Annotated in this window: 54 protein-coding genes and 1 pseudogene (1 of these 55 only partly in view); 28 read left to right on the top strand and 27 right to left on the bottom strand. The window is 62.3% G+C overall.

The annotated features are described in order from the left end of the window. Positions 1-260: 260 nt before the first annotated feature. Positions 261-1,010, top strand: coding sequence for an SDR family oxidoreductase (locus B7X90_RS00555; RefSeq protein WP_292620764.1), 750 nt, complete (start codon positions 261-263; stop codon positions 1,008-1,010). A gap of 53 nt (positions 1,011-1,063) precedes the next feature. On the opposite strand, the gene B7X90_RS00550 is transcribed toward B7X90_RS00555, so the two are convergent. The 3 genes from B7X90_RS00550 to B7X90_RS00540 all read right to left on the bottom strand — a co-directional run bounded on the left by B7X90_RS00550 (position 1,064) and on the right by B7X90_RS00540 (position 6,145). Then, on the bottom strand, positions 1,064-1,861 hold the full coding sequence (locus tag B7X90_RS00550; protein ID WP_292620763.1) for an SDR family NAD(P)-dependent oxidoreductase: 798 nt from the start codon (positions 1,859-1,861) through the stop codon (positions 1,064-1,066). Between the two features lie 82 nt (positions 1,862-1,943). Further along, the gene (locus B7X90_RS00545; RefSeq protein WP_292620761.1) at positions 1,944-4,526 is read right to left on the bottom strand and encodes a TonB-dependent receptor; all 2,583 of its coding nucleotides are present in this window, start codon (positions 4,524-4,526) and stop codon (positions 1,944-1,946) included. Between the two features lie 359 nt (positions 4,527-4,885). Then, positions 4,886-6,145, bottom strand: coding sequence for a TetR/AcrR family transcriptional regulator (locus B7X90_RS00540; protein WP_292620759.1), 1,260 nt, complete (start codon positions 6,143-6,145; stop codon positions 4,886-4,888). A gap of 82 nt (positions 6,146-6,227) precedes the next feature. Between B7X90_RS00540 and B7X90_RS00535 the strand changes: the two genes are divergently transcribed. Continuing rightward, positions 6,228-7,082: a hypothetical protein gene (locus B7X90_RS00535; RefSeq protein ID WP_292620756.1), complete on the top strand. Its 855-nt coding sequence runs from the start codon at positions 6,228-6,230 to the stop codon at positions 7,080-7,082. 36 nt (positions 7,083-7,118) lie between these two features. Here the strand turns inward: B7X90_RS00535 and B7X90_RS00530 are convergent, their stop codons facing one another. Both B7X90_RS00530 and B7X90_RS00525 read right to left on the bottom strand, forming a co-directional pair. Next, the gene (locus B7X90_RS00530) at positions 7,119-8,603 is read right to left on the bottom strand and encodes an NAD(P)/FAD-dependent oxidoreductase (protein ID WP_292620754.1); all 1,485 of its coding nucleotides are present in this window, start codon (positions 8,601-8,603) and stop codon (positions 7,119-7,121) included. A gap of 86 nt (positions 8,604-8,689) precedes the next feature. Further along, positions 8,690-9,460, bottom strand: coding sequence for an SDR family oxidoreductase (locus B7X90_RS00525; RefSeq protein WP_292620753.1), 771 nt, complete (start codon positions 9,458-9,460; stop codon positions 8,690-8,692). 265 nt (positions 9,461-9,725) lie between these two features. Here B7X90_RS00525 and B7X90_RS00520 point away from each other — a divergent pair, with 265 nt between their 5' ends. The 9 genes from B7X90_RS00520 (at position 9,726) to B7X90_RS00480 (ending at position 16,262) form a co-directional block, all read left to right on the top strand. Then, positions 9,726-10,199 (top strand): Lrp/AsnC family transcriptional regulator, encoded by a 474-nt coding sequence (locus B7X90_RS00520; protein WP_292620751.1) that lies wholly within the window; start codon positions 9,726-9,728, stop codon positions 10,197-10,199. Between the two features lie 2 nt (positions 10,200-10,201). Further along, on the top strand, positions 10,202-10,690 hold the full coding sequence (locus B7X90_RS00515; RefSeq protein ID WP_292620749.1) for an Lrp/AsnC family transcriptional regulator: 489 nt from the start codon (positions 10,202-10,204) through the stop codon (positions 10,688-10,690). A gap of 117 nt (positions 10,691-10,807) precedes the next feature. Beyond that, positions 10,808-11,338 (top strand): flavin reductase family protein, encoded by a 531-nt coding sequence (locus B7X90_RS00510; protein ID WP_292620747.1) that lies wholly within the window; start codon positions 10,808-10,810, stop codon positions 11,336-11,338. Positions 11,339-11,349: 11 nt separating this feature from the next. Then, entirely contained in the window at positions 11,350-11,979 is a 630-nt protein-coding gene (locus B7X90_RS00505; protein ID WP_292620745.1) for a nuclear transport factor 2 family protein, read from the top strand. 5 nt (positions 11,980-11,984) lie between these two features. Then, positions 11,985-13,058: an alkene reductase gene (locus tag B7X90_RS00500; RefSeq protein WP_292620743.1), complete on the top strand. Its 1,074-nt coding sequence runs from the start codon at positions 11,985-11,987 to the stop codon at positions 13,056-13,058. Positions 13,059-13,191: 133 nt separating this feature from the next. After that, positions 13,192-13,965 carry an SDR family oxidoreductase gene (locus B7X90_RS00495; RefSeq protein ID WP_292620741.1) on the top strand — a complete coding sequence of 258 codons (774 nt, stop codon included), beginning with the start codon at positions 13,192-13,194 and terminating at the stop codon, positions 13,963-13,965. A 4-nt stretch (positions 13,966-13,969) separates the two neighbouring features. Continuing rightward, positions 13,970-15,142: an acyl-CoA dehydrogenase family protein gene (locus B7X90_RS00490; RefSeq protein ID WP_292620740.1), complete on the top strand. Its 1,173-nt coding sequence runs from the start codon at positions 13,970-13,972 to the stop codon at positions 15,140-15,142. Positions 15,143-15,216: 74 nt separating this feature from the next. Further along, positions 15,217-15,717 (top strand): Lrp/AsnC family transcriptional regulator, encoded by a 501-nt coding sequence (locus B7X90_RS00485; protein ID WP_292620738.1) that lies wholly within the window; start codon positions 15,217-15,219, stop codon positions 15,715-15,717. Between the two features lie 5 nt (positions 15,718-15,722). Beyond that, entirely contained in the window at positions 15,723-16,262 is a 540-nt protein-coding gene (locus B7X90_RS00480) for an Lrp/AsnC family transcriptional regulator (RefSeq protein WP_292620736.1), read from the top strand. Here the strand turns inward: B7X90_RS00480 and B7X90_RS00475 are convergent. The 20 genes and pseudogenes from B7X90_RS00475 to B7X90_RS00380 form a co-directional block, all read right to left on the bottom strand. Then, on the bottom strand, positions 16,259-17,026 hold the full coding sequence (locus B7X90_RS00475) for an SDR family NAD(P)-dependent oxidoreductase (protein WP_292620734.1): 768 nt from the start codon (positions 17,024-17,026) through the stop codon (positions 16,259-16,261). The two genes, B7X90_RS00480 and B7X90_RS00475, sit on opposite strands and share 4 nt — an antisense overlap. A gap of 29 nt (positions 17,027-17,055) precedes the next feature. Further along, the gene (locus B7X90_RS00470) at positions 17,056-18,603 is read right to left on the bottom strand and encodes a FadD3 family acyl-CoA ligase (protein ID WP_292620733.1); all 1,548 of its coding nucleotides are present in this window, start codon (positions 18,601-18,603) and stop codon (positions 17,056-17,058) included. A gap of 23 nt (positions 18,604-18,626) precedes the next feature. Beyond that, positions 18,627-19,829, bottom strand: coding sequence for an acetyl-CoA C-acyltransferase (locus tag B7X90_RS00465; protein WP_292620731.1), 1,203 nt, complete (start codon positions 19,827-19,829; stop codon positions 18,627-18,629). 9 nt (positions 19,830-19,838) lie between these two features. After that, positions 19,839-20,216: a steroid Delta-isomerase gene (locus tag B7X90_RS00460; RefSeq protein ID WP_292620729.1), complete on the bottom strand. Its 378-nt coding sequence runs from the start codon at positions 20,214-20,216 to the stop codon at positions 19,839-19,841. A gap of 5 nt (positions 20,217-20,221) precedes the next feature. After that, positions 20,222-20,680 (bottom strand): MaoC family dehydratase, encoded by a 459-nt coding sequence (locus B7X90_RS00455; RefSeq protein ID WP_292620727.1) that lies wholly within the window; start codon positions 20,678-20,680, stop codon positions 20,222-20,224. Between the two features lie 2 nt (positions 20,681-20,682). Beyond that, positions 20,683-21,468, bottom strand: a complete 786-nt coding sequence (locus B7X90_RS00450) for an SDR family oxidoreductase (RefSeq protein WP_292620725.1) — start codon at positions 21,466-21,468, stop codon at positions 20,683-20,685. Next, positions 21,465-22,546 (bottom strand): annotated as a pseudogene (locus tag B7X90_RS00445) (acyl-CoA dehydrogenase family protein). Before B7X90_RS00445 ends, B7X90_RS00450 begins: the two are co-directional and overlap by 4 nt. Next, a complete protein-coding gene (locus B7X90_RS00440; protein ID WP_292620723.1) occupies positions 22,543-23,598 on the bottom strand; it encodes an acyl-CoA dehydrogenase family protein in 1,056 nt (351 codons plus the stop codon). Before B7X90_RS00440 ends, B7X90_RS00445 begins: the two are co-directional and overlap by 4 nt. Positions 23,599-23,624: 26 nt before the next feature. Continuing rightward, a complete protein-coding gene (locus B7X90_RS00435) occupies positions 23,625-24,530 on the bottom strand; it encodes an SDR family oxidoreductase (protein WP_292620722.1) in 906 nt (301 codons plus the stop codon). Positions 24,531-24,542: 12 nt separating this feature from the next. Then, positions 24,543-24,983 (bottom strand): nuclear transport factor 2 family protein, encoded by a 441-nt coding sequence (locus B7X90_RS00430; protein WP_292620720.1) that lies wholly within the window; start codon positions 24,981-24,983, stop codon positions 24,543-24,545. A 4-nt stretch (positions 24,984-24,987) separates the two neighbouring features. Beyond that, the gene (locus B7X90_RS00425) at positions 24,988-26,139 is read right to left on the bottom strand and encodes an acetyl-CoA C-acetyltransferase (RefSeq protein WP_292620718.1); all 1,152 of its coding nucleotides are present in this window, start codon (positions 26,137-26,139) and stop codon (positions 24,988-24,990) included. Further along, positions 26,132-27,163 (bottom strand): acyl-CoA dehydrogenase family protein, encoded by a 1,032-nt coding sequence (locus tag B7X90_RS00420; protein ID WP_292620716.1) that lies wholly within the window; start codon positions 27,161-27,163, stop codon positions 26,132-26,134. The genes B7X90_RS00425 and B7X90_RS00420 overlap by 8 nt, the downstream gene beginning before the upstream one ends. Positions 27,164-27,179: 16 nt before the next feature. Then, a complete protein-coding gene (locus B7X90_RS00415; RefSeq protein ID WP_292620715.1) occupies positions 27,180-28,325 on the bottom strand; it encodes an acyl-CoA dehydrogenase in 1,146 nt (381 codons plus the stop codon). Next, a complete protein-coding gene (locus B7X90_RS00410) occupies positions 28,325-29,080 on the bottom strand; it encodes an enoyl-CoA hydratase family protein (RefSeq protein WP_292620713.1) in 756 nt (251 codons plus the stop codon). Before B7X90_RS00410 ends, B7X90_RS00415 begins: the two co-directional genes overlap by 1 nt. Before the next feature lie 5 nt (positions 29,081-29,085). Beyond that, on the bottom strand, positions 29,086-30,153 hold the full coding sequence (locus B7X90_RS00405; RefSeq protein ID WP_292620712.1) for a nitronate monooxygenase: 1,068 nt from the start codon (positions 30,151-30,153) through the stop codon (positions 29,086-29,088). Next, positions 30,153-31,046, bottom strand: a complete 894-nt coding sequence (locus B7X90_RS00400; protein ID WP_292620710.1) for an enoyl-CoA hydratase — start codon at positions 31,044-31,046, stop codon at positions 30,153-30,155. Before B7X90_RS00400 ends, B7X90_RS00405 begins: the two co-directional genes overlap by 1 nt. Before the next feature lie 14 nt (positions 31,047-31,060). Beyond that, a complete protein-coding gene (locus tag B7X90_RS00395; protein WP_292620708.1) occupies positions 31,061-31,852 on the bottom strand; it encodes a ketoacid CoA transferase in 792 nt (263 codons plus the stop codon). After that, positions 31,852-32,742 (bottom strand): CoA-transferase, encoded by an 891-nt coding sequence (locus B7X90_RS00390; RefSeq protein WP_366409645.1) that lies wholly within the window; start codon positions 32,740-32,742, stop codon positions 31,852-31,854. The genes B7X90_RS00395 and B7X90_RS00390 overlap by 1 nt, the downstream gene beginning before the upstream one ends. After that, positions 32,739-33,662, bottom strand: a complete 924-nt coding sequence (locus B7X90_RS00385; protein WP_292620706.1) for a VOC family protein — start codon at positions 33,660-33,662, stop codon at positions 32,739-32,741. The genes B7X90_RS00390 and B7X90_RS00385 overlap by 4 nt, the downstream gene beginning before the upstream one ends. A gap of 5 nt (positions 33,663-33,667) precedes the next feature. Continuing rightward, positions 33,668-34,480, bottom strand: coding sequence for an SDR family oxidoreductase (locus B7X90_RS00380; RefSeq protein ID WP_292620704.1), 813 nt, complete (start codon positions 34,478-34,480; stop codon positions 33,668-33,670). A 138-nt stretch (positions 34,481-34,618) separates the two neighbouring features. On the opposite strand from B7X90_RS00380, the gene B7X90_RS00375 reads away from it, so the two are divergent. Both B7X90_RS00375 and B7X90_RS00370 read left to right on the top strand, forming a co-directional pair. After that, a complete protein-coding gene (locus tag B7X90_RS00375) occupies positions 34,619-36,070 on the top strand; it encodes an FAD-dependent oxidoreductase (protein WP_292620703.1) in 1,452 nt (483 codons plus the stop codon). Positions 36,071-36,093: 23 nt separating this feature from the next. Then, positions 36,094-37,056 (top strand): aldo/keto reductase, encoded by a 963-nt coding sequence (locus tag B7X90_RS00370; RefSeq protein ID WP_292620701.1) that lies wholly within the window; start codon positions 36,094-36,096, stop codon positions 37,054-37,056. Positions 37,057-37,338: 282 nt separating this feature from the next. Here B7X90_RS00370 and B7X90_RS00365 read toward each other — a convergent pair whose 3' ends face one another. Next, a complete protein-coding gene (locus tag B7X90_RS00365) occupies positions 37,339-38,148 on the bottom strand; it encodes a TIM barrel protein (RefSeq protein ID WP_292620699.1) in 810 nt (269 codons plus the stop codon). A 120-nt stretch (positions 38,149-38,268) separates the two neighbouring features. On the opposite strand from B7X90_RS00365, the gene B7X90_RS00360 reads away from it, so the two are divergent. From B7X90_RS00360 to estDL136, 14 genes are all read left to right on the top strand, one after another. Continuing rightward, positions 38,269-38,937, top strand: a complete 669-nt coding sequence (locus B7X90_RS00360; protein WP_292620696.1) for a hypothetical protein — start codon at positions 38,269-38,271, stop codon at positions 38,935-38,937. A gap of 5 nt (positions 38,938-38,942) precedes the next feature. After that, the gene (locus tag B7X90_RS00355; protein ID WP_292620694.1) at positions 38,943-40,538 is read left to right on the top strand and encodes a choline dehydrogenase; all 1,596 of its coding nucleotides are present in this window, start codon (positions 38,943-38,945) and stop codon (positions 40,536-40,538) included. A gap of 5 nt (positions 40,539-40,543) precedes the next feature. Then, positions 40,544-41,632, top strand: coding sequence for a zinc-binding dehydrogenase (locus B7X90_RS00350; protein ID WP_292620693.1), 1,089 nt, complete (start codon positions 40,544-40,546; stop codon positions 41,630-41,632). A gap of 132 nt (positions 41,633-41,764) precedes the next feature. Next, positions 41,765-42,937, top strand: coding sequence for a sulfotransferase (locus B7X90_RS00345; protein WP_292620691.1), 1,173 nt, complete (start codon positions 41,765-41,767; stop codon positions 42,935-42,937). 16 nt (positions 42,938-42,953) lie between these two features. Continuing rightward, on the top strand, positions 42,954-43,715 hold the full coding sequence (locus B7X90_RS00340; RefSeq protein ID WP_292620689.1) for an SDR family oxidoreductase: 762 nt from the start codon (positions 42,954-42,956) through the stop codon (positions 43,713-43,715). A 12-nt stretch (positions 43,716-43,727) separates the two neighbouring features. After that, the gene (locus B7X90_RS00335) at positions 43,728-44,516 is read left to right on the top strand and encodes an EthD domain-containing protein (RefSeq protein ID WP_292620687.1); all 789 of its coding nucleotides are present in this window, start codon (positions 43,728-43,730) and stop codon (positions 44,514-44,516) included. Between the two features lie 16 nt (positions 44,517-44,532). Further along, complete coding sequence (locus B7X90_RS00330; RefSeq protein WP_292620685.1) at positions 44,533-45,405, top strand: SDR family NAD(P)-dependent oxidoreductase; 873 nt, start codon at positions 44,533-44,535, stop codon at positions 45,403-45,405. A 299-nt stretch (positions 45,406-45,704) separates the two neighbouring features. Beyond that, entirely contained in the window at positions 45,705-47,123 is a 1,419-nt protein-coding gene (locus B7X90_RS00325) for a cytochrome P450 (protein ID WP_292620683.1), read from the top strand. Positions 47,124-47,261: 138 nt separating this feature from the next. After that, a complete protein-coding gene (locus tag B7X90_RS00320; protein ID WP_292620681.1) occupies positions 47,262-47,594 on the top strand; it encodes a 2Fe-2S iron-sulfur cluster-binding protein in 333 nt (110 codons plus the stop codon). Between the two features lie 117 nt (positions 47,595-47,711). Continuing rightward, on the top strand, positions 47,712-48,584 hold the full coding sequence (locus B7X90_RS00315; RefSeq protein ID WP_292620678.1) for an SDR family NAD(P)-dependent oxidoreductase: 873 nt from the start codon (positions 47,712-47,714) through the stop codon (positions 48,582-48,584). Then, a complete protein-coding gene (locus tag B7X90_RS00310; protein WP_292620676.1) occupies positions 48,581-49,012 on the top strand; it encodes a nuclear transport factor 2 family protein in 432 nt (143 codons plus the stop codon). The genes B7X90_RS00315 and B7X90_RS00310 overlap by 4 nt, the downstream gene beginning before the upstream one ends. Beyond that, the gene (locus B7X90_RS00305) at positions 49,009-49,815 is read left to right on the top strand and encodes an SDR family oxidoreductase (RefSeq protein ID WP_292620674.1); all 807 of its coding nucleotides are present in this window, start codon (positions 49,009-49,011) and stop codon (positions 49,813-49,815) included. The genes B7X90_RS00310 and B7X90_RS00305 overlap by 4 nt, the downstream gene beginning before the upstream one ends. Before the next feature lie 2 nt (positions 49,816-49,817). After that, positions 49,818-50,720, top strand: a complete 903-nt coding sequence (locus B7X90_RS00300) for an NAD-dependent epimerase/dehydratase family protein (RefSeq protein ID WP_292620672.1) — start codon at positions 49,818-49,820, stop codon at positions 50,718-50,720. Positions 50,721-50,749: 29 nt separating this feature from the next. After that, a complete protein-coding gene (gene estDL136 / locus B7X90_RS00295; RefSeq protein WP_292620671.1) occupies positions 50,750-51,676 on the top strand; it encodes a chloramphenicol hydrolase in 927 nt (308 codons plus the stop codon). A gap of 49 nt (positions 51,677-51,725) precedes the next feature. Here estDL136 and B7X90_RS00290 read toward each other — a convergent pair whose 3' ends face one another. Then, positions 51,726-52,481: a glucose 1-dehydrogenase gene (locus B7X90_RS00290; RefSeq protein ID WP_292620669.1), complete on the bottom strand. Its 756-nt coding sequence runs from the start codon at positions 52,479-52,481 to the stop codon at positions 51,726-51,728. A gap of 174 nt (positions 52,482-52,655) precedes the next feature. Between B7X90_RS00290 and B7X90_RS00285 the strand changes: the two genes are divergently transcribed. Then, positions 52,656-53,533 carry the 5' portion of a D-aminoacylase gene (locus B7X90_RS00285; RefSeq protein WP_292620667.1) on the top strand. Its footprint extends 874 nt past the window's final position, so only the first 878 of its 1,752 coding nucleotides appear in the window; its start codon is at positions 52,656-52,658; the stop codon falls past the right edge of the window.

Here is a 53,533-nt window from a genome sequence, read left to right as displayed (position 1 = left end):
TTCTCGACCTCTTCATACGGCCACCACCCCGCCGATGCCCTCACTGCGATAAGCTCATTGCAAAGGCACCTTCGAAAAATCTGCCAAAGTAGTGCTAGGTGCATTTAGGTGCATTTAGGCACTGTTGAGAACGCACGCACGATCGCCGCTTTCAGGCCCAACGAGTTTACGCAAATATGATGCAGAATCACCAATTATGCATTGCTTTACGTATTTTATAACCACATAGTTAGCGCATTAAATAATCGGGAGAGTCTCACATGCAACTTGCCGGAAAAGCCGCCATCGTCACCGGAGGCGCGCGTGGCGTGGCCAAGGGTGTGGCAGCCGCATTTGTCAAAGCCGGAGCAAAGGTCCTGATCGTGGACCGCGAAGCGGACCTTGGCGAAGCGACCGCGCAGGAGCTTGGTGCATTCGGCGAAGTGGCATTCATGGCGGTGGACCTGATGGACCGCGCCGCCCTGCCTGGCATCGTGGACGAAGCGGTGCGCCGATTCGGGCGGCTTGATGTGCTGGTCAACGCGGCGCAGGCATCGCAGCAACTGATGCTGATGGACACGACGACCGAAGCGATGGACCTGGCCTTCGGGACCGGGTTCTGGGCCACGTTCCTGCTGATGCAAGCCGCACAGCCGCATCTTGTTGAAACACAAGGATCGGTCATCAATTTTGGCAGCGGCGCGGGCATTCAGGGGATGGCCACGCAGGCGTCCTATGGCGCGGCGAAAGAGGCGATCCGGTCCTTGTCCAAGACGGCGGCGGTGGAATGGGGCGCGCTGGGCGTGCGCGTGAACATCATCTGCCCGTTTGCCAATTCGCCGGGCGTGGAGATCTGGAAGCAGCACTTCCCCGATGCCTACGCCGATCACATCGCCAAAGTGCCGATGCGCCGGATTGGCGATTGCGAGACGGATATTGGCGCAGCAGCGGTATTTCTTGCCAGCGATTCAGCGGGTTACGTGACGGGACAGACGCTGATGGTGGATGGCGGCCAAGCGCGCCTGTTCTGATAATCGGGACTACCGGTCGGCCTCACTGGGCCGACCGGTAGTCCCCCGAACGCTTATTCTTCAGGCCCAAGATCCGGTGTCCACGGCACGCCGTTGATGTGCCCACCGCCATCGGCAAACAAGGTATTGCCGGTCAGATAGCGCGCATCCTCGCTCGCCAGAAATGCCGCCACGCCGCCGATATCGCTTTCAGGATCGCCCATGCGGCCCATCGGATTGGCCGCCGCGCTAGCCGCTGCAACATCAGGGGCGATTTCGGCAAAGCGGCGGTAAGCGGCTGAGATAGCAGCAGGGCAGATCACGTTCACGCATATGCCGTAAGGTGCCCACTCGCGCGCGGCGGTGCGGGAGTAAGCGCGCACGGCTTCCTTGGCCACGTTATAGTCCGCGCTGCCCATGTGCGCGTTGACGCCGTTGAGCGAGGCCATGTTGATGACGCGGCCCCAGCCCTTTGCCTTCATGTGCGGCAGCGCGCGCTCCATCGCCCACTTGGTGGCATAGAGGCACATCTTCAGCGCATCATCGAAGCGTTCGTCGGTCTTGCGCTCAATGCGCACCGGCCCCTCGCCGCGATAGGCGTTGTTGACGAGAATATCGACCGAACCGAACCGCTCCACGCACAGATCGACCGCGCCGAACACATCATTGCGCAAGGACACATCGCAGCGGATGAAAGCGGCCTGCGCGCCAAGAGCCTGCAATTCATCGGCAACCTGCTGGCCGCGCTCTGCGTCATAATCCGCCACGATCACGCTGGCGCCTTCCTTGGCAAAGCGGCGCGCGATGCCCTGTCCGATGCCATCAGCTGCGCCGGTGATGACGACTGCGCGCCCTTCAAGTTGCCTGCTCATGCCAGATCCTCTCCATTCAGTTGCAAAAAAGGCCGGGGTTTCACGCCCGGCCTTTTTCTCAGTCAGATGGCCGCAGCACCGGTCAGTTGCCGAAGCTGTAGCGCAGGCGCAGGCCGAACATGCGCGGCTCACCGTAGATCACGCTCTGCGCACCGATGGTCTGATAGATGCCGGTGTTCGAGATGATGTAGTTCTTCTTGGTGATGTTGGTGGCAAACAAGCTGAGATCGACAGGGGAGCCAAGGACGCCCTTCCAGTCAATCGTGGCGTTGAGCAGGCCATAGCTTGGCAGCAATACGCCTGGCTCGTTCACCGTGCCATCGGGGAAGAACTCGGTAGAGAACGGTGCGGTAGGCTGCGCATCGGTCCAGTTGTAGCTGAGCAGCAGGCTCAGCTTGCCCACATCGTCGGCCATCGGCAGGCTGAACCGGCCATAGACCGAGACAATGTTTGGCGAGAGATATTGCAGTGGACGGCAGGTCATGTCCGCCCCGGCAAAGGCCTTTGGCGAGGTGATCGACTGTGCGGTGCAATCCCAGACGCCCGAGCTTGAGTCGAACACGAAGGATTTGTACTTGGCATTGAGGTGGCTGTAGTTGCCGCCGAGTTCGATGTTTTCGGTCGGCTGGATCATGGCTTCGACTTCAACGCCTTTGATCGTGGCCGACGCGTTGTTCAAGGTCACAGCGCCATTACCTCCCGTAGCGCGGTTGAAATCGCCCGCTGCGCGCTGGATATTCTTGTAATCCAGCCAGAAGCCATTGACGTTGAAGCGCCCGCGCATCCCACCTGCGTTGAAATCGCTTTTGAAGCCGAGTTCATAATCGGTGACCGTTTCCGGGCCGAAGGTGCGGGTGGAATCAAACACGGCAAAGGTGTTGAAACCGCCAGCCTTGTAGCCGCGCGTGGCCTTGCCATAGACCATGATGTTGTCGTTCGGGCGATAGTCGAGGCCGATCGTCCAGTTGGGCGACGAGCTTTTGAGTTCTGCGCCGAACAGGCAGGTGTTGCGCGGATCGGCGATGGATTGGCTCGGGTTCGGATTGGACTTCCACGAGCACGAGCTTACGAACTGACCGCCACCGGGCAGCGGCGTGAAGTTCCATGCAGTTGCCGTACCTCCGACAGTATCCCAGGTATAGCGATACCCGGCGGTCAGACGCAGCCGATCAAGCGAAGGCGAAAACGCGCCGAAATCAAGCGAGCCTTGCGCATAGAGGGCCTTCGATTCGTTGGTGATGCCGATTTCACTCTGCCCGATCCCGCATCCTGCCAGTGTCGGCCGCGCGCAGACGTTGGTGGAAAAGTAGCGCATCGTGCCGCGAGGGCTTTGCTTGAAGTAGAAACCGCCGACCGTGTAGGTCAGCTTGTCGTTCAGCCCGGTTCCCTGAACCTGCAGTTCCTCGGTTACCTGCTTGTACCAGTCACGCGGCGCGGTCCGGCTCAACTCGGTGTTGCCGTTGTCATAGATCGGCACGGTCGTTCCGTCCTGATCGTTTGCATAATCCGACCTGAGTTCCGAATAGCTGAAGATATTGCGCAGAGTCAGCGTGCTGGACAGTTCGATATCGGTCGTATTGCTGATGCTCCAGGATTCGAGCTTGGCAAAACTGTCGAGGCCGTGCGCGGTCTTGCGGATGCCGCGCTTTTCCTGATCGGCAATCAGATTGGTATAGAGGCTGCAATCGGCAGGGCCGGTGCCCGCGCCGCAGAAATTGAAGTTTGGCGAGATCGCGCCGAGTGGCACGGTCACCCCACCGCCGATCGGGACCGGACGCCTTGCCAGACCGATGAAGTAGTTGGTGTTGAAGTCCTTGGCGATCGAGCCGGTGCCGTTGCTGTGCGACGTGCCGTAATAGGCCAGCGTGTAGTTCGTTACGCCTTCGACCGGTTCGATCCATAGACCGACCCGCGCCATGCGCCAGTGCTGATCGTCGCGATCCTTGTTCCAGTTCGTGTCATAGGTGAACCCGTTGCGATCGCGCGATGCGCCAACCAGACGCAGTCGGACCCTGTCCGAGACGGGAATGTTGAGAACGGCTTCGGTTTCGACCAGCCCGTAATTGCCAAAGCCGGCCTGAGCATACCCCTCAAGTGCATCGGTCGGCTTGGCCGGCGTGAGCAGGATCGCGCCGCCTGTGGTGTTCCGTCCGAACAGTGTGCCCTGCGCACCGGCCAGAACCTGAATGTTGGTGAGATCGACGAAGGTGCCGGGCCCGCCCTGGCCCGAGAGCGTGATCGATGAAAGCAGCGGCACTTCGTTCATGTAGACGACGACGGCGGGCGAGCCCTGGAAAGAGGCGCTCTGCCCGCGGATCGAAGGCGACATCACATCGCGCGAGGCCTGGCCATTGGGGCCGACGACCAACGAAGGCACCGAGGCCTGCAAGTCCTGAAGCTGCGTCAGCCCGCGTTCGCGGATGCTTTCGGCGCTGATAGCGGTGATCGAGATCGGCACGTCCTGCGCGCGCTCTTCGCGGCGGTTGGCGGTGACGATGATTTCCGTGCTGCTGGGCTGTTCAGCTTCCGATGCCTGATCGGGCGCAGCATTTTGTGCAGCAAAAGCGGCTTGCGGCATGGCAACGACGCCAAACGCCACCCCGGCGAGCAGCGCGGCACCGCAGCGGCGCGGCCAGCGTGATTTCATGGTGATCCCTGCAGACATTTTTATCTCCCTCCAAATTCAAACCCGCAACACGACCTGACCAGGTTCGTGCGAAGCCGAGGCACAAGGGATCGCCTGATAAATCAGTGTCCAGACGATGCTGGACCGTCCGCTGAACGCAGACGCAACCTCTTTTCCCGGATTCTATTTGTCGTTGGAGAGCTAGTATCAACTACGCAAACTTAGTGCAATGGATAAATATGATACACTCTTGCGTAATTTATGGCTGACTTAGTTGACCATATGGCCTTTCACCAATGGGCGGGCAGGCAAAATGCTGGTGACAGCGCCAAGTGTTCGATTTCAATGAGATCGTCTGCAAGCGCCCCATAAGCTTGCGCCTTTTTGACGCTGCTGCGTTATGCTGCGTTTCCGTCAGCAAGCCCGTTGAGGAACAAACGTGCGGTGCGCACGGCATGGCGATCGAGCGCTTGGGGCGCTGGACCATGGCCCGATGCGATGGCGCGATTGCCCTGCATGGCAAGCACGATGCCCTGCCGTGCCAGCCAGCGCGAATCGGCGTGGCCTGTGCGCTGGGCAATCCAGACCGACAGTGGGCCGATCCATGGTTCGCGCACTGTATCATGAACAAAGCGCGCCAGCGCCGGATCGCGGCGCGAGGCTGAAATGGCGGCGCGGTGCAGCGCAATGGACACAGGGGCGGTGAGATGTGCGGTTGCCGCGCCAAAGTAGTGCGCGAGCGTTTCCGGTATGCCATCGCCGACCAGTGCAGGCGGCGTGGCCTGGTTGGCCAACTGTGTGGCCAGATCGCGCAGAACGGCATCGAACAGACCTGCCTTGTGGGCGAAGTGGCGGTAGAGTGTGCCACGTCCGACTTTCGCTTCGGCGCCGATCACGCCGAGGCTGGCTGCTTCAAAGCCGTCGCTCAGGAAATGCTGCGCAGCAATATCGATCAGACGACGCAGATGTGGCGCGCGCGTGGGTGCCGGTCCGGCAGTGTGTTCGGGTTCGGGATCCAACAGGGCCGGGGTGGCGGGCATGGCAAGCACGCCCTGCCCGAAGAGCGCGGCAACCCGTGCGGCAAGCGCCGTGCGACGTTCGGGCGGCGGGGGATCGAAACCCATCAGCAATGTTGAGCCTTCAACCGCCAGCGACCCGAAATCCAGCGCATCATCGATAGGGATGTCCCGCAGCACACCCTGTGCGCGGGCAATCCCCTCAATCGCCTCACGTACCGGCTCCATCCGGGCGGCTTGCGCCTGCTGAAGTTCGGCGGCGAAATCGGGCATTCGGCTGCCCAGCCCTGCCGCCAGCCACAGCGGGCTGAGCAGACCGCCGCCCACCGCCGCATCAAGGATAGTCCGAGCGAGGGCGTCTAGTTCCTGCCCCGGCGGCAAAGCTGCGCGGTGGAGCGCCTGTGCGCGGGCGACGAAGCGGTTGGCCATGTCTTCAAGCGCGGCGCGGAACAGCGCCTGCTTATCCACGAAGTGGCGGTAGATCGTCTCCTTGCTGACGCCCGCCTCGCGCGCGATGGCGTCGATGCTCACGCGGTCATAGCCTTCAGCCACGAATGCTGTGCGGGCAGTGTCCAGCAGGTGCGCGACGCGGGGCGGCACCGGTGTTTGCGTATCAGGTTGGACGGCAGAAGCCTCGATCATGCATCGGGCTATAGCAGGTCACCACGGCCTTGCAATTTGCCGAACGGTTCGATACCGTTCGGTGAAACAAGAGGATGAACCGATGGCCGATATGCCCTATCTTGCGCGCGGTGTGATGCCGGTGGAAACGCCTTCGAGCGTGCTCGTCTCGTCATCGAAATATCTCAACAATCCGCGCTTGCGCGATTGGCTGGCGATGATCCTGCTGCGCCGCAACGGCCCGGATATGCCGCCACCTGCCGAGATGTATGCGTTCCTGCCGATCCTTGAGGAACTGCGCGATCATGCGGCGATCGAAGAGATGTTCACGGCAGAACGGCGAGTCAATCCAGATCTGGATGCCTGGTTTTCCGAAGGATTCTATTCGACCTACAGCATCGAGGATTTTGCGCAGTATGCGCCGGGATCGCTTGGCGGGATATTCTATGAGTGGATCACGCAAGGGAACTATGAAATCCAGATCACGCCATGGCGCGAACCCAAAAGCCAGCTGGAATTCTATAACCTGCGGTCGGGCCAGACGCATGATTTTGAACACATACTGTGCGGGGGCGGGTTCAATTTCATGGGGGAGCTGGTGCCCTATTGGTATCGGCTGACCAACGTGTTCAAGTTCATCCAGAACCCTGAATTGGCAGCGGAATTGAGCATGATCCAGATTTTCGGATCGCTGCGCTATACCGTGCGTACGCTGCTGCATTACCCGCAAGTGTGGAACACGTGCACTGATGCAATCCAGCGCGGAATGACGGTGGGCAAGGCCAGCGATGCGCTGTTCATGAAGAAGCTGGAGACGTGCTTCCACCTGCCGCTGGACGAAGCGCGCGCTGCGCTGGGTGTGCGCGGCGCGGTGGATGTAGATACTGAACTGGAAGGCGCGTTCTGGGCAGAACGGGTTCCTGCCGAGGCGCTGGAGCAGCGGGCTGCGGCAGAGTAAGCGCCGCCGCAGCCCCCAAAAGACCAGGCTGGCGGTTCAGGCCGCCACCGGTGCCCGGATCGCGTATTCGGACAGGACCGGCTTGGCCATGGCATCGGCGAAGGCGTCATAGGACCACGGCCAGCTGGCAGGAACGCCCGTGGCATCGAGATACCAGCTGGTGCAGCCTGAACCGAAGATTGTGGTCTTGGCCGCTGCGATGCGCCGTTCTTCATAAGCGTTGTGCGCTTCAACCGTGGGCATGACTGAGGACGCTTCGCCTGTGCGGAGCAGATCTACCAACTGATCGATGTAGTCCCACTGCCGCTCGGCAATGTCGATCAACGAGAAGTTGCCGACCGGTCCGGTTGGCCCGTTCAGCATGAACAGATTGGGGAAGTGCGGCAGGGTGACGGCGTAATGCGCCGTCGGTCGCGTGGCCCAGAAGGTGTCCAGAGTCACGCCACCTTCGCCGGTAACGCCTGCCGGGCGGATGAACTTGTCGGCCTGGAAACCTGTGGCAAGGATCAGCGTATCAAGTTTGTGGAACGTGCCATCGGCCATCCGCACGCCTTTGGGTTCAATGCGCGCAATCTTGCCGGTTTCCACGAAGACGGCGGGGTGCTGCACTTCTTCGTAGTAGCACCACGAATAGATCAGCCGCTTGCAGGCGGCACGATAGTTCGGGCGAAGCTTTTCCTTGAGCTCGGGATCGCGGATCGAGCTTTCGAAGTGCTGGCGGCAGACGTCTTCGATCATCAACATCTGCGGGCCATCAATATCGGTAATGGCATCGGTGAAGCGCTTGATGTTGCCGATATATTCATCGGCAAAGCGGATCGCGTCGATCAGGGCGGGATCGCGGCGGAAGGCTTCGCGCTCTTCATCGGTGTACTGGAATTGCGGGACCGGCATGACCCACTGCGGCGAGCGCTGGAAGTGGACGAGCCGTTCGACCTTCTTGTTGATGGCCGTAACGATCTGGATGCCGGTTGACCCCGAACCGATCAGGCCGACCTTTGCGCCGTCAATCGGTGCGGTATCGTCCCAGCGCGCGGTGTGGAAGGCGGGGCCTTCGAAGCTGTTTAGCCCATCGATTTCGGGCAGGCGCGGATGGTGTAACACGCCCGATGCGGCGATGACCACGTCAAACACTTCGCGCGACCCATCGTTCAGGGTGACCGTCCATTGGCTGGTCGCCGCATCCCAATCGAGTGCGGTGACTTCGGTGTTGAAACGGATGTTGGGAGCTATGCCGTACTTCGCTACGACATGTTCAAAATAGCCCTGCACAGCGGGTCCGGTGGCGTAGTAAGCCTGCCATTCGGGATAAGGTTCGAAGCTGTAGGTATAAGCATGTGCCGGAACGTCGCAGGTCAGGCCGGGATAGCGGTTCTCGCGCCAAGTGCCGCCGATTTTCGCCGCCTTTTCAAACACGACGAAATCCTCACCGCGCTGCTTCAGCTTGATGGCAGCAAGGATGCCCGCCATCCCGGCGCCGATCACGGCATGGCGCAACGTGCGGTTGGTGGTGCCTGTCATGGAATATCCTCTGCCCAAATTCGTTATCGTTGTGCCGCAATCCCACCGCCGCAGATGCGCCGCATCACCCGAAAGGATTATGCGCGTCAGCTGAGCAGCGCGCCGCCGTTGACGTGAATGACCTGACCATTGATCCAGCGGCCATCGTTTGACAGCAGCAGCGCGACCATCGCGGCGATGTCTTCGGCCTTGCCGAGCCGCGTGCTGCGCGTGCCAGCGATACATTGGTCGATAAAATCGGGCGGAACTGCGCCGCCCGCGATCATCTCAGGCGTCATCACAAAGCCGGGCGCAACACAGTTGGCGGTCAGGCCGCGCTTGCCCCATTTGCTGGCGACATGGCGCATCAGCGCGTTGAGGCCGCTTTTCGACGCGGCATAGGAAGGCCGCTCTGGCTCCCCGGCAACCGACGCGCTGGAACTGGTATAGACGATGGCCCCGTGATCGCTTTGCAGCAGATGCGGCAGTGCTGCGCGGGTACATAGCAAATGACCTCGCAGGTTCACCGCCATGGTGCGGTCAAACGTTGCCATATCCAACGAAAGTGCATCGGAATCGTGGAAGATGGTGCGCAGATCAGCCGCGTTGACATGAACACCGTCCAAGCCGCCGAGCCTGGCCACGGCATCGGCAAAGCAAGCGCTGACCGAGTCCTCGTCAGCAATATCAACGGCGAGGGCGTGAGCCTCATGCCCGATTTCAGTCATACGTGCTGCAACCGCCTGTGCTGCGGCCAGGTTGATATCGGCCACGCAAACCCGCGCGCCTTCTGCGCAAAGCCGTTCTACCGTGGCGGCACCAATGCCGGTGCCTGCCCCGATCACGATGATCGCGCGACCGCACATTCGTTGAAGCATTGCCATTCTCCCAAGATTATATACGCAAAATATGCTATATACACACATTAATAACAATTTTACGTATAATCACTGTTATACTATTTCGCATTGCCTTGACAAACATGTCAGCATCACTGCATCCAGCACTGATGAGAAGCTTGGATTGAAGCCAAAGCCGGGTGTTTGGCTGCGGAAAAGGGGAAAATCGCAGTTGACTGCCCGCCCGGTGCTGCGCAAACCCGCGAAGCATTGGCGGCCTGCGCCACCGATCATGCGAGGTTAGATGAGTCAGGTTTTCAGCTTCGATGCGACGGATGTCTCGATCATCCGCGAACTGCGTGCCAATGGCCGTGCCAACAACCAGCAGATCGCCGAAAAGCTGGGGCTGACCGCGACAACTGTGTCCATGCGCATCCGCCGCATGGAAGATGCCAACCAATTGCGCGTGGTGGCGGTGTCAGACTTTTCCGCACACGGCTTCAACGTGCTGCTGCGGATTTCGGTATCGGTCGATGGCCGCCCCGCCTCTGATGTAGCAAACGAGCTGGCCGCGCTGCCCGAAGTGGTCGCCGCGCATATGGTGACGGGCGGATATGACATCGACATGCTGGTAGCACTGCACGATTTCGACGATCTGTCTGATTTCCTGCTCGACAAGCTTTCGGGTGTCCACGGCATCCGCACGCTCACGCCAGCGATCGTCGTCGATATCATCAAGTACAAGTTCGACGTCGCCCCGATTGAAGGAAAGGCCTGACCGTGGCAGCCCCCCAGCTAGACACGCTCGACGCCCAACTGGTCGATATGCTCGGCCGCGATGCGCGTGTTTCCAACCGGCGCATTGCCGCCGAACTCGGCGTGACCGAAGGTACCGTGCGCGGGCGCATCAAGCGGCTGCAACAGGACGGGCTGATCGCCTTTACCGCCATCACCGGCTTCCAGATCGAAAAGCAGGCACGCCTGGCGTTCATCAACGTACAGGCAGAGGTTGATCGGGTACGCGAAGTGGCGCAGGTCATTTCCGATATTCCCAGCGTCAACGCCGTGCTGATCACGATGGGCCAGTTCAACATCACCGCAATGTGCCTGATCGACGATCTCGACGCACTCGTCGAACTCGCATCGGACAAGATCCTTGCCGTCAATGGTGTGCATCACGTTGAAACGTCAATCGCAGTGAAGACAGTAAAATACAACGCCCGCATGGCGAAGATCACCAAGCCAGAAGTTGTCGCCGACGACGATTAAGCAGCCTCCTCCCGCTGGATGCTTTGCATTTGCGTAGAATTGTAGATATACGATAGCGCAAATTATGCATTCCGCACTGGATTCGCCGAATGATCCAGTGCGTGGAGGGGACATCTTTTGCCTGACACCGCCATCGCCGCCTCGCTTTCGCTAAACGCGCAGCTCAAGCAGGTGCTGCGGTTCATGCCTGCACCGGTGGGTATCGTCACCAGTTTCGATCCCGACAACGGGCAGCCTGTGGGCCTTGCCATGTCGGCACTGATGCCGGTGTGCCTTGATCCGCCATCGATGGCGATCTGCGTCAACCGGTCTGGCAGCGCGCACGATGCGATGATCCGCGCCGGGAGGTTTTGCATCAATCTGCTGCACGGCGGGCAGGACGGACATGTTCTGCCTTTCGCCGATCCTGCGGCGCGCGAGGCCCGGTTCACGCAGAGCGACTGGCGGCAGCACGTGCATTCTGCGCACGAAGGCGTGTGGTTCATCGACGATGCGCCCGCCGCAATCTTCTGCACGATCCGCGAGCGCGTGACCTTTGGCACGCATGACCTGCTGGTGGGCGAGGTTGATGATCTGATCACGTCTGGCAGCGATGAAATTCTGGGCTGGGCCAACGGCGCGCTGTGCCGCCCTGCCCCGCTCATTTGAAAGCCTTTATGATGACCGACACTGCCTTGCTTGCCCGTATCGATCGCCTGGAATCGCTGGACGCGATCCGCCAGTTGCCCGCCAAGTATTCGCTCGCGCTCGACATGCGCGATGGCGATGCCTGGGTGAACCTGTTTCCCGAAGATGTGCGCGTCGGCGGAGGCAAAACCGGGCGCAAGGCATTGCGCGACTGGTTTGATGAAACCCATTCGATGCAGTTCGATGGCACCAGCCACCACATCGGCGGCCATGTGATCGACTTTGACGATCCCGATCACGCGCAGGGCGTGGTCTATTCCAAGAACGAGCATGAATGCGGCCCCGAATGGGTCATCATGCAGATGATGTATTTCGATCAGTACGAACGCATCGAAGGCCGCTGGTACTTTCGCCGCCGGTTGCCGCTGTACTGGTATGCCAGCGACCTGAACAAGCCGCCCGTGGGCGATCGCAAGATGCGCTGGCCGGGCGTTGCGCCCTATCACGGCAGTTTCCACGATCTGTTTCCCAGCTGGAAAACCTATTGGGCGCGGCAGGGGCAAGCGCATGATGGGCCGGTTGAACCGCCTGCGCCGCTGGAGAAATTCATCGAGACGATGCGCAAGGGTGCGCCCCTGCCCAAGCCCCGCGTCAGGAGTTGATGGCCGTGAGTGCAGACATTTTCAGCCCTGTGCGCCTGGGTGACATCGATCTTGCCAACCGCGTGGTCATGGCCCCCATGACGCGCGACCGCGCCGGGCCGCTGGACGAACCGACTGACCTGATGGCGGAGTATTACCGCCAGCGCGCGTCGGCGGGGTTGATCATCACCGAGGGCACGCAGCCCTCACCCGCTGGCAAAGGCTATTGGCGCACGCCGGGCATTCATTCGCCTGAGCAGGTAGCGGGTTGGCGCATGGTGGCCGATGCGGTTCACGCTGAGGGCGGGCGGATCGCCATGCAACTGATGCACGTGGGCCGCGCATCGGTGCGGGCGAACAAGGCCGCCGATGCTGAAACCGTGGCCCCCAGCGCGATTGCCAGCCCCGATCCGATCCCCGGCCCCGATGGCGTGCCCGTTCCCACCGAAATGCCACGCGCGCTTGAGAGCCACGAGATTCCGCAAGTTATCGCGCAATACGTGGGCGCTGCGCGCAATGCGGTTGCAGCAGGATTGGACGGCGTAGAATTGCACTGCGCCAGTGGGTATCTGCCGATGCAATTCCTCTCATCCAACTCCAACCAGCGCAGCGACGGCTATGGCGGATCGGCGGAGAACCGGGTGCGGTTTATGGTCGAGACATTGGCGGCGTTGGCTGCGGCCATCGGTTCGGGCCGCGTGGGCTTTCGCATCTGCCCCGGCGTAAAGTTCAACGGCATGGACGATGCCGATCCGGCGGAGACGTATGCCACGTTGCTGCGCGCGGTCGATGGACTGGGCCTTGCTTGGTGCCACCTCATCCACATCCCGAACGACGGTTTTGACGCGCTCGATCTTGTGCGTGCCAACTGGTCCGGCCCGGTAATCGAGAATTGCGGGCTAACGCTGAAAATGGCGCAAGCAGTGATTGCCGAGGGCAAAGCGGATGCGGTGTCTTTCGGCTATGCCTTTATCGGCAATCCCGACCTGGTTGAACGTTTCCGCACCGGTACGCCGCTGGCCAAGGCGGATCGCGGAACGTTTTACACCGGGCATGGCGATGATGCGAAGGGCTACACGGATTATCCTCGCGCCGGATAGGGCCGGATAATTGATTTTTGATCATTTACGTATTTTATATTGCTTTATATTACGCATTAGATTGACACTTGCTGCATTCTCGCCCCATATGCACGCCAAACGTGCATTGGGAGAATCGCAGATGGTGCAGGACATGATCGGGAAGGTGGCTCTCGTCACCGGCGGCAGCGACGGCATTGGCCTCGCCACTGCACGCCTGCTGGTGCAGCGCGGTGCCACGGTTGCCATTTGTGCCCGGCGCGAGGACAAGCTTGAGGCTGCTCGTGCGGAGTTGTCCGCACTCGGCAACGTCGAAGTCCACAAGCTCGACGTGTCCGATGATGCCGCCTTCACCGCGCTGATCGAAGATATTGCCACGGGCCACGGTCGGCTCGACATGCTGGTGAACAATGCGATGTCGGTGCACTACGCGCCTATTTCCAAGCTTTCGCTGGAGCATTGGCGGCAGGATTTTGCGGTCAATGCCGATGCCGTGTTCGTGGGCACCAAGGCGGCGATGAAAGTGATGGCCAAGCAGGAGCTTTCGGGCCGCCAGCGTGGCTCCATCGTCAACATCGCTTCCACTTGCGGCATCCGGGCGATGGCCAATATGGCCAGTTATTCTGCATCCAAGGCCGCGCTCGTGCAGTTCTCAGCCGCAGCCGCGATGGAGGGCGCACCCAAGGGTATCCGTGTGAACGCCATCGTGCCGGGACAGGTCCAGACCGCAGCCACGCAGGACTATGAATCGCACGCGCCTGATCTCGCCAGCGCCACGACCAAGGCCATCCCGATGCAGCGCGGCGGCGACCCGGATGAACTGGCGCAGGCCATCGTGTTCATGCTGTCCGAAGCAGCCAGCTATATCACAGGCACCGCGCTACCGGTCGATGGCGGCAAGGCCGCTCAACTCTATATGCCGGGCTGAGCGGATGAAGCTGGGTTTCTCCGCCGCCGACGAAGCGTTCCGCGCCGAATGTGCCGATTGGTTGCAAGGCCAGATGGCGGGCGAGTTTTCCGATATCAAAGGCGTGACGCAGCTGACCGCCATGCCCGAGCGGCGGCGCGAATGGGAACAGCATCTGGGCGAACACCGCTGGGGCTGCATCGGTTGGCCTGCGCAATGGGGCGGGCGCGATGCTTCGCTGGCGCAACAGGTGATCTTTGCCGAGGAATATGCCCGTGCAGGGATTCCGGGTCGGATCAATCACATCGGTGTGGAACTGGCCGGGCCGACGATCCTGACCTTTGGCACCGATAAACAGAAGCGACGCTTTCTGCCCGATATTGCCGCTGGCCGCACGATCTTCTGCCAGGGCTTTTCGGAGCCGGGCGCCGGATCGGACCTTGCCAGCGTGCGCACCAGGGGCGTGCTTGAGGACGGGCAGTGGGTGGTCAATGGGCAGAAGATCTGGACCAGCCTTGCGCATATCTCAGACTGGATCTTCGTCGTCACCCGCACCGCCGAAGGCACTGCCGGGCCAAAGGGCCTGTCGTTCCTGATGATGGAACTGGACCAGCCCGGCATAGATGTCCGCCCGATCCGCCAGATCAACGGCGATGCCGAATTCAACGAGACGTTCTTTACCGATGCGCGCTGCCCGGAAGACAGCCTGATCGGCGCCCCGGGCGATGGCTGGAAGATTGCGATGGGGCTGCTGGCATTTGAACGCGGTGTTTCCACGCTGGGCCAGCAGATGGGCTTCCGCCATGAGTTCGACGCCATCGTTGCGGCGGCAAAAGCCAACGGCAAGGCGGACGATCCGGTGATCCGCCAGCGCATCGCCAAGGCCAAGATAGGGCTGGATTTGATGCGATATGGCGCGCTGCGGATGCTTTCGAACACCGATCATTCGGCAATCGATGGCGCGGCGCTGACCTACAAGATCCAGTGGGCATCGTGGCGGCGCACGCTGGGCGAACTGGCGATGGACGTGTTGGGGCAGGCAGGCGAAGTGGCAGCAGGTGACGCTTATGACTGGGACATGCTGCCCAACCTCTATCTCTTCAGCCGCGCCGATACGATCTATGGCGGGACCAACCAGATCCAGCGCAACCTGATCGCCGAACGCGGACTTTCGCTCCCGCGTGAACCGCGTGGATGATTGCTTTCTACCCCTTGCTCAGCGAACCTGCGTAATCTAATCGCAGAAATTCACGAAGGACGCTGAGCCGAGGGATGGCGATTTTGAGCGAAGACAAGCCGCAACGCCGCTTGAAAGGCACATCGCTCGACGATACCGACCGCCGCATTGTTGACGTGCTGATGCGCGATGGACGAGCGCAAAGCACCACCATCGGCGAAGAACTTGGCCTGTCCGGCAATCTGGTTTCCAACCGCATCCGCGCGATGGACGCAGCGGGCCTGATGCGCGTGGTGGCTGTGGCTGATCATCGTATCCACGGCTATCGTCTGGTGGCGCGGATACGCCTGCAGGTAACTGGCCGCCCGCCGATAGATGTGGCGCACCAACTGGCGCAGCGCGAAGAAGTGCTGTCTGTCCACATCACATCGGGCCGCTACCCGGTGTCATGCCTCTATGCCTTCCGCAATGCGCGCGAAATGCTGGAGGCAGTGCGGCAGGCTACCGCTGATATTCCGGGTGTGGACGATGTGGATGTTGAGCTGATCAACAACGTCTACCGCTATGTCCCCACCGTTGGCCCGCTCGGAACGTAGTGCCGATGGATACGCCCGAATTCCCCACCACCGATCAGCTTGACCGCGATATTGCGGTGATGCTGGCGCAGGATGCGCGCCTGTCGTTCCGCAAAATCGCCACCGATCTGGGCGTGACCGAAGGCACTGTGCGGGGCCGGGTGAAACGCTTGCAAAGTGCCGGGCTGCTGAAGCTCGTACCCATTCTGGACATTGACCGCACCCGCGATAGCAGCGGCACACCCGGTGAGATCGGGCAGCACATGATGTTCATCACGGTGAAGTGTGCCAACGGAAAGCTCGATTCCGTGCGCGAAGGTCTGCTCGCCATGCCGCAGGTCAGTGCGCTTTATGATGCCAATGCCGCGCCGCGTCTTGTGGCGGTGTGCATCCTGCCCAGTCTTGAAGACGCTGCCGCTGTGATGAACCGCGTGGTTGCGCTTGATGGCGTCCGCGAGGCTGATAGCGAATTGGTGCTGCAATCGATCAAATACAACGCCGCCATCGCGCCCATTGCGACAGTGGCGGATTTGCAATCGTCCTTGGGCGATACCGCGCCAGCCTAAGGCCCGACCGGCAGCATCACCGGCGCGAACGTCGATAGCAGCGCGGCATCCAGCACTTGCGCTTGCCCCGTGATGAAACCCGCAGCCGGGCTCGCCAGCCACAGCGCCACTTCGGCCACATGCTGCGCCTGCCCCATGCCGCGCAAGGCTACACGCGGCAGGTCTTGCGGATCGACCATCGCAACATCTGCCGCACCGATCAGCGGGGTTTCCACGCCGCCGGGGCAAAGCGCGTTGATCCGCGCGCCGCGCGCGGCAAAAGCATCGACGCAGGATTTCACCAGCCCGACCACCCCGTGCTTGGCCGCGCTGTAGGCGGGATTGGCCGGGTGTCCGATCACGCCTGCTGCCGATGCGGTAACGATGACCGCGCCGCCCTGTGCGATGACCGGTTGCACGGCCTTGATCCCGTTGAAGGGGCCTTTGAGGTTCACCGCAATCAGCGTGTCGAACAGCGCCTCGTCCACGGTGTCCAACCCATCCGCCGCGCCATATAGCCCGGCGTTGAGGAAGGCGATATCGAGTTGGCCCGCGTGTTCCATCACATGGGCGACCATCGCCTGATTGCTGGCGTAACTGGCCACATCCACCTGCACTGCGCCTGCATTGCCGCCAATTTCGGCCGTCACTGCTTGCGCGCCGACAAGGTTGAGATCGGCGCAGAATACTCGCGCACCTTCCTGCGCAAAGCGGATCGCCGCCGCACGGCCAATGCCCGATGCCGCGCCAGTGATAAGGGCGACTTTGCCTTCAAAACGCTGCATCACTCTCTCCGATTGCTATTATGGTTGGTTCAGCGAAGTTCGGTTTTCAGCACTTTGCCTGCTGCGTTCTTTGGCAGTTCCGGCAGAATCACGAAGGCGCGCGGGACTTTGTAGTTCGCCATGTTTTCGCGCGACCATGCGATGAGCGCGGCTTCTTCGGGAGCCTGCGCACCTGCGCGCAGCACGATGAAGGCCTTGCCCAGTTCGCCCATGCGTTCATCCGCAATGCCGATGACGGCAGCCTGCGCGATGGCTGGATGCGTGGCGAGCATGGCCTCTATTTCGGCTGGATAGACATTGAAGCCGCCGCTGATGAACATGTCCTTCTTGCGGTCGGTAATCTTCAGATAGCCGCGGACGTCGATCGTGCCGATATCGCCTGTGTGCAGCCAGCCTTGGGCGTCGATAGCCTCGGCAGTGGCGGCGGGATCATCAAGATAGCCGCGCGTCACGCCATGACTGCGCACCAGCAGCTCGCCCGCTTCGCCCGGTGGCATATCCTGCCCGTCCTCGCCCACACAGCGCACTTGCGTGCCGGGCAGCGGATAGCCGCAGGTGTTGGCGATGGTCTGCGCATCGTCGCCCTGCCGGGTCATGGAAATGCAGCCGCACTCGGTCATCCCATAGCCATTGACGATGTTCTGCATGCCCAGTTCTGCGCGCATTCGCTCCACCAGCACGGGTGGTACAGGCGCGGCCCCGGTTACGGCCACGCGCAGCGACGAGAAATCGCGCGGGGCATCGCCCGCCAATTCTTGCAGTAGCGACTGGTAAATCGTGGGCGGGCCGGGGATGAACGTGATGCGGTTCTGTTCGATCTGGCGCACCATGGCCGCCACATCGAACATGGCCATCGGCACGATTGTCGCCCCGCGCACAAGGCAGGCCACCCATCCCGCCTTGTAGCCGAAGGTGTGGAAGAACGGGTTGACGATCAGATAACGGTCACCGGCCCGCAGATCGACGCGGTTCGCCCAGTCGCCGAAGATCTGCGTGACCTGGGCATGGGCGGTCAGCGCACCCTTGGGCCGTCCGGTGGTGCCAGACGTGAAGATGATGTCGCTGATGTCGTCCGGCCCGACGTGGGCGAAAGCGGCATCCACTGCCGGATCGCCTGCGCCATCACCGCGCGCTACGAAAGCTTCGAAATCGCGATCAATGTGGATGGTTTCGGCCAAGTCGGGCAAGTCTTCGCCCGCAATGAGCTTGGCATAATCTGACCCGAGGAAATCGGCAGGCGCAAACAGCAGCTTCACTTTGGCCCTGCGCAGAATGTCTGCGGCCTCGCCACCCTTGAAGCGCGTGTTCATAGGCACGATGGCTGCGCCCACGGCCTGCGCGCCGAGCGCGGCGAGCATCCATTCGCGGGTGTTGGGAGCCCAGATCGCAATGCGGTCGCCATGACCGACGCCGCTGGCCAGCATGGCCGATGCGCAGGCGCGGGCATCGGCCCACACTTGCGCGAACGTCCACGTGCGGTCCCCCGCAATCAGCCCCGGCGTATCGGGCCATTGCTCCGCCGCTGCCTTGGCCGCGCCGGGGATCGTCTTGGGCCAGTCGCCCATTGCCTCGGTCATGCTGCTGGTGCCCTTCCGCCCGGTCAGGCCACTTCGAACAGACCGGCAGCGCCCATGCCGCCTGCCACGCACATCGATACGATCACGTACTTCACGCCGCGCCGCTTGCCCTCGATCAGCGCGTGGCCGACCAGCCGCGATCCGGTCATGCCGAAAGGATGGCCGATGGCGATGCCGCCGCCGTTGACGTTCAGCTTTTCGGGATCGATGCCGAGCTTCTGCTGACAATAGACGGCCTGGCTGGCGAAAGCCTCGTTGATTTCGAACAGGCCGATGTCTTCCAGCTTCACGCCTGCGCGGTCGAGCAACTTGGGGATCGCGAAGACCGGGCCGATGCCCATTTCATCCGCGCCGCAGCCTGCCACCTGAAACCCGCGATAGATGCCGAGCACAGGACGGCCTTCCGCGCGGGCGGTATCAAGGTCCATCAGGACCTGCGCCGATGCGCCATCGGAAAGCTGGCTGGCGTTGCCTGCGGTCACATGCTTGCCCTCGGCAATCACCTGCCCGTTCTTGAACACCGGCTTGAGGCCTGCGAGCGCTTCATAGGTCGTACCTTCGCGCACGCCTTCGTCCTTGGTGAGCGTGATCTCTTCCTTGCCGGTCTCGTTGCCTTCCTTGTCGAACAAGGCTTTGGTGACGGTGATCGGCACGATCTCGTCATCGAACTTGCCCGCGGCTTGGCCTGCCGCTGCACGCTGCTGCGATAGCGCGGCGAACTGGTCCTGTTCCTCGCGGGTCACGCCATAGCGTTCGGCCACGATTTCCGCCGTCTCGATCATCGCCATATAGGCGTAAGGGTCAGCCGCGTTGATGAACTGCGACCGGTTGCGGAACTGCGGCGCATGTTTGTTGAGCGTGAGCGAAATGCTCTCCATCCCCCCCGCCACGGCAACGTCGATCTCGTTGCACATGATCCCGCGTGCAGCCAGTGCGATGGCGTTGAGGCCCGAAGAACACTTGCGGTCCAGCGTGAAGCCGCCCGTGGTATCGGGCAGGACCGAGCCATGAACCGTCAAGCGGCCAAGGTTGTAGCTCTGCGTGTTCCAGTGGTTGCCCACGCCGAGGTAAACGTCATCCACGCGCGCCGGATCGATCCCGGCCCGCTCCAAGGCTGCGTTGACCACGTGGGCCGAAAGGACCGGGGCTTCGGTATCGTTGAAGGCACCACGGTAGGCTTTGCCAACGCCGGTGCGGGCGGTGGAAACGATGGCTGCTTCGCGCATATCAAATCCTCAGGTGAAACCGTGAAAGTTGGTCGGGCCGAAATAGGCCCGCATCTCGGTGACCTTGCCCGCATCATCGAAGTGGAAGGTGTCGATCACGTCGACGTGCATGTCCTTGCCACCCATGTGCAACTGCACCGAAAATGCAAAGGCCGCATAAGGCCCTGCAATCCGCACCGGGCCTTCCAGCTTCAGCTTCGCGCCGGTCTGCATCGATGCGGTGTAGAAGCCGAGAATTGCATCGTGGCCCACGTGCGCGGGGCTGCCGATGGGGTCTTCCACATTGGCATCAGGCGCAAACAGCGCGGCAACGCGTTCAGGACTGTTGGCATCAAATGCGGCTACATATTCATGGACGGCGGCTTCCATCAATTTCGGATCAGGCATCTCTCTCACTCCGGGAAATAGCGGCTGATAGTATCGAGCACGCAGGCGGGCTTCTCTTGGCCCTCGATCTCAATGGTAACACGCACGACCGACTGGATCGCGCCTTTGACTTCCTCGACCGTGATGATCTCGCCCGCCCCGCGAATGCGGCTGCCGACTTTCACCGGGTTGAGGAACCGCAGCCGGTCCGCGCCGACATTCACCGCATGAGCAAAGCCGCGGACCTCGATCAGTTGCGGCAGGAAGTAGTTCACAAGGCTCATCGTCAGATAGCCATGCGCAATGGTGCCGCCAAACGGTCCCGCCTTGGCGCGTTCGACATCGACGTGAATCCACTGGTGATCGCCGGTAACTTCTGCAAAGCCGTCCACCCGGTCCTGCTCGATGGTCAGCCAGTCGGTCGACCCCAGCTTTGTGCCTTCCTTGCCGATCAGGTCGGCGGGCTTGTCGAAAACCAGCGCCATCGTCATGCCTTCTGGCTCGAAACCGGCACGATCTCGCCGGTCATGTAGGATGACAGGTCGCTGGCGAGAAACAGCATGACATTGGCCACTTCCCACACTTCGGCGGGGCGGCCATAGGCCTCTGTCTTGACCAGCTTTTCCAGCATTTCCTCGGTCGTCACCTTCGCCAGGAACGGGTGCATGGCCAAGCTGGGCGCCACCGCATTGATGCGCACGCCGTGGTCGGCGGCTTCGAGCGCGGTGCAGCGGGTAAAGGCCATCACGCCCGCCTTGGCCGCCGCATAGTGCGCCTGCCCCCGCTGCGCGCGCCAGCCCAGTACCGAGGCGTTGTTGACCATCACGCCCGACCGTGCCGCATACATCGAAGGCAGAAACGCCCGCGTCATGCGAAACAAGCTGGTCAGCGTCACGTCCAGCACGCGGGTCCACTGATCGTCGGTCATGTCCACGACAGAAACTTCACCGCCAAGGCCTGCGTTGTTGATCAGCACATCGACCTTGCCGAACGCTTCGAGCGCGGCATCGCGCAAGTCCTGCACTTGCGCTTCATCTGTCACATCGCACACGCACGTCAGCGGACGTTCGCAGCCCACTTCCGCCGCGATCCGGTCTGCCGCTTCGCCAAGTCGGCGTTCGTGGAAATCGCTGATCAGCACGCGCGCGCCCTCTTCGGCGGCACGCTTTGCCACGGCATAGCCTATGCCGGTACCAGCAGCGGCAGTGACCACCACGGTCTTACCTTTCAGCATTCCAAGCGGCGTGGGATAGGCGGGGACGGGAACAGTCATGCTTGGCCTCTTGGTTCGCGCGGGAGTGCCAGACCGCGCTCGGCGATCAGGTTGCGCTGGATCTGGTTGGTGCCGCCGTAGATCGTGTCAGACCGGCTGAAGAGATAGAGGTTGGGCAGCGTCGGCCAGCGGTATTCGTGGCCCTGCGCAAGTTCGCCATCCTGGCCCAAGACATCCATCGCCAGCTCGCCCAGATCGCGCCGCCACGTGGCCCACTGGATCTTGTAGGTCAGCGCCGCGCCATCGATGGCGGCAAGATCGGTGCCCGAAAGCATCCGCAACGCGCCATAGCGCATCAGCCGAAGCCCGATCTCGGCCCCGGCAATGCGCTGGCGCACCACAGGATCGCCAGCCTTGCCATTGGCACGCGCCGCCGCGATTACCGCGTCCAGCTCGTTGCGAAACTGCATCTGCTGACCCAGCGTGGAAACCCCTCGTTGAACTCGGCCTCGCCGTTCATCTGGCGGATCGGGCGCACATCGATGCCGGGCTGGTCCATGTCCATCAGCAGGAACGACAGGCCCTTTGGCCCTTTCGATCCTTCCTCGGTTCGCGCCACAACGAAAATCATGTCGGAATAGTGCGCAAGGCTGGTCCAGACCTTCTGGCCATTGACCACCCAGTCGCCGCCTTCGACAACCGCCTTGGTCTTCACATTGGCAAGGTCAGATCCCGCCCCCGGCTCGGAATAGCCCTGACACCAGATCTGCGTTCCCGCCGCGATTCCGGGGAGATAGCGCGCCTTCTGCTCGTCAGACCCGAAAGCCAGAATTGTCGGCCCCGCAAGCTCAACCCCGATGTGGTTGATGCGGTTCGGAGCGCCGGCACGGGCATATTCCTCGGCAAAGATCACCTGCTGCGCCAGCGTGGCGTCGCGCCCGCCCCATGCTGCGGGCCAGCCAATGCACGACCAGCGGTGCGCGGCCAATTGTTGCTCCCACTCCTTGCGGCGCGGGATTTCATCGCACAGATTGGGAATGCCGCGAATGTCGGCAAATGGCCCCGCCATCTGCGCCTGCAACCAGCCTGCACATTCAGCGCGGAAGGCTTCATCTTCGGCTGAAAAGCCCAGCTTCATGCAGCGGCATCCAGTACCAGCGTGGCAATCTGTTCGCGGTGCCACTGGCTATCGCCCAGCATGGAGCTGATCGAGCGCGCGCGCTTGAAGAACAGGTGCGCGTCGTGTTCCCACGTAAAGCCGATGCCGCCATGCAACTGGATCATGTTGCCCGCGCACATATGAAACGTATCGGCGCAGAACGCCTTGGCCGAATGGAGCGCGATCTGTGCCTCGTCAGACCCTTCCTCGACCGCGCAAGCCGCCCAGTACACAGCAGAACGCGCCTGTTCGATCTCGATCATCATGTCGGCCAACCGGTGCTTGTAGGCCTGAAACGATCCGATCTGCCGCCCGAACTGCACGCGCTCCTTGGAATAGGCCACGGTCCGGTCCAGCGCCGCCTGCGCGCCGCCGAGCGCTTCGGCGGCAAGGCCGATCCAGCCCGTGACGTGCAGCGCGTGGTTGGCCGCTGCGTGATCGGCAAAAGGTTCAGCCACAGCGCCGTCAAGCGTGACCGTCGCCAAAGGTCGCGTCTGGTCCATCGTCACGTGCGCAGTGATGGTCACGCCCGGTGCCGACGCTTCCACCAGCAAACACTGGTCACCCGCAGTCAACACCAGCAGATCGGCCACTGCACCATGCGGGGCAAAACGGAACGTGCCCGAAAGCGTGCCCTCTCCCACCACCGCATCGGCACTCCATACCGAAGTGGCAATCGTCTCACCCGATACCAGCGGTGGCAACCACTTTGCTTGCTGAGCACCAGTGCCACCTGCAACCAATGCATGGGCCGCACGGGCATTGCCCAGCAGCGGCAGCGCGGCCACTTGCGCGCCTGCCGCCTCGGCGATCAGCGCAAATTCCACCATGCCAAGGCCCACTCCGCCCAGTTCCTCAGGCACGCCGATTCCGGCAAGCCCCAGTTCGGTGCAGAAGCTGCTCCACAGTTCGCGGTCGATGCCATCGGCGGCCATGGCCTGCCGCGTCCGAGCGCTCGTCGCGTTCTCGGCAAAGAAGCCGCGCGCGGTTTCCGCGATCATCGCCTGCTCTTCGGTGAATGCGAATTCCATCAGACTTATCCTTGAATATCAATTGGTTACGCAACACCCCAGACCTTGCGCGGGGGCACGCGGTCGGCCAGCAGCTTGTCCACCGCATCGCCTACTTGCGCCGGGTCCCAGCGCGCTGGCTGGTCGACAAACGGGCCTTCGCGCCAGCCGTCCTCCAGCATGATCTTGCCGCCTTCCAATTCGAACACGCAGCCGGTGACATGGGCTGATGCCGCGCTGCCCAGCCACACCACGGTGGGCGCGACATTGGCCGGGTCCATCACATCGAACCCGTCTTCCACCACCTTCATCTTGTCGGCAAAGGCACCCTCGGTCATGCGCGTGCGCGCCGATGGGGCCAGAGCATTGGCAGTGATGCCATAGCGCCCCAGTTCCGCCGCCTGCACCAGCGTCAGCGAAGCGATGCCGCCCTTGGCCGTGGAGTAGGCCGCCTGCGCGATGGACCCCTGCAGCCCTGCACCACTCGACGTGTTGATGATCCGCGCATCGGGATCGCGGCCTTCCTTTTGCTTGGCCCGCCAGTAGTTCACCGCATGGCGCGCGAGGCAGAAGTGCCCGCGCAGATGCACGTGCATCGTGGCGTCCCATTCCTCCAGCGTGGCCGAAACGAACATGCGGTCGCGCACGATGCCAGCGTTGTTGACCACCACATGCAGGTCGCCGAATGCGGCCAGCGCGGCATCAACGATGCGTTTCGCCGCGTCCCAATCGGTGATGTCTTCATAGTTGGCGATGGCATTGCCGCCCGCAGCCTTGATCTCTGCCACCACTGCATCGGCTGCACTGGTATCGTGGCCTTCACCGCCTAGCGATGTGCCGATATCGTTCACCAACACGTTCGCACCCTCTGCGCCAAACGCCAGCGCATAGGCGCGGCCCAACCCGCCAGCGGCTCCGGTGATGATGACGGTACGGTTTTCGCAAATGCCCATGGGTCTTTGCCTTCAGGTCAGGGATTGCAGGGTGTGGGCGGAACTGTCGCCCACCAGATCGGTCTGGAGATATTCGCGCTCGACGAAGTGCCAGCCACCGGCATCGTGGCCGAACCGATCACGATATCGGCCAGTGGCCACGATCTGCAACGGATAGCCGGGCGCGGCCTGAATGACCGTCCATTGTGATTGGCAGGTTGCGGTGTGGCCATCGTCTGCCAGCGCGATGATCGGGTTTGTGGTGATGTGGCGCGTCAACGGCTTGCCATCATACATCTTCACCCAGGTGCGCCACATCGCCAGAATGCCCTCACGCCCGGTTATGCGGTGGCCACTGGCGAGCACGCTACCCTTGTCAAACAACGCCGCCGCGCCATCAAAGTCGCCATCGTCAAAGCGCATGGCATATGTGTAGAGCAGGTTGGGGATGGCGATTGCCGGGCTGTCATTCATGGCATCACAGCCTTTCGATGATGGTGACATTGGCCTGCCCGCCGCCTTCGCACATCGTCTGAAGGCCATAGCGGCCCCCGGTGCGCTCCAGCGCGTTCAGCAGCGTCGTCATCAGCCGCGCGCCCGAAGCGCCCAGCGGATGGCCCAGCGCAATCGCGCCGCCGTGGATGTTCACCTTCTCATGCGGAATGCCCAGTTCCTGCATCCACGCCATCGGCACCGAGGCGAATGCCTCGTTGCATTCGAACAGGTCGATATCGTCAACGGTCATTCCGGCCTTGGCCAGGGCGTACTGCGTGGCCGGGATTGGCGCGGTCAGCATCCACACCGGATCGTCGGCGCGCACGGAAATGTGATGTATGCGTGCGCGTGGTCTCAGCCCTTGTTCCTTCACTGCGCGTTCGCTGGCAATCAGCAGTGTGGCGGCGCTGTCACAGTTCTGGCTGGCGACGCCTGCAGTGATGACCCCGCCTTCCTGCACCGTGCGCAAGGCCGCGAGTCCTTCCAGCGTGGTGCCCGGGCGGATCGTCTCGTCATGGGCAAGATCGCCCAGCGGCGCGATTTCGTTGGCAAACCAGCCCGCATCGGTGGCCGCCTGCGCGCGCTGGTGGCTGGCGACAGCGAATTCTTCCATCGCGGCGCGCGTGATGCCCCACTTGGCGGCGATCATCTCCGCCGAATTGATCTGGTTCAGCAATCCATCGCCATAGCGTTCGCGCCAACCGACCGAGCCAGTAAACGGGTCGCCAAAGCCATAGGCCTCCCCGGCATACATCGCAGCGGAAATGGGGATGGCGTTCATCGCCTGACTGCCGCCCGCCACGACCAGGTCCTGCGTCCCGCTCATCACACCCTGCGCGGCAAAGTGCAGCGCCTGCTGCGATGAGCCGCACTGCCGGTCAATCGTGGTTCCCGGCACATGCTGCGGCAGGCCCGCTACCAGCCACGCGGTGCGGCCAATGTCGCCCGCCTGCGGCCCGATGGTATCGCAGCAGCCCCAGACCACATCGTCCACCAGATTGGCGTCGATTCCGGTCCGCGCCATCAGCGCTTTGATCGGATGCGCGCCAAGATCGGCGGGGTGGATTTCGGCAAGGCTGCCCTTCTTGCGCCCAACGGGCGCACGCACGGCATCGATGATATAGGCTTCAGGCATTTTCATTCTCGCGGGCAAAGGTTTGATCCGCGCCAACCGGCTGGCTGAACACGCGCGTGGCAATGCGGCTGGTGTGGAAAGCGGGCGTGCCCCAGCTCTGCTTCAGCGCCAGCGCGCGCTTGAGGAACAGGTGGACGTCCACCTCCCACGAATATCCCATCGCGCCATGCACCTGGATTGATGCGCGCGCGGCCTGTTCAGCCGCCTCCAGCGCCACGATCTTGGCCTGAGAAGCGCGCGCACGCGATTGCACATCGCCATGGGCCACCTCTGCCGCAGCGGCGAGTACCATCGGTCGGGTAAATTCGATCGCGGTCTGGGCGCTGGCAAGGTGGTGTTTAACCGCCTGATACGAACCAATCGGCTTACCGAACTGGTTGCGGTCCTTGGCATAGCCCACCGCCAGATCGACCGCCCGTTGGGCGAGGCCCAAGCCCATCGCGGCTGAAAACACCGCTGCCCGGTCGAGCGCCAAGCCCCAATCCGCAGGGCCAAGGTCCGTTGCATTGGCCTCGTCCCATGTGATGCGGAACAGGCGGCGGAACGGGTCTATGGATTCCATCGGCGTCAGCGTCACTTGGTCAGGCGTCGCCACGAAAGCATGGCCATCGCGCTCGATCACAATGGCAGCAGCAATATCGGCATTGGCCACCACCGGATTGATCGCAGGCGCCACCGCAATGATCGCCGCCGGATCTGCGAATGGCGGATGATCGGGCGCAAGGCTTGCCAGCAACGGCGCACCGATCCCGGCACTTTCCACCAGCGGCTCAGGCAGGGCCACATAGCCCGCCTCAATCGCGATCAGCGCAAAGTCCAGTTCGCCAAGCCCCATGCCGCCCGCCGCTTCGGGGACGATCAGCGCGGTAAAGCCGTTCTCAACGATCTGCGCCCAGCGCGCAGCGTCAAACGCCGCGCCCTGTTCCATCAGTTTGTGCCAGTGATCGGGCGTGCAGGTATCGCCCAGCAGTGTCCGCGCGGTATCGGCAAACATCTGCTGTTCGTCGGAAAGGGTGAAGTCCATGTCTCTGCCCTCCCGTTCAGCGCGGCAGGCCGAGCATACGCTCGGCAATGATGTTGCGCTGGATTTCGTTGGACCCGGCATAGATCGGCCCGGCCAGCGAGAAGATGTAATCGTCCAGCCAGTCGTGCTCGCCAGTAGGCGTCACCAGTTCGGCCTCTGCGCCCAGGATGGCCAGCGCGGTTTCGTGCAGGTGGATGTCCATTTCCGACCAGAAAATCTTGTTGGTCGATGCCTCCGCGCCGATCTTCGCGCCCGCCATCAGCCGCGATGCGGTTTGATAGATGTTCAGCGCGTAGGACTCGGCATTTACATGCGCCCGCACCACCGCGCCTTCCAGCGCCGGATCGCAGGTGTTCTTGCGCCGCTGCCACAGCGCGGCCAGCGCCGCTGCTGCCTCCTGAAAGCGTGCCGGTGAACGCAGCATCAGCCCGCGCTCAAACCCTGCCGTCGCCATGCAGATGTGCCAGCCCTGCCCTTCATCGCCCAAGCGGTTGAACGCAGGCACGCGCACGTTATCGAGGAAAATCTCGGCAAACCCGACATGGCCGTTGATCTTGCGGATCGGATTGCGCGTTACGCCCGGTGCATCGAGCGGGAAGAAGATCAGGCTCATATCTTTGTGCCGCTCGCTCCCTGACGCGCGGAACAGGCCGAACGCCCAATCGGCAAAGGCCGCGCGGCTCGACCAGATCTTGTGCCCGTTGAGCACGTATTCGTCGCCTTCCAGCACTGCCGTGGCGCGCACGCCCGCAAGGTCGGACCCGGCCTGCGGTTCGGACCACGCCTGCGCCCAGATTTCCTCACCGCTCGCCATCGGCGGCAGGAAGCGCTGTTTCTGTTCGTGCGTGCCGAATTCCATCAGTGTGGGGCCAAGCAGGAAGATGCCGTTCTGGTTCACCCTCCCCGGCGCACCTGCGCGGTAATACTCTTCCTCGAAAATCAGCCACTGGATCAGGTCCAGCCCGCGCCCGCCATATTCCTTGGGCCAGGTCACCATGCCCCAATCGCCGCTTTTCAGCGTCGCTTCCCACGCACGGTGCGCTTCAAAGCCTTCGCGCGTAGCGTCATAGTGCTCAAGCTTGCCTTTGGGCACATGCGCCTCAAGCCAGCTGCGCACTTCGGCGCGGAAGGCGTTCTGTTCAGGGGTATACGTCAGGTCCATCAGAACTTTGCCACCGTGCCGGTTTCCACAAAGGCATCGCGCGCCTTCTGGCTGTCTTCGTGCATGTACATTTCCAGCGTGAAGCCCTGTTCCCAGCGATAGCCCCGGTCCACGTCACGCGGCTCAAGCCCGTTCAGCGCTTCCTTGGCGATGACGAGCGCCTTGCGGCTTTTGGACGCAATCACGGCGCAAAAGGCGTGCGCCTCGGCCACCAGATCGGCACGCGGCACCACCTTCTCCACCGCGCCAAGACGATAGGCCTCGGCCGCCGGGATATTCCCCCCGGTAAAGAACGCGGCGCGCACTTTGTGCAGCGGCAGCATCCGCGAAAGGTGGCTCGCCCCGCCCATGGCGCCGCGATCGACTTCGGGCAGCGAGAAATAGGCGTCATCGGCGGCAATTATTGTGTCGGACGCGCCGCAAATGCCGATGCCGCCCCCGATCACGAACTTGTGTGCGGCCACCACCACCGGAATTTCGGCATCGCGGATGGCCTTGAAGGTCAGGTAATTGCCGCGGTTGAGCACGGTAATCCGCTCGGGATGCGCCTGCATCTCCTTGATATCTACACCCCCACAGAAGCCGCGCGATTCCTCGGCGGCGCGGATCAGCACCACGTTGGCTTCGGGATTGCTGGCAGCTTCCTTGATGATCGCCGGAAGCGACATCCATGTCTCGCTGTCAAACGCGTTGACTGGCGGCACATCGAACACGATCTCGGCGATGCAGTCCTTGACGGTAAGGGTTATCGGCATCGGCTTCAGTTCCCCGTGCACAGCGCGGCAATGCTTGCCCGCGCCTGCGTTTCAATGGCTTGCATAAGATCGGCACACGTCGGCAGATCACTCAACCGGCCCGCCACCACGCCTGTGGCCATCAACCCGTTCTCGGCATCGCCCGCTTCAACGGCGCGCATGATCATCATCGGGGCAGCCGCCGCCATGATCGCCTGCGCCAGCGGCATTTCGCCATGCGCGGTCATGGCCCTGGCGCTGGCCAGCACTTGCCCAAAGCTCCAGCCATTCTGGCGCTTCATCTCAAGCCCCGCTTCCATCGCGCGGACCCACATCGCCAGCTTGCCCGATCCTTCGATCCGGCGCAGCAGCGGGTTCAGGATCATGCGCTGCGGAATGCCGTCCACCTTGGTGGACACCGCAATGTCGCCGGTCCCGGCCTTCACATAGGCTGCCTTGGGAGCGCCCGGCACCGGGCTTTCCGCCGTCATCAAAAAGCGCGTGCCCATGGCAATGCCCACCGCGCCAAAGGCCAGCGCTGCGGCAAGGCCACGTCCGTCACCAAAGCCGCCTGCGGCCACCACCGGCACATCCACCGCGTCCAGCACTTGCGGCAACAGTACCGTGGTCGGCACCGCGCCGGTATGCCCGCCGCCTTCACCGCCCTGCACGGTCACCATCTCGCAGCCCAGCTGCACCATCTTCTGCGCGTGTTTCACCGCACCGACGGTGGGGATGCACAGGATGCCCGCATCGCGAAACGCGCCGATCATCCTCGCGTCTGGCCCGCGCCCGAAACTCACCGCGCGCACCCGGTCCTTGTTGGCCAGAATAGCCTGCACGATCTGATCGGCACCAGGCTGAAAGCTGTGAAAGTTCACGCCGAAATTGTGCGGTGTAAGATCGCGCAACCGCGCAATCTCCTCGCGCGCTTCGGCCGGCTGCATCACCGCGCAGGCCAGAAACCCGAACGCGCCCGCATTGCTGGAAGCGGCGACAAGCTCCGGCTTGGCAACCCAACCCATCGCGGTCTGGATCACGGGCAAGCGGCAGCCCAGACGCTCGGTCAAAATCGTGGCAAGTACGTCTGACATCAGGCTTTGTCAGCCTTGTTGGCAGACGCCGCAGACTTCCCGCTCACGCCGCCAATGGAATCCCCGGTCAGCAGATCGTTCTGCGCGTGCGCAAAGTGGTGCATATGATAGACCGCGTCCATCGCTGCCCGCTTGCCGCGCAGTTCCTCCACGTGGTTCACCGCCTGTTTGGTCAGCCAGTTGCCCAACCGGTTTTGCTTGGCGAGTTTCGCCGCCCACACGGTGGTCGCCTCACGCAACTGGTCGCGCGGCACCACCTTGTTGACCATGCCAAAATCATAGGCGCGGGCGGCAGGCATCCGTTCACCCAGCAACAAGAACTCCTTGGCCACGCGTGGCGGAAGTTCATAGGCGTGGGCGAAATACTCAACGCCCGGAATGCCCATCAGCGGGTTCACCGGGTCTTGGAAAAACGCATCTTCCGATGCCACGATCAGATCACACACCCACGCCAGCATCAGCCCTCCGGCCACGCAAGCGCCCTGCACCATCGCAATGGTCGGCTTGGAAATATCGCGCCAACGGCGGCACATGCCGAGGTACTGCTCCTGTTCGCGCGTATAGAGCAGTTCTGCGCCCGGCTTATTGGTATGCGGCGGAAACATCAGCCGCTTTTCAAATTCGTGATGCAGATCGCGCCCCGGCGTGCCGATGTCGTGCCCGGCCGAAAAGTGCTTGCCCTCCCCGGCCAGCACGATGCAGCGCACTGCATCATCGCGCACCGCGCGGTTGAAGGCATCATCCAGCGCATAGGTCATCTGCCCGTTCTGGGCATTGTTGAACTGTGGCCGGTTCATCGTGATCCAAGCCACGCCGTCTGCCGCTGCGTAGCGTACGGGTTCTTCCGTCTCGTAGACGATGTCGACCTTTTTCGGCTCGACCAGATCGGTCATGTCATGCTCTCCCATCACGCCGCCCTTTTGGCTGGCGGATTGTCTTTCAACACGCTGGCCCGGATGTTGTGCGGGTCAAGGCTTGCGATGACTTCCAGCGCTTCAGCCGTAGGCAGCGCCGTCTCGGTCACGCTTTCGGCGCACACCAATTCGAACCCGGTCGCAGCTTGCACGTCCTCAAAGGTCACTCCGGGATGCAGCGAAACCAAGCGGATGGCATGATCCGGCCCGCCAAAATCCATCACGCACAGATTGGTCACGATCACGCGCAGATCCACGGCGGTATAGTTGCCGCCGGGCACTCGCTTGGCCGGATTGTACCCCACGCCCGAAATCATATCGACTTCCGGCACGAACACGCGCGGGCCGTGGGCCGGGAAGAAGAACGAATTGGGGTGATAGATCGTGTTGCCGGGAAACCCGCGTACGCCCAGCATCTGCGTTTTGGGCTTCTGGTACGTGCCGCCCATGTACGACAGGTTGATCTGCCCGAACCGGTCCAGCTGCGTCGGCGTGACCATCGCGTGCCTGCGGCCAGACCACACCGCGCTGTCGAAAAAGCGCGAAAACGGCAGGTGGCCCGCAGGCTTGCGGTCATCGTACTTGCGCGGCCCCAGCGGCACCGGCTGTTCGACCAGATAGGCCTCGCCATCGGTCATCATCAGTTCGGGCGTGTGGGTCAACTTTGCCAAGCCAGCCGCCAGACGCGGCACCGGGCCAACGCCGGTCGCCACGATCTCGCCGTTGCCCCGGAACGCCTCGGAACAGGCGAAAATGCACAAGTCTACAAGGGAAATGTCGCTCATCAGAAAATCGGCAAGGGCAAGCCCGTCACCGCCTCCTTTCCGCCAATGGATTCAAGGTATTCGGCTTCCGATGAGCCGACAAAGCGGTCCGCAACTTCCGCCCAGTCACCGGGGTCCTTGGCGCTGTCGGCGTAGGCCTTGAACGCTGTCATATCCCAGCCATAGTGCGGCGGCATCGAGCTTGGATGCGCCCCGCACGGCATTTCCACGACCCCCGAAACAAAGCACCGCTCAAACAGATTGTCCTGCGCGCCTTCCGGGTAATGGTCCTCCATCCGGTCGACCAGTTCCTCGCACGAAACGTAGGACTTGGCCGCCGCCTTGGCGAACCATTCGTCGTAATAGGCATCGGGGCCAAACACCTGCACGTTGCCACGCCAGTCGCTGCGGTTCACGTGGATCAGCGCCGCATCCAGCTTCAGCGCGGGCATCGCGATCAGCGTTTCCGCATCATCATAGGGCGATTGCACGGTTTTCAACCCGCCCAGTTCAGCCAGATCAGTGCCAAGCCCGACGCGCGTGGGCAGGAACGGCAGGCCGAACGCGGCGGCCTTGAGGCCCCACTGGAACATGCCCTCGTCCAGTTCGAGCACTTCCAGCGCACCGCTTTCGCGCGCTTTGCGGAACCAAGGCTCCAGCGGAATGGCATCGAGCGACACGAAAGCAAACACCACCTTGCGCACTTTGCCCGCCGCGCACAGCATCCCCACATCCGCGCCGCCATAGGCGACCACGGTCAGGTCTTTCAGGTCAGACCGCAGGATTTCACGCACCAGCGCCATCGGCTTGCGCCGCGGCCCCCAGCCACCGATGCCCAGCGTCATCCCGTCGGACAATTGCGCGACGATCTGTGCCGCGCTCATCCGTTTGTCGAGCATTCTGGCGGTCACGCCTGTTCTCCTGATTGTTCTTCAAGCGCCTTCTGCCAGGCCCAGACATGGCCCCATTCGCTGGGCACCAGATGCGCGGTCGGCGTCCATTTCGCGGGATCGATCACCAGCGGATCGGCCCCGATTTCAATGTCGAAGCCCGATGGCGTCTGCATGTAGAAGCCAAACGTCTGGTCATTTACATGCCGTCCGATCGAGGCGCTTTCGGGCACCTTGTTGATCCGCATCCGGTCATAACACTTGCCCACATCGCTCTGCGTCTTCATCTCCAGCATCAGGTGGACGCAGGACGAAGGCGGCACGGGCATCTCTCCAATCGCCACCGAATGATGCCGTCCATTGTCTGCGTGCATGAACGCAAAGCCCATACCCGGATCGTTCGGATCATCCGAAAAGCGAAAGCGCGGGATGTCGGTATCGCGGAAACCTATCGCCTGATAAAACGCGTGCGCTTCGTCGAAGTTGGGCGTGGCAAACACCGCATGGCCCATACCCATGTCGCCCGTCACAAACCCGCTGACACCCACTTCGGAAACGAACGCCACATCATCGCGCACATCGCCGCAAAAGAACTCCAGCCCATTGCCCGAAGGATCGCTGGTGCTGAAATAGGCCTCCACCCCGCGTGCCGCAGCTTCTGCTCCGTCGCCATCTGTTACCGGGCGGCCCAGCCCCACAATGGCTTCACGCAAAGCCGCCAGCGCTCCTGCATCGCCCACGTCATAGCCTGCTGCCAGCAACCGGTCCGTGTCACCCTCCTCCACCCAGAAGCGGAACGAGCGATCATCAATGCGATAGGTGGCCACGCCCTGCGCGGGGCTTTCCCCCCGCATCACACCCACCACTCGCATCATGAAGTGGTCCCAGGCCTGCGCCTTGGTGGTTGCAATCCTGACATAGCCCAGTGACTTGATGCCCATGGCCGTCAACTCCCTTTCACGAGGTCGAGGAAGTAGGGCCGCTCGCCCCCTCCATCGACATTGATGCGTGCGCCGCTGACCCATGCGGCAAGGCTGGAACTCAGCCAGAGCACGGCGCCTGCGATGTCTTGTCCGGTGCCCATGCGCTGCAGCGGCAGCGATTTTGCCACCGCGTTCTGCGCTGCGGTATCGCCGTAAGTCTCTTCAGCCGTCTCGGTCTGCATCAGGCCCACGATGATCGCGTTCACCCGCACCCCGTCCGGCCCCCATTCCTGCGCCAGGCTCTGCGTCAGGCTCAGCAATCCCGCCTTCGCCGCGCCATAGGCAGCGGTTCCCGGCGATGGGCGGATGCCCGAAACGCTGGCGATGTTGATGATGCTCCCGCCGCCCGCCTCCTGCATGTGGGCGTAGGCATACTGCGACATGTACATCGCCGAATGGAGGTTCAGCTTCACAATGGCATCGAAAAAGCGCGGGCTGGCCGTGGCCGGAGCCTGCGGCGATCCGCCTGCATTGTTCACCAGAATATCCAGCCGCCCATGGCGCCCCGCCACCGCTTCGACCAGCCCCTGCGCCTGTTCGGGATCGCGGATGTCGGCCGCACGGAACACCAAGCCTTCGGGCAGATCCGCAGGCTCGGTCCGTCCGCACACCGTCACCGCAGCACCCGCGCGCAGCAAAGCGTCGGCAATCTGCCGCCCCAGACCGCGCGTGCCGCCTGTGACGATGGCGACCTTGCCGGTCAGATCGATGTGGTCCGTACCCTGCACCGGGGCTGCTCTCCCATACTCTGCCACGCTGGCGGAAAACCGCTGCATCAGATTCGAAATCGCCAATATCGAAGGGCGATTGGCTTTTCAATTGACGATTTGCGTATTCAATGCAATCGTAAATTACGAATGCAGCGTAGAATTGCACAAAAGGCCCATGCAGGGCCGCGGGAGTGGAAGACGCAAATGATCGCCTATTCACAGTACAAGCCGTTGCCTGTGTCTCAGGTGCCGCAGTGGGATTTTGAAACGGACGTTGCCGTGATCGGATTCGGCGCCACCGGGGCCTGCGCCGCCATCGAAGCACGCACAGCGGGCGCACGCGTGATGCTGTTTGAACGCAGTTCAGGCAGCGGTGGCGCATCTGCCCTTTCCGGCGGTGAAATCTACATCGGCGGCGGCACCGATGCACAATTGGCAGCGGGCTTCGAAGACTCGGTCGAAGATTTCACCGCCTACCTCAAACTGGCCGGAGGCCCCTGCGCCGACAACGCCAAGTGCGAACTCTATGGCCGTGAAGCGCTCTCGCACTACCAGTGGCTCAAGGATCAGGGTGTGCCCTATCGCGGCAACTACCTGCCCGGCAAGATCATCGAACCCACTGACGATTCCACGCTGATCTGGTCGGGCAGCGAAGCCGCCGCCCCGTTCTATAAACTCGCCAAGCCCGCCCCGCGCGGGCACGTGATCCAGCATATGGGTTGGGGCGGCGGCCGCCCGCTGGTCGACATTCTGGAAGCCCGCGCCCGCGATCTCGGCACTGAAATCCACGTCGATGCCCGCGCCGTAGCGCTGATCACCGATGAAGACCGCATCGTCGGCGCTGTAGTGCGGATCGAGAATCAGAACCGCTTCGTCCGCGCCTACAAGGGCGTGGTGCTCGCCACCGGTGGCTTCGTGTTCAACGATGCGATGCGCCGCAAATACACACCTGAATCCTTCCGTGTGAACAGCCCCATCGGCGACAAGGACGATGGCATCGGCATTGAACTGGGCGTCTCGGTCGGCGGCGATGCGATCCACATGGACCAGTTCTTCACCACCTGCCCGTGGACCATCCCGGCAGACCAGGCCCACGGCGTCTTCGTCAACGTGGCCGGGCAGCGCTTCATCAACGAGGACTGCTACCACGGCCGCGTCAGCCGTTGTGCGGTCGATCAACTCGGCGGCAAAGTTTACCTACTGCTCGACAGCGCCCACTTTTCCCAACCGCTGGATCTTGCCGGGATCACCATCGCAGGCACCGGAGAGACGTGGGAGGAAGTCGAGGCAGAACTCGAAATGCCCGCAGGCACGCTCTCGGCCACGATGAAGGTCTATAATGACCACGCACGCGAAGGCCGCGATCCGCTGTTCGACAAGCAGACGCCAATCCTCAAACCGCTCGATCGATCCCCCTTCGTCGCACTCGAACTCAATTTCGAGACCAGCTATTTCAGCTTCTTCACGCTGGGCGGGCTGAAAACGACAGCCGACGGTGAAGTGCTCAATCGGGGCGGCAGCGCCATCCCCGGCCTCTATGCCGCAGGCCGCTGCACGTCGGGTCTGCCCGCATGGGGGCACGGCTATTCCTCAGGCCTCAGCCTTGCCGATTGCACCTTCTTCGGACGGCAGGCGGGACGCCGCGCCGCTGCCTGATCCCCTGTCGCAAAGGATTTGTGATGCTCACCAAAGTCGCCCTGAACAACACCGACCTTACCATCAGCCGTCTTTGCTATGGCACAAACATGCTCGGCTGGATGCTCGATCAGGGTAAATCGAACGCCATCCTCGATACCTTCGCAGCACTTGGCGGAAACTTCATCGACACCGCGCGCAGCTATGGTGACTGGGCGCCCGATGCCCCCATCGGCGCCAGCGAACGCGCGGTAGGAGCATGGCTCCAGACCCGCAATCGCAATGACTTTGTGATTGCCACCAAGGGTGGCTTCTTCGATATGCGCGTTGGCGACTATCGCAACCGCGTGACGCCACCGGACATTGCCGCAGACATCGCGCAAAGCCTCGATCACCTCGGCGTCGATACCATCGACCTCTATTTCCTGCATATGGACAACCCTGAAAGCCCGGTCGAACCCATCGTCGATGCCATGATCGCGCACCGCGAAGCAGGCCACATCCGCCACTTCGGCGCATCGAACTGGGCGGCAGAGCGCATCGCCGCCGCCAATGCCTACGCCGCATCGCTGGGCAAACCGGGCTTCGTCGCCTCGCAAACCTTCTGGGGCCTTGCCGCACCTGACGTCTCAGCCGCCGCACAGCAAGGCTATCAGCACTATTACGAGGGCGAATACGAAGACCTGCACGCAGGTGGTTTGCCCATCGTCGCCTATGCCGCGCAATCGGGTGGCTATTTTACCAAGCTGGCGGCAGGCGAAGTGGGTGAGCAACTGGCCGCGCGCTATGCCAATCCGGTGAACGAACGCCGCCTTGCGGTGGTGCAATTGCTGGCGGAAAAGCACGGCGTTTCGATCAATGAGATCGCACTGTCCTACCTGCTAAGCCAGCACAACCAGACGGTCGCCATCTTCGGCGGATCATCGCCCGAACAGGTGGCGGAGAGCGCAAAGGCCGATGCGCTGGCGTTGACGGCGGAGGAATTGGAAGCGCTGCGCACGGCGTAGCGCAAACCGCCGCCACCCCCCAAACCCCGCTCATGCTGAGCCTGTCGAAGCATGCCAGCGCCACGCACAACGCCCTTCGACAGGCTCAGGGCGAGCGGCTTTTTGGAGCGAAGGTTTGCTGGTAGTGCGGCGGAAGCGAAGTTCAGTTGCTCAAGCAAAATTCGTCGTCGGCCCGTGCTTGACACGGGCCTTGGCTTTGATTGCTGGCAAAGATCAGCCGAGCCCCGTGTCAAGCACGGGGCGACGGGAAAGGGTCATGCAATTTATATCAGTTTCAGATGACTAGGTAGAATTGCCCACCGCCCGCCGCACACTCTCAACCGCCAACCGCGCGCGCTCCGCACACGTCATCGCCCCCACCGCATGGTTGCGCGGAATTTCTACGCTCACCGGGCAACCCGGCGGCAAGGCGCGCACAAATCCCGCCACATCGAACGCCCCCTCGCCACACAACAGCCTCTCACACGAAGCCTCCCAGCCAAGATCTTCAGGCGGCACCATTGGCCCATCCGCCACTTGCGCATACAGCACATGGTCCGCCGGTGCCGCCGCCAGTTCGGCCATAGTCCCGCCAGACCGCATCAGGTGCAGCAGATCGACGTTGATGCCGACCGCGCCCGCACGGCCAGCCTGCCCCACCAGTTCCAGCGCGCTCGCCAGCGAGGGCACCTGGCTCTGCGGATAAAACTCCACCGCCACCCGAAGCCCGAACTGCGCAGCCATATCGCAGAACCGCCCGAACGTATCGGCCCGCCGCGTCGCATCGCGATCATAGACCAGCACATTGAGCAGTCCTGCTCCCAAATCCGCCGCACACTCCATCGCAGGCGCAAAAGCCGCAAGATCGGTGCGCCCGCCCAGCGAGAACGGATAGGCAAGGTCCAGCACCACGCCCAGATCGTCCATCACCGCCTTCAATTCGGTCCGCGCCGCATGGTCGCGCACAATGTCGAACGGCGGCATTTGCGGCAGCTCATGCATCGGGTGCAGGAACAGACACATGCCCGCGCACCCCGCTGCATGGGCCACCTGCGCCAGTTGCACCGGCGTCGTGTCGGTCACGGTAAGATGATCAAGGCTGAGGCGTAGCATGGAGTATAGCCTAGCCTCTTGTGTTTCGCGTTTCCACAAGCGATTGTGTATATCGATCCAATGACTCGTAGATCATACGCTAATCTACAGCGCAAAATGCCAAATTTGGGAGAGGCCGCAATGGCAACCACAGCATCCCATGCGGGCCTGACCATGGGCCACATCGCGCTGCACTATCCGGCACCCGCTGACGGACCGCTGGCCGCCCGGCTGCTTTCACAGATGGGCCTTACCGAAAGCCAGATGCTGCCGCTGCCGGGCGGCAATTTCTACCGCTTTGTGGTATCGCCCGATCACGTCACGCGCGGCGATGGCATCGTGTTCCTCTCCTGCCTGCCCGAACCACAGGCTAGACTGATCACCGCCATCCGCGCCGCGCTGCACATCGGCACCGACAACGAACACGAAGCCGTCAAAGCCTATCGCGCGATGATGGCGCAGGATTTCGAAGCCAGCTTCCACTTCGGCCTGCTGATGGATTCGCTAGAAGCCCTAGAAACCATGGTTCTGAATCTTCAGGATCTTGCGGCAAACGACCTGGACCTCAAAGGCCGCCTGACCATTGGCATGAACCGCGCCCGGCCGGGCGATGCCGAGATTGATGCCAGGCTCGATGCCTCGCCCGTCTTCGAAAACGCCACGCCCTATGCCTATGGCGCGGGCGGCGTGCAGGTCTTCGTCGAAACCAATCTGGTCTGTGCCGGCCAGTTGGGCGAAAGCATGGTCTTCGAATTCGACTATGTGTTCCCGGACAAGAACAGCCACATCCTTTCCGTCGTCGAACTCTGACCGGCATGGAACGGCTGGACTTCGATTATGTGATTGTGGGCGGCGGGGTTGCCGGGTGCATTCTCGCCAATCGCCTGTCTGCCGATCCCAACCGGCGCGTGCTGCTGCTGGAAGCGGGCGGGAAGGACACGAGCCCGCTGATCGCCGCGCCCGGTGGTCTGCTACCCATCATGCTCTCGGGCGCACACGCATGGCGTTATATGTCTGCCCCGCAGGCGCACCTTGATGGCCGCACGCTCTACCTGCCGCGCGGCAAAGTGCTGGGCGGCGGCTCTTCAATCAACGGCATGGCCTATGATCGGGGCTTCCATTCGGACTATGACCGCTGGGCGCTGGCGGGTAATCGCGGATGGTCGTTCGCCGAAGTCCTGCCCTATTTCCGCAAGCTCGAAAGCTATGCTCCCGCACGCAACGCATGGCACGGCAGCGATGGTCCCATTCAGGTCACCCGCGCCGCACAGAACCATCCCTTTGCCCGCGCGTTCCTGAATGCGGGCGTGCAGGCAGGCTATCGGCTGACCGACGATCTCAACGGCGAAACCCGCGATGGCTTCGGCACGGTGGACTTGACCGTGGGCAAAGGCCGCCGCTCCAGCGCATCCACGGCTTATCTGCGCCCAGTCCTGAAACGCCCGAACCTCACCGTCCTGACAAAGGCGTACAGCCGCCGCATCGTATTTAATGACACTCGTGCCACCGGCGTCGTGTTCCGCAAGGACGGCACGGACATACTCGCCACCGCCGCGCGCGAGGTGATCCTTTCGGCAGGGGCCATCAATACGCCGCAATTGCTGATGCTCTCAGGCGTCGGCCCCGCAGCCCATCTGGCCGAACATGGCATCACGGTGGTTCAAAATCTGCCCGGCGTTGGCCAAGGCCTGCAGGACCACCTCGCGGCCCACGTCAAATACCGCTCGACCAAACCGTGGTCGATGCTGCGCTTCCTCAATCCGCTGCGTGGCGCGCTGGCGATGGCGCAATATCTGACGCTGCGCACAGGCCCGCTGGCGGACCCCGGCATGTCGGTGGCGTGCATGGTCCGTTCCGATCCCGCGCCGGACGAGCCGGACATCAAGATACTGCTGGTTTCAGCGCTGTTTGCGCAGAACGGGCGCAAGATGGAGCCGATGCACGGCTTCTATGCCCACATCAACGTCGCCCGCCCGGAATCACGCGGCAGCGTCACCCTCGCCAGCGCCGATCCCGACACGCCCCCGGTGATCAACCAGAACTACAATGCGACCGAGAACGACCGCCGCGTGATGCGCGAAGGCGTGCGCATAGCGCGGCGCATCTTTGCGCAGACCGCGTTCGACGAAATGCGCGGGGAGGAACTAGCCCCCGGCCCCGCCGTGGAAACCGACGACCAGATCGACGCCTATATCCGCGCCTACGCCGAGGCTGATTACCATTCCACCAGCACCGCGCGCATGGGCTCCGATCCGATGGCGGTGGTGGACGCGCACTTGTGCGTCCACGGCCTGCAATCGCTGCGTGTGGTCGATGCCTCAGTCATGCCGCACCTGCCCGGCGGCAACACCGCCATTCCGGTGGCGATGATTGCCGAAAAGGCCGCCGACCTGATCCTTGGAAGGATATGAAGCCCATGAAAACCAGAGCGATGGTCTGCCACGCCCCCGGCACGCCGCTTGTCGAAGAACTGCTCGATCTCGCGCCCGTCGGCCCCGGCGAAGTGCTGATCGAAATCATGGCGAGCGGGTTGTGCCACACCGACCTGAGCCAGTTGGAAGGCGTGGCCGCGCCCTATCCCTTCCCTATCGTCGTCGGCCACGAAGGCGCAGGTGTGGTGCGCGAAGTGGGAGCGGGCGTTTCCTCGATTGCGCTTGGCGATCACGTCATCCCGCTGGGCATCGGCGAATGTGGCAGCTGCCGCAACTGCCTGTCCGCCAAGACCAATTTGTGCGAGGCCTTCCTTGCCGACATCGCTATGCAACCCACGCCCTTCTCGCTTAACGGCAAACCGGTCGCCGCCTATTCCGGCGTCGGCTCACTCGCGCAATTCGTGGTCATGGCAGAGCGCAACGTAGCGGTGATCCGCAAGGACGTGGCGTTCCACGTCGCCTGCACGGCGGGCTGCTGCGTGGCCACCGGGGTGGGCGCGGTGATGCACACCGCGCATGTCGAAGCAGGCGCAACCGTAGCGGTCTTCGGCCTTGGCGGCATCGGTCTGAACGTGGTGCAAGGCGCGCGGCTTGCCGGGGCATCGCGCGTGATCGGCGTGGACATCAACCCGCTCCGCCACGAACAGGGCAAGCGCTTTGGCCTGACGGACTTCATCAACGCGCGCGAAACCGATGCGGTGGCCGCCATTCAGGCCATGACCGGGGGCGGCGTGGACTATGCGTTCGAGGCCGCAGGCTCGGTCAAGCTGATGCAACAAGCCTTTGAATCCACGCGGATCGGCGGCGGCTGCACAGTGGTGCTCGGCGTGCCGCCCGATGGCAATGCGCTGCAACTCATGCCGTTTCAGCTCCAACTGGGCCGCACGGTGCAAGGGTCGTTCATGGGCAATGTCAAAGGCCGCAGCCAGCTTCCGGGCCTGCTCGATCACTATGCGCACGGGCGGCTCAATCTCGATGACCTTGTCACCCATCGCCTGCCGATGCGCGAGGTCAACGAAGGCTTTACGCTGATGCAACGCGGGGAATCACTGCGAACAGTGGTTGCATTTTGATTTCATCCTTATTTTGCGGAATTATGTTTGCATAATACGTATAGTGATGACAAAATACCGCAAATTGCGAACATAACATCGCCATGCGTTACGCACGGCAGCAATATTGGTCTTCGGGAGAGACACAACACAATGGCAACCTCAGCCACCACCGCTGCGCCGGTTTTCGACCGCGAGACTCTGCTCGCCGCCGCGCGCGAACGCACCGGCCTGTCCGATTTCGGCGACACGTGGTTCTTCGAACCGATGGACCAGTACATCGCCGCCGCCAATGCCGAGGGCAAGCTTACCGAAGCGGGTTTCGGCGGGCAGACCGAATCGATCCTCAAAGGCCTCGCCAGCCGGTTGCGCATGGTCGAGGACATCAAGCAGCACCCCGAAATTCTGGACGAGCCGGTCGAGGTTGCCGCGATCATCCTGGGCTTGCCGCGCACCGGCAGCACGATCTTTCACCGCCTGCTCGCCTCTGCGCCGGGGATGACCGCGATCCGCTGGTACGAAGCGCAAAACTACGCCCCGCTTCCGGGCGATGAACCCGGCAATCCCAAAGCCCGCCGCGCCTATGCTGAGGCGATGATCGAAGGCTGGCTGAACCTTTCGCCGGAACTGGCCTCGATCCACCCGCTCGATCCCGAAGCGCCGGACGAGGAAATCATCATTCTGGGCCAGTTGTTCATCACTACGATGGTTGAGGCGATGACCTTCATCCCCTCCTTCGCCAAGTGGCTGGACACCTATGACCAGTCGAAGGGCTACGAGGATCTCAAGACGATCCTGAAGTACCTGCAATGGCAGGACCCCACCCGTCGCGGCAAGAAGTGGGTGCTGAAAAGCCCGCAGAACCTGCCCTACACCGATGTGATCGCCAATGCCTTCCCCAAGGCGGTGCTGGTGATGACGCACCGCGATCCGCTGGAAGTGGTGCCAAGCTATGTCAGTATGGAAGCCGCGCTCTACAAACTGAACTCGGTCCATTCGGACGAGGCAGTGGGCGGCTTCTGGTTCCCGCGTCTGGCCGGTTGGATGAAGCGCTTTGAAGAGGCGCGTGCCCGCATCGGCGAGGACCGCTTTATCGATATCGATTACCGCGAAGTGGCCAAGGAGCCGCTGAAGCAGGCGCAGCGGGTGCTCGCCCACATCGGCGTGCCGCTGGATGACCAGATCGAGGCCGCGCTGACCGAATTCATGGCGGGCAACAAGCGCGAGCAGCGCCCGATGCACGACTATTCGCTCGAACGCTTCGGCCTGAACGAAGCCGACGTGCGCGATGCCTTCGCGTCCTATCGCGCACGCTACATCCGCTAAATACGAGGACATTTGAATGACCGATCTTTCGGGCAAAGTGGTGCTGATCACCGGCGCAGGCCAAGGCATCGGCCAAGGCGTGGCGCTGGCCATGGCAGGCGCGGGTGCGGCGGTGGCCGTCACTGGGCGCACGCTTTCCAAGGTGGAAACGACCGCAACGATGGTGCGCGAACGCGGCGGGAAAGCGCTGGCGCTGGCCTGTGATGTGAAATCTGCAACCGATCTGGCCGCAGTTGTCGATGCCACAGTGGCCGAGTTTGGCGGGCTCGATATCCTCGTCAACAATGCGCAGGAAGTGCCGCTGGGCAAACTGGAGGACGTGACCGACGAGGCGTTTACCGCAGGTTTTGAATCCGGGCCGCTGGCTACGCTGCGCCTGATGAAGCTGGCGCGCCCGCATCTGGTCGCGCGCGGGGGCGGGACGATCTTCAACTTCTGCTCCTCGGCCGGCATCCGCTGGGACATGACCGGTTATGGCGCTTATGCGGCGGTCAAGCAGGGCATCCGCTCGCTCACTCGCGCAGCCGCAGCCGAATGGGGCGGAGAGGGTATTCGCGTGCTGACCATAGCGCCGCACGCAGAATCTCCCGGCCTGAAAGGGTGGATCGACCACAACCCCGAAGAGGCGAAAGCATTTTTCCGCACAATCCCGCTGGGCCGCGTCGGCTCGCTCGAAGGCGATATCGGCCGCGCACTGGTCGCGTTGGCCGGGCAGAACTTGGCCTATCTGACCGGCGCGACGATCCCGCTCGATGGCGGGCAGGCCAATTTTGACTGAGGAACGGGCGCGATGGAAAAGGTGATTGCAGCGCTGTGGGCGCCTGAAGGTGAAAGCCACGCGGACTATGGCGCTCGGCTCCTGGCAACTCTGCCCGCCGCGCTGGCCGACGCTGGTGTAGATTCCGTGCGGCTGAACGTGCGCGATGCGACGGTGGAACCGGGCGCGGCGCTGATACAAAGTTGGCAGGCACCGCAGCAAACGGCGATTGCGCAGTTCTGGATGCCATCGGCCAATGCCCGCTTTCGCGGCGCGGTGGATGCCGTGCTGGCGGAACATTCGGCGCGCTTTGCCGCGTGGGTGGTGTGTGAATCGACAATCATTCCGAACACCGCTCATCTATGTTCATGTTATGTTTCCCCGGGGAAACGAAGCGAAGCGGAGTTCAGCGAAGCTAAACGAGCCGAAGGCGAGTTCAGCGCAGCTAAACAGGTAACCCCCGAACGCACATGGGGCTGGAGCCAGGCCAGCTTTATTTCCTTCCGCCCGGACATGACGCGCGAGGCGGCCATCGCACATTGGCACACGCACCACACGCGCGTAGCGATCGAGACGCAATCGAACTTCGAATATGTGCAGAACCTGATCGTCCGCCCGCTCACCGAAAATGCACCTGCTTATGACGCCATCGTGGAAGAGTGTTTCCCGCTGGAAGCGCTCGACCAACCGGAGGCGTTTTACGATGCGATGGGCAATGCGGCCAAGTTTGACGCCAATCTGGCCGCGATGATGGACAGTTGCGCGGGTTTCATCGACTTTACGCGGATCGACGTGATCCCGACTTCGCAATTCGACTTTTGACATAAGGATACCGGCCATGACTCAACCAAAAGTCGCCATCGTAACCGGCGCAAGCCGCGGTGCAGGCGCAGGGATCGCCCGTGGCTTTGGCGAGCTGGGCTATACCGTCTATGTCACCGGACGCACCGTAACGCCGGGCGATGCCAAGGGATGGGACGGCTCGGTCTTGCCCGGCACCGTCTCTGAAACCGCGCAGAAGGTAACCGAAAACGGTGGCAAGGGCATTGCCGTAGTGTGCGACCATTCCGATGATGCCTCGGTCGCAAAGCTGTTCGAACAAGTCATGGCTGAGCAGGGCCGCTTGGACGTGCTGGTCAACAATGCGGCCTATATGCACCACCAGTTGATCGAAAAGATGCCGTTCTGGGAAAAGGAACTCGACGCGCAGAAGATCCTCGATGTGGGCCTGCGCAGCGCTTATGTCGCCAGCTGGCACGCAGCACGGATCATGGTGCCGCAGGGGTCGGGCATCATCGCGATGACATCCTCGTTCGGCGCGAACTGCTATATGCACGGGCCAGCCTATGGCGCGCAGAAGGCGGGGCTGGACAAGCTGGCGCACGATATGGAGCATGATTTTTGGGGCACTGGCGTGGCCGCCGTATCGCTGTGGCTTGGCCCGCAAGTGACCGAGCGTTCGCAGATTGCGGTCAAGACCAATCCCGAACAGTACGAAGGCTTTCTGGCGATGGCCGAGAACCCGGAGTTTTCGGCACACGTGATCGACGCCATCGACAAGGCGGCGAACCGTGACGAACTTTCAGGGCAGACGCTGATCGTGGCGGAAATTGCCAAGGAACTGGGCGTGACCGACCGCGGCAACGAACGGCCCTCGCACCGCGAAATGCTGGGCAGCCCGCGTCCGAAGAATCCGGCGGCGGTGTATTGAGGGGGCACGAGTTATTCTACCTGCCAAGGCCAATCCAGTTTCGTCATCCTGAACTTGTTTCAGGATCCATTTTGCCGACCAAACCGCCGCCTGGGCTCATAAATGGACCCTGAAACAAGTTCAGGGTGACGGGATGCTGGCGGAGTGCGGGGGTAAGCATCGAGCAGTTCACCCGATGATCTAAGCTAGATCACCGGGCGATACCCTCTGTGCGACGAAGCGTGACGGCCCGTGCGAACAGACATACCCTCTCGCGATCAAATGCCGGGCCAAACCGGCGTGTTTACGGGAGACATGGCATGGCGAGTGCAGCAAATGCTGGCGGCGGCTTCCCCCTGCTCGATGGCGGCGCGCCGCTGCTGGGTCACATCGCACAGTTTTTCCGCGATCCCGTAAGCGTGCTGAAACGCGGCTACAAAACCAAAGGCCGGATGTTCGCGATGAACTTCATGGGCCAGCGCATGAATGTGATGCTGGGGCCGGAGCACAACCGTTTCTTTTTTGAAGAGACCGACAAGCTGCTGTCGATCCGCGAATCCATGCCGTTCTTCCTCAAGATGTTTTCGCCGGATTTCTATTCGTTTGCGGAAATGGACGAATATCTGCGCCAGCGCTCGATCATCATGCCCCGGTTCAAGGCGGCTTCGATGAAGCAATATGTGCCGGTGATGGTCGAGGAATCGCTGAACCTGGTGGAACAGCTGGGTGATGAAGGCGAGTTCGACCTGATCCCCACACTCGGCCCCATCGTGATGGACATCGCCGCGCACAGCTTCATGGGGCGCGAATTCCACGAGAAACTGGGTCACGAATTCTTCGATCTGTTCCGCGATTTTTCGGGCGGGATGGAAATCGTGCTGCCGCTATGGCTGCCCACGCCCAAGATGGTGAAATCGCAACGCGCCAAGAAGAAGCTGCATACTATCCTGCAATCATGGATCGAAAAGCGCCGCGACGCGCCGCTTGATCCGCCCGACTTTTTCCAGACGATGATCGAAACAAAGTATCCCGATGGCCGCCCGGTGCCCGACGAGATCATCCGCCACCTGATCCTGCTGCTGGTGTGGGCGGGGCATGAAACCACCGCCGGGCAGGTCAGCTGGGCGCTGGCCGATCTGTTGCAGAATCAGGCCTATATGCAGGTCTTGCGCGATGAAATCACCGGGCTTTTGGGCGGCGGCGATGGCGGAAACCTGAGCTGGGAACACGCCATCGCGATGGAAAAGATGGACCTTGCCCTGCGTGAGACTGAGCGGCTGCACCCAGTGGCCTATATGCTCAGCCGCAAGGCCAATGCTGATATCGTGCGCGAGGGTTATACCATCCGCAAGGGCGAATTCGTGCTGCTGGCCCCCTCGGTCAGCCACCGCATGGAAGAGACGTTCCCCAATCCCGATGCCTATGATCCTGAGCGCTTCAACCCGGCCAACCCCAATGCGCAGACGACCAGCAATTCGCTAATCGGGTTTGGCGGCGGCGTGCATCGCTGCGCGGGCGTGAACTTTGCGCGCATGGAAATGAAAGCGCTGCTGGTGATCCTGCTGCAGAACTTTAACATGGAACTGCTGGACGAAGTGAAGCCGATTGCCGGCGCTTCGACCTATTGGCCCGCCCAGCCATGCCGCGTGCGCTACAGGCGGCGCAAGATTTCGGGCGAGGCAACGGCGGTGGATACGGCCGCGCTGGCCAAGGCCGCCGGTTGCCCGGCGCACGTTTGAAGAGGCATCCCCACTGGTTCGTCATTGCGAGCGGAGCGAAGCAATCCAGAGCGTGGCGCATGGCGCTCTGGATTGCTTCTCCCGCTGCGCGGGCTCGCAATGACGAAGGATAAAATGGCACAATTTGAGGGACAGTGAATGGCCAAAGTGACTTTCGTCCAGCCCGACGGGACAGCGCGGACTTGCGTGAACTTCGAGGGCATGACGCTGATGCAACTGGCGGTCGGCAGTCTGGTCGACGGGATCGACGCGCTGTGTGGCGGGATGATGCAGTGCGCTACCTGCCACTGCTATATCGATCCCGAATGGCTGGACCGCACCGGACCTGCACACCCGGACGAGCGCGAGATGTTGGGACTGATCGAGGGTGTAGAAGTGCGCCCCAACAGCCGCCTGTCGTGCCAGGTGCAACTGGGCGAAGAGTTGGACGGGCTGGTAGTGCATATCCCGGCGGATCAGCCCGGGGCGTAGCAGCGTAATCCTCTTTGCGCTGCGCATCCCATTGACAGAGCGCGTTTCCATCCGCACTATGCGTAGACAATAAATACATCAACGCCGATTCATTGGCATCAAGAGGATCCGCATCCGATGACTGCGAACCCGCAAAGGCCCGACTTTGCGCACGCGCTGGACTTTACCGGCAAGACCGTGCTGATCACCGGTGGCGGCGTGGGCATCGGGCGGGCGATTGCCGAGGCTTTTGACAGCGCAGGCGCGCAAGTGGTGATCGCCGAGATCGATCCGGCCCGCGCCGATCAGGCCGAAGCTGCGATGCCCAGCGCACGCGTGATCCGCTGCGATGTGCGCCAGCGCGGCGTGGGCGCGATGCTGGCCGAGCGCATTGCGGCTGAAACCGGCAAGCTGGATGTGCTGGTCAACAATGTCGGCCACTTCGTCCACGCACGGCCCTTTGCCATGCTGGAGGACGAGGAAACCGAGGAAATCCTCGACACCAATCTGGGGCAATTGCTGCGCATGACGCGCGCAATGATCCCTCTGCTGCGCAAGGCCGGACCCGGATCGTCGATCATCAACGTCACCTCGATCGAGGCGCATCGCGGCATTCCCTATTGCAGCGTCTATGCTGCGGCCAAATGGGCGGTGACGGGCTTTACCAAGAGCCTCGCGCTGGAACTGGGGCCGGAAGGCATCCGTGTGAACACCATCGCGCCCGAGACGACCGATACGCCGCAAGTGGCGCTGGACTACATGATCCCGCCCGAAAACCGCGCGCATGAAGAGCGCTGGATTCCACTGGGCCGGTTTGGTCAACCGTCAGACAGCGCGGGCGCGGCGCTCTATCTCGCCAGTCCGCTGGCGGCGTGGGTGACCGGCACCACAATTAACGTGGATGGCGGGGCGCTGGCAGCGGGGGGTTGGTATCGCACGCCCCAGGGCGAATGGACCAATGTGCCGCTGATTTCAGGCAATGGGCTGGTCATTCCGGGGACGGTAGCATGAGCGATCTGGAGCAACTACGCCGTACGGCGGAGCGTTATGGGCTGGGCGCAGACCGGCGTGACAAGGCGTTGTGGCGCGAAGTCATGGCAGACGATGTGGAGATTATCGGACCCGGTTTTGCCATCAGCGGGCTTGAGGCGAACCTTGGCTCGATCGACCACCTTACCCATGCATTCAAAGCCACGCGCCATGTGGTGTACGATATGGACGCGGCGGTCAGCGAGGACATAGCGCAGGGCGAAACCCGCTCCACTGCCGAGCACCGCATGACCGGGCCTGACGGGCGCGATGTACTGCTGGTCTGGGCGATCCGCTATCAGGACCAGTGGCGGCGTGAGGGCGATGGGTGGAAATTCACGCGGCGCGAGCTTGTGGTCGATTGGGAAGAAGTGCGGCCCGTGCACGATGTGGGCGGCGCGACCGCATGAACGGCACGCTGGCCGGGCGCACCGCGTTCATCACCGGGGCGACCGGCGCGATTGCCGGAGCCTGCGCGCTGGCGTTGGCGCGCGACGGGGCGACGCTGGCGCTGATGGCGCGGCGCGCGGATGCTTTGGCAAAAGCGGCGGCGGATATTCGCGCCGCAGTGCCGGGGGTGCAAGTTCATGAATTTGTGGGCGACGGAACCGATGAGGACGCCGTGACCGCAGCACTTGCCGGAGCGCACGTGCTGGCCGGAAGGCTGGACATCGCCTTTGCCACGGTGGGCGGCGGCGGGTTCAAACCGCTGATCGAAAGCACTCCGCAAGATTATCGCGATGCCTTCGAGACCAACGTGATCGCCACCTTCCATGTGATCCGCCACGCCGCGCCGTTGATGGCGCCGGGCGGATCGATCATCGTGCTGTCATCGGGCGCGGCGGTCCTGACGTTCCGGCACCTTTCGGCCTATCATGTGGCAAAGGCCGGGCTCGAAGGGCTGGTACGCATGGCGGCAGACGAGTTGGGGCCTTCGGGACTGCGCGTCAACGCGATCCGCCCCGGCCTGACCCGCAGCGGCGCGACGCAGGATATGTTCGATGGCGGCGCGGCGGCAGCTTTCCTGCCCGAGTATCCGCTGGGCCGCTTGGGCGAGGCCGATGACATGGCAGGGGCCGTGCGCTTCCTTGCCGGAGACGAAAGTGCCTGGGTAACCGGGCAATGCATCGCGGTGGACGGCGGCAACCTGCTGCGCCGCAGCCCGGATCTTGCGCCGCTACCGCTGGCCAATCCGCTTTATCAGGAGAAATAGCGATGAAAGTTCTCGTAGTCGGCGGCACTGGCGCGCTGGGCGGCCATGCCGCGCTGCATCTGGCGGCACAGGGCCATGATGTGACGATCACCGGGCGTGGGGCGGGTGCGCCCGAAGGCACGGCGCTGACCACGCTTGGGTTCCTTCAGGGCGATTATGTGGCGGGCGATTTCACGCCCGATCGGTTGCGCGGGTTCGACTGGATGGTGTTTGCGGCAGGCAACGATCCGCGCCACGTTCCACAGGGCGAAGATTTCGGCGCGTGGCTGCACAAGGCCAACCATGTTGCCCTGCCCGCGTTCTTTGCCGCCGCGCGTGAGGCTGGCGTTGCCCGTGCGGTCCAGCTTGGCAGCTTCTATCCGCAGGCCGCGCCAGAACTGGTTGCAGGCAATGTCTATATCCAGTCACGCCTTGCCGCGTGCGAAGGCGCACGAGCCGAGGGCGCGCCCGGGTTTGACGTGGTGAGCGTAAATGCGCCCTTCATGGTCGGCACAGTGCCCGGCCTGCCGAGCGCGATTTTCGATCCTTATGTGCAGTGGGCCAAGGGCAATATTCCGATCCCGTTCTTTGCGCCGACGGGTGGCACCAACTTCATGTCGTTCCAATCGCTGTCCGAAGCCATCGAAGGCGCGCTGTTGCGGGGCGAGCCGGGCAAGGCCTATCTGGTGGGCGATGAAAACCTCACGTTCCGGGACTATTTCCAGCTGTTCTTTGATGCCGTTGGCAGCGACGTGGTGCTGGAGGCGCGCGACGAGGAATTGCTGCTGCTGCCCGACATCGCGATCCCGCAAGGGCGCGGCAACACGATCAGTTATGAACCCGATGCTGGCGAAACGGCGCTGTTGGGCTATCGTCGTCGCGATGTGGCGGCGGCTGTGGCAGAAATTGCAGCCCAATTTGGATAAGGCAGTTCGGCTAAATCGGGAGAGATACGATGACGCTTAACCCTCAGGTCGAGGCGCTGCTGGGCTATTTTGCGCAGATGCCGCCAGTCGATTATGCCACAATCACGCCGCAAGCGCTGCGCGATCTGAACAAACCGATGCAGATGGGGCCGCCGCCCGCAGTGGCGCATGTGCGTGACATCGCGCTCGACCTGCCGGGGCGGACCATTGGCTCGCGGTTCTATGTTCCTGAGGGCGCAGGGGAAAATCCGGCGCTGGTGCTGTTCTATCACGGCGGCGGCTGGGTGATCGGCGATCTCGAATCGCACGATGCCACTGCGCGCGCACTGGCGCGGGCGAGCGGCGCGGCCGTGCTGGCAGTGGACTACCGGCTTGCACCGGAAACGAAGTTCCCCGGCCCGCTGGATGATTGCTATGATGCGCTGTTGTGGGCGGTGGCTCATGCCGCCGAACTAGGCATTGATCCTTCGCGCCTTGCTGTGGCGGGAGACAGTGCCGGGGGCAACCTTGCCGCTGCCGTGGCGATCCGCGCGCGCGATGAGGCCGGGCCGAAGCTGGCACATCAGTTGCTGATCTATCCGGTGGCGGATGCGGATTTTGAACGGGATTCCTATACAGCAAATGGTGGTGGCACCTATTTCCTGTCGACCGTGATGATGCAGTGGTTCTGGGCGCACTATGTGGACGACGTGAATGCTCCGCATCCTCACACTGCGGTGTTGCGCCACGATAATCTGGCCGGTTTGCCGTCAGCTACCGTTCTGGTAGCGCAATACGACCCGTTGCGCGATGAGGGGCTGGCCTATGCCGATGCCTTGGCGGCGGCGGGGGTTGCGGTTGATAGCGAAGAGGCTCCCGGCATGATTCACGGCTTCTTCTCGATGTTCGAAGCGGTGCCCGATGCCATGCCCTATATCGAGCGGGCGGGGGCAAAGCTGAAAGCGGCGCTGGGCTGACAAGTCACCTTAACCGGGCAGCAAATGTTGATGCTGCCCGGTCCGATTTTCAAACCGCTGTCGCGCCGCCATCGACGACCATAGCGTGACCGGTAACGAAGCTGGCGGCGGGTGAGCAGAGCCAGACGACGGCTTCGGCAATTTCTTCCGCGGTGCCCATGCGGCCCATCGGCGTCATCGCATCGATAACCTTCTTCATTTCGGGGCTGGCGATGAGTGGCGCGGTCATCGGCGTTTCGATCACACCGGGGCACACCGCGTTTACGCGAATGCCCGCCTGCGCCCAACGCAGCGCGCCGTGCCGAGCGAGGCCGACGACGCCATGCTTCGCCGCGACATAGGCGGGCTGTCCACCGTTTCCGACGATCCCGTTGATCGACGCAGTGTTCACGATGGCCCCGCCGCCACGCGCAACCATCACTTCGGCCTCTTCACGCATACACCGCATCACGCCCGACAGGTTGATGCCCATGTTGCGTTCCCAGATCGCGTCGTCGTATTCGTCGTCGCCAAGGCGGTTGATACCCGCATTGTTGAACGCGCAATCAAGTCCGCCGAAAGTGGAGACAGCAGCGGCGACCATCGCCTTCACCTCGTCAGATTTTGACACGTCGCAGCGCTGGAACGCCGCCTTGCCCCCTGCCGCTTCGATCATGGCGACCGTTTCAGCGCCGCCTGCCTCGTTCACGTCGCAAACAAGCACGCTTGCGCCCGACCGCGCGAAGACGAGTGATGCCGCGCGACCAATGCCGCCGCTTGCGCCGGTGACGAGCGCCACTTTGCCGTGAAGGCCATAATCGATCATGCCTGCGAATCCTCTCCGGTGTTTCGTAACTCTACCGGTATTGCATAACGCAAACGGCGGTCAATGACGCTTAATAGCTATTATATGCGGATTTTCTGAGCGGCGCGATCTGGCATTGCGCTTGCTTCAAGCCGAACGATCCAGTACCGTCCACCGAAACAGTGGAGAGAGACGATGACCGCACAGGGCCTTTGCGCCGATCTTTTGATCAGGGGTGGCACGATCGTCGACGGATCGGGCGGGGAACCCTTTATTGGAGACGTGGCCCTGTGCGGGGATGCCATTGCCTTTGTCGGCGCGCATTACGCGGGCACAGCGCGCGAGGAAATTGATGCCACCGGGTGCATTGTGACGCCGGGCTTTGTCGATATTCACACGCATTACGATGGGCAGGCGGTGTGGTCCGACACGCTCTCTCCCAGCAGTTCGCATGGCGTAACGACTGCCGTTCTGGGCAATTGCGGTGTGGGCTTTGCGCCGTGCCGCAAGGCCGATCATCAGGCGCTGATCCGGCTGATGGAAGGGGTGGAGGACATTCCCGGCGTGGTCATGGCGCAGGGGTTACCGTGGGACTGGGAAACGTTTCCGCAGTATCTCGACGCGCTGGCTTCGCGCCCGCGCGATATCGATGTGGCCTGCCTGCTGCCGCACAGCCCCTTGCGCGTGTGGGTGATGGGCGAGCGCGCCATCGCGCGTGAGGCGGCGACTGACGATGATCTGGCCCAGATGCGGGCGATTGCGCGGGAGGCACTGGATGCAGGGGCCATCGGCTTTGCCACATCACGGCTGAATATCCACCGTACCAAGACGGGCGAACTGATCCCGACCTATGGCGCCGATACGCGCGAGTTGATTGCCATAACCGGGGCGCTGGCCGAGGCCGGGACCGGGGTGTTTCAGGCGGTGCTCGATGCTCCGTTCGAGACGTGGGAGGACGAACTGACCCGCCTGATCGCGGTGGCGGAAAGCTCTGGCCGTCCAGCGACATTCACGCTGGCGCTGGCCAACAGCGGGCCCAACACATGGGATGCGCCGCTGCGGATGGTGGATGA

This window comes from Novosphingobium sp. 17-62-19, from assembly GCF_002256775.1.
Classification (GTDB): domain Bacteria; phylum Pseudomonadota; class Alphaproteobacteria; order Sphingomonadales; family Sphingomonadaceae; genus Novosphingobium.
This window is presented reverse-complemented; position numbering and strand designations above follow the sequence as displayed.

Coding starts and splice junctions, on each gene's coding strand:
- B7X90_RS00555 (WP_292620764.1), top strand. CDS start 261: ATGCAACTTGCCGGAAAAGCCGCCATCGTCACCGGAGGCGCGCGTGGC.
- B7X90_RS00550 (WP_292620763.1), bottom strand. CDS start 1,861: ATGAGCAGGCAACTTGAAGGGCGCGCAGTCGTCATCACCGGCGCAGCT.
- B7X90_RS00545 (WP_292620761.1), bottom strand. CDS start 4,526: ATGTCTGCAGGGATCACCATGAAATCACGCTGGCCGCGCCGCTGCGGT.
- B7X90_RS00540 (WP_292620759.1), bottom strand. CDS start 6,145: ATGATCGAGGCTTCTGCCGTCCAACCTGATACGCAAACACCGGTGCCG.
- B7X90_RS00535 (WP_292620756.1), top strand. CDS start 6,228: ATGGCCGATATGCCCTATCTTGCGCGCGGTGTGATGCCGGTGGAAACG.
- B7X90_RS00530 (WP_292620754.1), bottom strand. CDS start 8,603: ATGACAGGCACCACCAACCGCACGTTGCGCCATGCCGTGATCGGCGCC.
- B7X90_RS00525 (WP_292620753.1), bottom strand. CDS start 9,460: ATGCTTCAACGAATGTGCGGTCGCGCGATCATCGTGATCGGGGCAGGC.
- B7X90_RS00520 (WP_292620751.1), top strand. CDS start 9,726: ATGAGTCAGGTTTTCAGCTTCGATGCGACGGATGTCTCGATCATCCGC.
- B7X90_RS00505 (WP_292620745.1), top strand. CDS start 11,350: ATGACCGACACTGCCTTGCTTGCCCGTATCGATCGCCTGGAATCGCTG.
- B7X90_RS00495 (WP_292620741.1), top strand. CDS start 13,192: ATGATCGGGAAGGTGGCTCTCGTCACCGGCGGCAGCGACGGCATTGGC.
- B7X90_RS00490 (WP_292620740.1), top strand. CDS start 13,970: ATGAAGCTGGGTTTCTCCGCCGCCGACGAAGCGTTCCGCGCCGAATGT.
- B7X90_RS00485 (WP_292620738.1), top strand. CDS start 15,217: ATGGCGATTTTGAGCGAAGACAAGCCGCAACGCCGCTTGAAAGGCACA.
- B7X90_RS00480 (WP_292620736.1), top strand. CDS start 15,723: ATGGATACGCCCGAATTCCCCACCACCGATCAGCTTGACCGCGATATT.
- B7X90_RS00475 (WP_292620734.1), bottom strand. CDS start 17,026: ATGCAGCGTTTTGAAGGCAAAGTCGCCCTTATCACTGGCGCGGCATCG.
- B7X90_RS00470 (WP_292620733.1), bottom strand. CDS start 18,603: ATGACCGAGGCAATGGGCGACTGGCCCAAGACGATCCCCGGCGCGGCC.
- B7X90_RS00465 (WP_292620731.1), bottom strand. CDS start 19,829: ATGCGCGAAGCAGCCATCGTTTCCACCGCCCGCACCGGCGTTGGCAAA.
- B7X90_RS00460 (WP_292620729.1), bottom strand. CDS start 20,216: ATGCCTGATCCGAAATTGATGGAAGCCGCCGTCCATGAATATGTAGCC.
- B7X90_RS00455 (WP_292620727.1), bottom strand. CDS start 20,680: ATGGCGCTGGTTTTCGACAAGCCCGCCGACCTGATCGGCAAGGAAGGC.
- B7X90_RS00450 (WP_292620725.1), bottom strand. CDS start 21,468: ATGACTGTTCCCGTCCCCGCCTATCCCACGCCGCTTGGAATGCTGAAA.
- B7X90_RS00440 (WP_292620723.1), bottom strand. CDS start 23,598: ATGGAATTCGCATTCACCGAAGAGCAGGCGATGATCGCGGAAACCGCG.
- B7X90_RS00435 (WP_292620722.1), bottom strand. CDS start 24,530: ATGGGCATTTGCGAAAACCGTACCGTCATCATCACCGGAGCCGCTGGC.
- B7X90_RS00430 (WP_292620720.1), bottom strand. CDS start 24,983: ATGAATGACAGCCCGGCAATCGCCATCCCCAACCTGCTCTACACATAT.
- B7X90_RS00425 (WP_292620718.1), bottom strand. CDS start 26,139: ATGCCTGAAGCCTATATCATCGATGCCGTGCGTGCGCCCGTTGGGCGC.
- B7X90_RS00420 (WP_292620716.1), bottom strand. CDS start 27,163: ATGGACTTCACCCTTTCCGACGAACAGCAGATGTTTGCCGATACCGCG.
- B7X90_RS00415 (WP_292620715.1), bottom strand. CDS start 28,325: ATGGACCTGACGTATACCCCTGAACAGAACGCCTTCCGCGCCGAAGTG.
- B7X90_RS00410 (WP_292620713.1), bottom strand. CDS start 29,080: ATGCCGATAACCCTTACCGTCAAGGACTGCATCGCCGAGATCGTGTTC.
- B7X90_RS00405 (WP_292620712.1), bottom strand. CDS start 30,153: ATGTCAGACGTACTTGCCACGATTTTGACCGAGCGTCTGGGCTGCCGC.
- B7X90_RS00400 (WP_292620710.1), bottom strand. CDS start 31,046: ATGACCGATCTGGTCGAGCCGAAAAAGGTCGACATCGTCTACGAGACG.
- B7X90_RS00395 (WP_292620708.1), bottom strand. CDS start 31,852: ATGAGCGACATTTCCCTTGTAGACTTGTGCATTTTCGCCTGTTCCGAG.
- B7X90_RS00385 (WP_292620706.1), bottom strand. CDS start 33,662: ATGGGCATCAAGTCACTGGGCTATGTCAGGATTGCAACCACCAAGGCG.
- B7X90_RS00380 (WP_292620704.1), bottom strand. CDS start 34,480: ATGCAGCGGTTTTCCGCCAGCGTGGCAGAGTATGGGAGAGCAGCCCCG.
- B7X90_RS00375 (WP_292620703.1), top strand. CDS start 34,619: ATGATCGCCTATTCACAGTACAAGCCGTTGCCTGTGTCTCAGGTGCCG.
- B7X90_RS00370 (WP_292620701.1), top strand. CDS start 36,094: ATGCTCACCAAAGTCGCCCTGAACAACACCGACCTTACCATCAGCCGT.
- B7X90_RS00365 (WP_292620699.1), bottom strand. CDS start 38,148: ATGCTACGCCTCAGCCTTGATCATCTTACCGTGACCGACACGACGCCG.
- B7X90_RS00360 (WP_292620696.1), top strand. CDS start 38,269: ATGGCAACCACAGCATCCCATGCGGGCCTGACCATGGGCCACATCGCG.
- B7X90_RS00355 (WP_292620694.1), top strand. CDS start 38,943: ATGGAACGGCTGGACTTCGATTATGTGATTGTGGGCGGCGGGGTTGCC.
- B7X90_RS00350 (WP_292620693.1), top strand. CDS start 40,544: ATGAAAACCAGAGCGATGGTCTGCCACGCCCCCGGCACGCCGCTTGTC.
- B7X90_RS00345 (WP_292620691.1), top strand. CDS start 41,765: ATGGCAACCTCAGCCACCACCGCTGCGCCGGTTTTCGACCGCGAGACT.
- B7X90_RS00340 (WP_292620689.1), top strand. CDS start 42,954: ATGACCGATCTTTCGGGCAAAGTGGTGCTGATCACCGGCGCAGGCCAA.
- B7X90_RS00335 (WP_292620687.1), top strand. CDS start 43,728: ATGGAAAAGGTGATTGCAGCGCTGTGGGCGCCTGAAGGTGAAAGCCAC.
- B7X90_RS00330 (WP_292620685.1), top strand. CDS start 44,533: ATGACTCAACCAAAAGTCGCCATCGTAACCGGCGCAAGCCGCGGTGCA.
- B7X90_RS00325 (WP_292620683.1), top strand. CDS start 45,705: ATGGCGAGTGCAGCAAATGCTGGCGGCGGCTTCCCCCTGCTCGATGGC.
- B7X90_RS00320 (WP_292620681.1), top strand. CDS start 47,262: ATGGCCAAAGTGACTTTCGTCCAGCCCGACGGGACAGCGCGGACTTGC.
- B7X90_RS00315 (WP_292620678.1), top strand. CDS start 47,712: ATGACTGCGAACCCGCAAAGGCCCGACTTTGCGCACGCGCTGGACTTT.
- B7X90_RS00310 (WP_292620676.1), top strand. CDS start 48,581: ATGAGCGATCTGGAGCAACTACGCCGTACGGCGGAGCGTTATGGGCTG.
- B7X90_RS00305 (WP_292620674.1), top strand. CDS start 49,009: ATGAACGGCACGCTGGCCGGGCGCACCGCGTTCATCACCGGGGCGACC.
- B7X90_RS00300 (WP_292620672.1), top strand. CDS start 49,818: ATGAAAGTTCTCGTAGTCGGCGGCACTGGCGCGCTGGGCGGCCATGCC.
- estDL136 (WP_292620671.1), top strand. CDS start 50,750: ATGACGCTTAACCCTCAGGTCGAGGCGCTGCTGGGCTATTTTGCGCAG.
- B7X90_RS00290 (WP_292620669.1), bottom strand. CDS start 52,481: ATGATCGATTATGGCCTTCACGGCAAAGTGGCGCTCGTCACCGGCGCA.